The organism is Microbacterium sp. S1037, assembly GCF_048381605.1.
Lineage (GTDB): Bacteria > Actinomycetota > Actinomycetes > Actinomycetales > Microbacteriaceae > Microbacterium > Microbacterium testaceum_B.
The window spans coordinates 176,883-232,022 of sequence record NZ_JBLWIG010000002.1; the positions used below are offsets into that span (position 1 = coordinate 176,883).

The 55,140-nt window shown below is 69.6% G+C and carries 59 protein-coding genes and 1 tRNA gene (2 of these 60 running past the window's edge); 32 read left to right on the forward strand and 28 right to left on the reverse strand.

Features of this window, described 5'->3' with window-relative positions; genetic code table 11:
* From ACMW4R_RS11520 to ACMW4R_RS11565, 10 genes are all read left to right on the forward strand, one after another.
* Positions 1-20: the final stretch of an SGNH/GDSL hydrolase family protein gene (locus ACMW4R_RS11520; protein ID WP_058613956.1), read on the forward strand. 793 nt of this gene lie to the left of the window's left edge; only the last 20 of its 813 coding nucleotides appear in the window; its start codon lies beyond the left edge, outside the window; its stop codon occupies positions 18-20.
* 207 nt (positions 21-227) lie between these two features.
* Positions 228-1,019 (forward strand): cytochrome c oxidase assembly protein, encoded by a 792-nt coding sequence (locus tag ACMW4R_RS11525; protein ID WP_418299991.1) that lies wholly within the window; start codon positions 228-230, stop codon positions 1,017-1,019.
* Between the two features lie 31 nt (positions 1,020-1,050).
* A complete protein-coding gene (locus ACMW4R_RS11530) occupies positions 1,051-1,728 on the forward strand; it encodes an O-methyltransferase (RefSeq protein ID WP_418299992.1) in 678 nt (225 codons plus the stop codon).
* Between the two features lie 256 nt (positions 1,729-1,984).
* Positions 1,985-3,265, forward strand: coding sequence for a phosphopyruvate hydratase (gene eno, locus ACMW4R_RS11535; RefSeq protein ID WP_058597836.1), 1,281 nt, complete (start codon positions 1,985-1,987; stop codon positions 3,263-3,265).
* A gap of 183 nt (positions 3,266-3,448) precedes the next feature.
* The gene (locus ACMW4R_RS11540) at positions 3,449-4,162 is read left to right on the forward strand and encodes an FtsB family cell division protein (protein WP_418299993.1); all 714 of its coding nucleotides are present in this window, start codon (positions 3,449-3,451) and stop codon (positions 4,160-4,162) included.
* Positions 4,163-4,429: 267 nt separating this feature from the next.
* Positions 4,430-4,948, forward strand: coding sequence for a DUF501 domain-containing protein (locus ACMW4R_RS11545; RefSeq protein ID WP_058597835.1), 519 nt, complete (start codon positions 4,430-4,432; stop codon positions 4,946-4,948).
* Complete coding sequence (locus ACMW4R_RS11550) at positions 4,945-6,246, forward strand: S8 family serine peptidase (protein ID WP_058629321.1); 1,302 nt, start codon at positions 4,945-4,947, stop codon at positions 6,244-6,246. The genes ACMW4R_RS11545 and ACMW4R_RS11550 overlap by 4 nt, the downstream gene beginning before the upstream one ends.
* Positions 6,243-7,640 (forward strand): NAD(P)/FAD-dependent oxidoreductase, encoded by a 1,398-nt coding sequence (locus ACMW4R_RS11555; RefSeq protein ID WP_241490513.1) that lies wholly within the window; start codon positions 6,243-6,245, stop codon positions 7,638-7,640. Before ACMW4R_RS11550 ends, ACMW4R_RS11555 begins: the two co-directional genes overlap by 4 nt.
* A gap of 548 nt (positions 7,641-8,188) precedes the next feature.
* Positions 8,189-8,261, forward strand: a tRNA-Leu gene (locus ACMW4R_RS11560).
* Between the two features lie 105 nt (positions 8,262-8,366).
* Positions 8,367-8,936: a LemA family protein gene (locus ACMW4R_RS11565; RefSeq protein WP_058597833.1), complete on the forward strand. Its 570-nt coding sequence runs from the start codon at positions 8,367-8,369 to the stop codon at positions 8,934-8,936.
* Between the two features lie 36 nt (positions 8,937-8,972).
* Here ACMW4R_RS11565 and ACMW4R_RS11570 read toward each other — a convergent pair whose 3' ends face one another.
* Positions 8,973-10,214 (reverse strand): winged helix-turn-helix domain-containing protein, encoded by a 1,242-nt coding sequence (locus ACMW4R_RS11570; RefSeq protein WP_418299994.1) that lies wholly within the window; start codon positions 10,212-10,214, stop codon positions 8,973-8,975.
* Between the two features lie 70 nt (positions 10,215-10,284).
* Here ACMW4R_RS11570 and ACMW4R_RS11575 point away from each other — a divergent pair, with 70 nt between their 5' ends.
* Together ACMW4R_RS11575 and ilvA are read left to right on the forward strand one after the other, a co-directional pair.
* Complete coding sequence (locus ACMW4R_RS11575; RefSeq protein WP_058597831.1) at positions 10,285-11,475, forward strand: AI-2E family transporter; 1,191 nt, start codon at positions 10,285-10,287, stop codon at positions 11,473-11,475.
* On the forward strand, positions 11,472-12,701 hold the full coding sequence (ilvA, locus tag ACMW4R_RS11580) for a threonine ammonia-lyase (RefSeq protein ID WP_058597830.1): 1,230 nt from the start codon (positions 11,472-11,474) through the stop codon (positions 12,699-12,701). The genes ACMW4R_RS11575 and ilvA overlap by 4 nt, the downstream gene beginning before the upstream one ends.
* A gap of 173 nt (positions 12,702-12,874) precedes the next feature.
* On the opposite strand, the gene greA is transcribed toward ilvA, so the two are convergent.
* Positions 12,875-13,366, reverse strand: coding sequence for a transcription elongation factor GreA (greA, locus tag ACMW4R_RS11585; protein WP_058597829.1), 492 nt, complete (start codon positions 13,364-13,366; stop codon positions 12,875-12,877).
* Between the two features lie 102 nt (positions 13,367-13,468).
* Positions 13,469-13,864 carry a DUF4307 domain-containing protein gene (locus ACMW4R_RS11590; RefSeq protein ID WP_418299995.1) on the reverse strand — a complete coding sequence of 132 codons (396 nt, stop codon included), beginning with the start codon at positions 13,862-13,864 and terminating at the stop codon, positions 13,469-13,471.
* 63 nt (positions 13,865-13,927) lie between these two features.
* On the opposite strand from ACMW4R_RS11590, the gene ACMW4R_RS11595 reads away from it, so the two are divergent.
* Complete coding sequence (locus ACMW4R_RS11595) at positions 13,928-14,203, forward strand: hypothetical protein (RefSeq protein WP_058597827.1); 276 nt, start codon at positions 13,928-13,930, stop codon at positions 14,201-14,203.
* A 134-nt stretch (positions 14,204-14,337) separates the two neighbouring features.
* Here the strand turns inward: ACMW4R_RS11595 and trhA are convergent, their stop codons facing one another.
* Positions 14,338-15,030: a PAQR family membrane homeostasis protein TrhA gene (gene trhA, locus ACMW4R_RS11600; protein WP_058597848.1), complete on the reverse strand. Its 693-nt coding sequence runs from the start codon at positions 15,028-15,030 to the stop codon at positions 14,338-14,340.
* A gap of 154 nt (positions 15,031-15,184) precedes the next feature.
* Here trhA and ACMW4R_RS11605 point away from each other — a divergent pair, with 154 nt between their 5' ends.
* Both ACMW4R_RS11605 and ACMW4R_RS11610 read left to right on the forward strand, forming a co-directional pair.
* Positions 15,185-15,967 carry an isoprenyl transferase gene (locus ACMW4R_RS11605; protein ID WP_058597826.1) on the forward strand — a complete coding sequence of 261 codons (783 nt, stop codon included), beginning with the start codon at positions 15,185-15,187 and terminating at the stop codon, positions 15,965-15,967.
* Positions 15,968-16,179: 212 nt separating this feature from the next.
* Positions 16,180-17,529: a PhoH family protein gene (locus ACMW4R_RS11610; RefSeq protein WP_058597825.1), complete on the forward strand. Its 1,350-nt coding sequence runs from the start codon at positions 16,180-16,182 to the stop codon at positions 17,527-17,529.
* Positions 17,530-17,821: 292 nt separating this feature from the next.
* Here the strand turns inward: ACMW4R_RS11610 and ACMW4R_RS11615 are convergent, their stop codons facing one another.
* The 7 genes from ACMW4R_RS11615 to xseA are packed head-to-tail and all read right to left on the reverse strand — an operon-like array spanning position 17,822 to position 24,246.
* On the reverse strand, positions 17,822-18,478 hold the full coding sequence (locus ACMW4R_RS11615; RefSeq protein WP_058597824.1) for a response regulator transcription factor: 657 nt from the start codon (positions 18,476-18,478) through the stop codon (positions 17,822-17,824).
* Positions 18,475-19,890 carry a sensor histidine kinase gene (locus tag ACMW4R_RS11620; RefSeq protein ID WP_058627272.1) on the reverse strand — a complete coding sequence of 472 codons (1,416 nt, stop codon included), beginning with the start codon at positions 19,888-19,890 and terminating at the stop codon, positions 18,475-18,477. Before ACMW4R_RS11620 ends, ACMW4R_RS11615 begins: the two co-directional genes overlap by 4 nt.
* Before the next feature lie 41 nt (positions 19,891-19,931).
* A complete protein-coding gene (locus ACMW4R_RS11625) occupies positions 19,932-21,326 on the reverse strand; it encodes a class II fumarate hydratase (RefSeq protein WP_058614933.1) in 1,395 nt (464 codons plus the stop codon).
* 32 nt (positions 21,327-21,358) lie between these two features.
* Positions 21,359-22,006, reverse strand: coding sequence for a carbonic anhydrase (locus ACMW4R_RS11630; RefSeq protein WP_081317466.1), 648 nt, complete (start codon positions 22,004-22,006; stop codon positions 21,359-21,361).
* A gap of 35 nt (positions 22,007-22,041) precedes the next feature.
* Complete coding sequence (locus ACMW4R_RS11635) at positions 22,042-22,674, reverse strand: DUF4245 family protein (protein ID WP_058597820.1); 633 nt, start codon at positions 22,672-22,674, stop codon at positions 22,042-22,044.
* On the reverse strand, positions 22,674-22,904 hold the full coding sequence (locus tag ACMW4R_RS11640) for an exodeoxyribonuclease VII small subunit (RefSeq protein WP_013586103.1): 231 nt from the start codon (positions 22,902-22,904) through the stop codon (positions 22,674-22,676). Before ACMW4R_RS11640 ends, ACMW4R_RS11635 begins: the two co-directional genes overlap by 1 nt.
* 10 nt (positions 22,905-22,914) lie before the next feature.
* Positions 22,915-24,246, reverse strand: coding sequence for an exodeoxyribonuclease VII large subunit (xseA, locus tag ACMW4R_RS11645; protein WP_418299996.1), 1,332 nt, complete (start codon positions 24,244-24,246; stop codon positions 22,915-22,917).
* A 57-nt stretch (positions 24,247-24,303) separates the two neighbouring features.
* Here xseA and ACMW4R_RS11650 point away from each other — a divergent pair, with 57 nt between their 5' ends.
* The 5 genes from ACMW4R_RS11650 to ACMW4R_RS11670 are packed head-to-tail and all read left to right on the forward strand — an operon-like array spanning position 24,304 to position 27,718.
* On the forward strand, positions 24,304-25,365 hold the full coding sequence (locus ACMW4R_RS11650; protein ID WP_193751282.1) for a 4-hydroxy-3-methylbut-2-enyl diphosphate reductase: 1,062 nt from the start codon (positions 24,304-24,306) through the stop codon (positions 25,363-25,365).
* On the forward strand, positions 25,362-25,904 hold the full coding sequence (locus ACMW4R_RS11655) for a DUF6264 family protein (RefSeq protein ID WP_418299997.1): 543 nt from the start codon (positions 25,362-25,364) through the stop codon (positions 25,902-25,904). The genes ACMW4R_RS11650 and ACMW4R_RS11655 overlap by 4 nt, the downstream gene beginning before the upstream one ends.
* Before the next feature lie 54 nt (positions 25,905-25,958).
* Positions 25,959-26,465, forward strand: a complete 507-nt coding sequence (locus tag ACMW4R_RS11660) for a sigma-70 family RNA polymerase sigma factor (RefSeq protein ID WP_058614930.1) — start codon at positions 25,959-25,961, stop codon at positions 26,463-26,465.
* Between the two features lie 17 nt (positions 26,466-26,482).
* Positions 26,483-27,163 carry a zf-HC2 domain-containing protein gene (locus ACMW4R_RS11665; RefSeq protein WP_193754849.1) on the forward strand — a complete coding sequence of 227 codons (681 nt, stop codon included), beginning with the start codon at positions 26,483-26,485 and terminating at the stop codon, positions 27,161-27,163.
* Between the two features lie 9 nt (positions 27,164-27,172).
* Entirely contained in the window at positions 27,173-27,718 is a 546-nt protein-coding gene (locus ACMW4R_RS11670) for an MOSC domain-containing protein (RefSeq protein ID WP_058597814.1), read from the forward strand.
* Positions 27,719-27,810: 92 nt separating this feature from the next.
* On the opposite strand, the gene fbaA is transcribed toward ACMW4R_RS11670, so the two are convergent.
* A complete protein-coding gene (gene fbaA / locus ACMW4R_RS11675; RefSeq protein WP_058597813.1) occupies positions 27,811-28,839 on the reverse strand; it encodes a class II fructose-bisphosphate aldolase in 1,029 nt (342 codons plus the stop codon).
* A gap of 176 nt (positions 28,840-29,015) precedes the next feature.
* On the opposite strand from fbaA, the gene glpX reads away from it, so the two are divergent.
* A complete protein-coding gene (gene glpX / locus ACMW4R_RS11680; RefSeq protein ID WP_058597812.1) occupies positions 29,016-30,005 on the forward strand; it encodes a class II fructose-bisphosphatase in 990 nt (329 codons plus the stop codon).
* 256 nt (positions 30,006-30,261) lie between these two features.
* Positions 30,262-30,471, forward strand: coding sequence for a hypothetical protein (locus ACMW4R_RS11685; protein ID WP_058597811.1), 210 nt, complete (start codon positions 30,262-30,264; stop codon positions 30,469-30,471).
* A gap of 34 nt (positions 30,472-30,505) precedes the next feature.
* Here the strand turns inward: ACMW4R_RS11685 and ACMW4R_RS11690 are convergent, their stop codons facing one another.
* Together ACMW4R_RS11690 and ACMW4R_RS11695 are read right to left on the reverse strand one after the other, a co-directional pair.
* Positions 30,506-31,849 (reverse strand): DNA recombination protein RmuC, encoded by a 1,344-nt coding sequence (locus ACMW4R_RS11690; protein WP_418300267.1) that lies wholly within the window; start codon positions 31,847-31,849, stop codon positions 30,506-30,508.
* A 53-nt stretch (positions 31,850-31,902) separates the two neighbouring features.
* Positions 31,903-32,499, reverse strand: a complete 597-nt coding sequence (locus ACMW4R_RS11695) for a 3'-5' exonuclease (protein WP_418299998.1) — start codon at positions 32,497-32,499, stop codon at positions 31,903-31,905.
* Between the two features lie 214 nt (positions 32,500-32,713).
* Here ACMW4R_RS11695 and ACMW4R_RS11700 point away from each other — a divergent pair, with 214 nt between their 5' ends.
* Both ACMW4R_RS11700 and ychF read left to right on the forward strand, forming a co-directional pair.
* Positions 32,714-33,463: a class I SAM-dependent methyltransferase gene (locus ACMW4R_RS11700; protein ID WP_418299999.1), complete on the forward strand. Its 750-nt coding sequence runs from the start codon at positions 32,714-32,716 to the stop codon at positions 33,461-33,463.
* A gap of 40 nt (positions 33,464-33,503) precedes the next feature.
* Positions 33,504-34,577, forward strand: a complete 1,074-nt coding sequence (gene ychF / locus ACMW4R_RS11705) for a redox-regulated ATPase YchF (RefSeq protein WP_418300000.1) — start codon at positions 33,504-33,506, stop codon at positions 34,575-34,577.
* Between the two features lie 101 nt (positions 34,578-34,678).
* Here the strand turns inward: ychF and ACMW4R_RS11710 are convergent, their stop codons facing one another.
* The 3 genes from ACMW4R_RS11710 to ACMW4R_RS11720 form a co-directional block, all read right to left on the reverse strand.
* The gene (locus tag ACMW4R_RS11710; RefSeq protein ID WP_058614924.1) at positions 34,679-34,945 is read right to left on the reverse strand and encodes a Txe/YoeB family addiction module toxin; all 267 of its coding nucleotides are present in this window, start codon (positions 34,943-34,945) and stop codon (positions 34,679-34,681) included.
* Positions 34,942-35,190 carry a type II toxin-antitoxin system Phd/YefM family antitoxin gene (locus ACMW4R_RS11715; RefSeq protein WP_058627265.1) on the reverse strand — a complete coding sequence of 83 codons (249 nt, stop codon included), beginning with the start codon at positions 35,188-35,190 and terminating at the stop codon, positions 34,942-34,944. Before ACMW4R_RS11715 ends, ACMW4R_RS11710 begins: the two co-directional genes overlap by 4 nt.
* A gap of 97 nt (positions 35,191-35,287) precedes the next feature.
* Positions 35,288-36,247, reverse strand: a complete 960-nt coding sequence (locus tag ACMW4R_RS11720; RefSeq protein WP_418300001.1) for an ADP-ribosylglycohydrolase family protein — start codon at positions 36,245-36,247, stop codon at positions 35,288-35,290.
* Between the two features lie 102 nt (positions 36,248-36,349).
* Between ACMW4R_RS11720 and ACMW4R_RS11725 the strand changes: the two genes are divergently transcribed.
* On the forward strand, positions 36,350-37,090 hold the full coding sequence (locus tag ACMW4R_RS11725) for a hypothetical protein (protein ID WP_418300002.1): 741 nt from the start codon (positions 36,350-36,352) through the stop codon (positions 37,088-37,090).
* Between the two features lie 9 nt (positions 37,091-37,099).
* Here ACMW4R_RS11725 and ACMW4R_RS11730 read toward each other — a convergent pair whose 3' ends face one another.
* On the reverse strand, positions 37,100-38,413 hold the full coding sequence (locus tag ACMW4R_RS11730) for a D-alanyl-D-alanine carboxypeptidase family protein (protein WP_418300003.1): 1,314 nt from the start codon (positions 38,411-38,413) through the stop codon (positions 37,100-37,102).
* Entirely contained in the window at positions 38,410-39,051 is a 642-nt protein-coding gene (locus tag ACMW4R_RS11735) for a hypothetical protein (protein ID WP_058614920.1), read from the reverse strand. The genes ACMW4R_RS11730 and ACMW4R_RS11735 overlap by 4 nt, the downstream gene beginning before the upstream one ends.
* Positions 39,052-39,185: 134 nt before the next feature.
* Here ACMW4R_RS11735 and ACMW4R_RS11740 point away from each other — a divergent pair, with 134 nt between their 5' ends.
* Both ACMW4R_RS11740 and ACMW4R_RS11745 read left to right on the forward strand, forming a co-directional pair.
* The gene (locus ACMW4R_RS11740; RefSeq protein ID WP_013586135.1) at positions 39,186-39,356 is read left to right on the forward strand and encodes a CsbD family protein; all 171 of its coding nucleotides are present in this window, start codon (positions 39,186-39,188) and stop codon (positions 39,354-39,356) included.
* Positions 39,357-39,441: 85 nt separating this feature from the next.
* The gene (locus ACMW4R_RS11745; RefSeq protein ID WP_058627261.1) at positions 39,442-40,410 is read left to right on the forward strand and encodes an aldose 1-epimerase family protein; all 969 of its coding nucleotides are present in this window, start codon (positions 39,442-39,444) and stop codon (positions 40,408-40,410) included.
* A 60-nt stretch (positions 40,411-40,470) separates the two neighbouring features.
* Here the strand turns inward: ACMW4R_RS11745 and ACMW4R_RS11750 are convergent, their stop codons facing one another.
* Positions 40,471-40,878: a hypothetical protein gene (locus ACMW4R_RS11750; protein WP_058597800.1), complete on the reverse strand. Its 408-nt coding sequence runs from the start codon at positions 40,876-40,878 to the stop codon at positions 40,471-40,473.
* 174 nt (positions 40,879-41,052) lie between these two features.
* Between ACMW4R_RS11750 and ACMW4R_RS11755 the strand changes: the two genes are divergently transcribed.
* On the forward strand, positions 41,053-42,486 hold the full coding sequence (locus ACMW4R_RS11755) for an SPFH domain-containing protein (protein WP_418300004.1): 1,434 nt from the start codon (positions 41,053-41,055) through the stop codon (positions 42,484-42,486).
* Between the two features lie 11 nt (positions 42,487-42,497).
* The gene (locus ACMW4R_RS11760) at positions 42,498-43,322 is read left to right on the forward strand and encodes a DNA-formamidopyrimidine glycosylase family protein (RefSeq protein WP_058628170.1); all 825 of its coding nucleotides are present in this window, start codon (positions 42,498-42,500) and stop codon (positions 43,320-43,322) included.
* A 47-nt stretch (positions 43,323-43,369) separates the two neighbouring features.
* Here the strand turns inward: ACMW4R_RS11760 and ACMW4R_RS11765 are convergent, their stop codons facing one another.
* On the reverse strand, positions 43,370-43,918 hold the full coding sequence (locus tag ACMW4R_RS11765) for a type 1 glutamine amidotransferase domain-containing protein (RefSeq protein ID WP_058628171.1): 549 nt from the start codon (positions 43,916-43,918) through the stop codon (positions 43,370-43,372).
* Positions 43,919-44,107: 189 nt separating this feature from the next.
* Here ACMW4R_RS11765 and ACMW4R_RS11770 point away from each other — a divergent pair, with 189 nt between their 5' ends.
* Positions 44,108-44,245 carry a hypothetical protein gene (locus ACMW4R_RS11770; protein WP_193752701.1) on the forward strand — a complete coding sequence of 46 codons (138 nt, stop codon included), beginning with the start codon at positions 44,108-44,110 and terminating at the stop codon, positions 44,243-44,245.
* A 21-nt stretch (positions 44,246-44,266) separates the two neighbouring features.
* Here the strand turns inward: ACMW4R_RS11770 and ACMW4R_RS11775 are convergent, their stop codons facing one another.
* Positions 44,267-45,745, reverse strand: a complete 1,479-nt coding sequence (locus ACMW4R_RS11775) for an MDR family MFS transporter (protein ID WP_058628172.1) — start codon at positions 45,743-45,745, stop codon at positions 44,267-44,269.
* 195 nt (positions 45,746-45,940) lie between these two features.
* On the opposite strand from ACMW4R_RS11775, the gene ACMW4R_RS11780 reads away from it, so the two are divergent.
* Positions 45,941-47,884, forward strand: a complete 1,944-nt coding sequence (locus ACMW4R_RS11780) for an ABC transporter ATP-binding protein (protein ID WP_418300005.1) — start codon at positions 45,941-45,943, stop codon at positions 47,882-47,884.
* A 181-nt stretch (positions 47,885-48,065) separates the two neighbouring features.
* Here ACMW4R_RS11780 and ACMW4R_RS11785 read toward each other — a convergent pair whose 3' ends face one another.
* The 6 genes from ACMW4R_RS11785 to ACMW4R_RS11810 are packed head-to-tail and all read right to left on the reverse strand — an operon-like array spanning position 48,066 to position 54,492.
* Positions 48,066-48,962: a glycosyltransferase family 2 protein gene (locus tag ACMW4R_RS11785; protein ID WP_418300006.1), complete on the reverse strand. Its 897-nt coding sequence runs from the start codon at positions 48,960-48,962 to the stop codon at positions 48,066-48,068.
* The gene (locus ACMW4R_RS11790; RefSeq protein ID WP_418300007.1) at positions 48,959-50,089 is read right to left on the reverse strand and encodes a cysteine desulfurase family protein; all 1,131 of its coding nucleotides are present in this window, start codon (positions 50,087-50,089) and stop codon (positions 48,959-48,961) included. The genes ACMW4R_RS11785 and ACMW4R_RS11790 overlap by 4 nt, the downstream gene beginning before the upstream one ends.
* Entirely contained in the window at positions 50,086-50,943 is an 858-nt protein-coding gene (nadC, locus tag ACMW4R_RS11795) for a carboxylating nicotinate-nucleotide diphosphorylase (protein ID WP_418300008.1), read from the reverse strand. Before nadC ends, ACMW4R_RS11790 begins: the two co-directional genes overlap by 4 nt.
* Complete coding sequence (nadB, locus tag ACMW4R_RS11800) at positions 50,937-52,427, reverse strand: L-aspartate oxidase (RefSeq protein ID WP_418300009.1); 1,491 nt, start codon at positions 52,425-52,427, stop codon at positions 50,937-50,939. Before nadB ends, nadC begins: the two co-directional genes overlap by 7 nt.
* Positions 52,424-53,755, reverse strand: coding sequence for a quinolinate synthase NadA (nadA, locus tag ACMW4R_RS11805; RefSeq protein ID WP_058597978.1), 1,332 nt, complete (start codon positions 53,753-53,755; stop codon positions 52,424-52,426). Before nadA ends, nadB begins: the two co-directional genes overlap by 4 nt.
* 11 nt (positions 53,756-53,766) lie before the next feature.
* Entirely contained in the window at positions 53,767-54,492 is a 726-nt protein-coding gene (locus ACMW4R_RS11810) for an NUDIX hydrolase (RefSeq protein ID WP_058598012.1), read from the reverse strand.
* A 117-nt stretch (positions 54,493-54,609) separates the two neighbouring features.
* Here ACMW4R_RS11810 and ACMW4R_RS11815 point away from each other — a divergent pair, with 117 nt between their 5' ends.
* A protein-coding gene (locus ACMW4R_RS11815; protein ID WP_418300010.1) for a MarP family serine protease crosses the window boundary here: on the forward strand, positions 54,610-55,140 show its 5' portion. It continues 645 nt past the right edge of the window; only the first 531 of its 1,176 coding nucleotides appear in the window; it begins with the start codon at positions 54,610-54,612; the stop codon falls past the right edge of the window.

The following is a 55,140-nucleotide window of genomic DNA, read 5'->3' on the forward strand; positions in this document are numbered from 1 at the left end:
GCCCCGGGCGAAACTCCTGATCGTCCCGCGCTCGCGCCGTTCCGACCCCCGATTTCACGCGGCGAGGCGCCGCATGAGCTCGCGAAACTCAGGAGCTTCGCACGGCCCTGGGCCGGTCCGCTCCTCGGCCGATCCATAGGTCGCGGCCCTACTTTTTCCCCACGCCTCCCATCGATGTCTTCCTCAGCACCTGGCGCGCCGATCCGATCACGCTCGGCGTGCTCTTCGTGGCATCCGTCGCCTATTTCCTCGGCGTCCGTCGCGTGCGTCGCGGGGGCGAGCCGTGGCCGGTCCGCCGCACGATCGGTTTCTTCGCGCTCGGGGTGCTTCCCTACGCCGTCATCGAGCTCGGCTTCCTGGGTGTGTACTCCTCGGAGCTGCGGTGGGCGTTCTCGACGCGCATCGCCCTGCTGATCTTCGCCGTGCCCGCGGGAATCGCCGCCGGCCGTCCCCTCGACCTCGTCCCTTCCGCCCTCCGCGAGCATGTTCTCGCCTCCCGCGTCACCCGCATCTTCGGCAACGCGATGGTCGCCACCGTCGTCATCGCGGCGGTGTTCTGCCTCTTCCTCACGCCGGTGGCCGGCATCCTGCGCGTGAATCCCGTGGTCGAGGCCTCGCTCGGCATCGTCGTGCCCCTCGTCGGGCTCGCGATGGTGCTGCCGATGATGGCCCTGGGTGCCCTGCACACGGGCACCTTCATCGCGATCGAGTTCCTTCTCGCGTTCGTCGAGCTGCTGATCGACTCGGTTCCGGGCTTGCTCATGCGGCTCAACGACAACGTGCTCGACCTGATCCCGGATGCCACGCGTGCGGTGTCGTGGTGGCCCTCGACGCTGCACGACCAGCACCTCGCCGGAGACTGGATCTGGTTCATCGCGGAGTTCGCCGACGTCCCGATCCTCGTGATCCTCATGATCCGGTGGATGCGCAGCGACCGCGTCGAGGCGAAGAGCTTCGACGACCTCTCCGACGAGGAGTACGACGAGATGACCCGCGCTCACCTGCGGGGGGAGCGTTGACCCGCCGCCGGTGCGCCGACAGGCTGGGGGAGTGCCCACTCACGACGACGTCGACGCGTTCCTGACCGACACCCTGGTCGGTGACGACCCCGTTCTGGATGCCGTGCTCCAGACGCAGCACGACGGTGGCCTCCCATCGATCGAGGTCGCCCCCGTCAACGCCAAGTTCCTGCACCTCCTGACCCGCATCGCGGGCGCGCGTCGGGTCCTCGAGGTCGGCACGCTGGGCGGCTACTCGAGCATCTGGTTCGCCCGGGCGGTCGGAGCGGGAGGACGCGTGATCACGATCGAGGCCGAGCCCGCCAACGCGGAGATCGCGCGCGCGAACCTCGATCGCGCCGGGGTCTCCGACCGGGTCGAGGTCCGCGTCGGTCGCGGGGCCGACGTCCTCCCCACCTTGGAGGGCGAGGAGCCCTTCGACCTCGTCTTCATCGACGCCGACAAGGAGTCGAACACCGTCTACCTCGACTGGGCGGCGCGTCTCGGGCGCCCCGGCACGGTCGTCGTGCTCGACAACGTCGTGCGCGGGGGAGAGGTGGCCGATGCCGCCACCACCGATCCCAAGGTGCGTGGCGCCCGCGCCGGCCTCGTGATGCTGGGGCGGGATCCCCGATTCGACGCCACGGCGTTGCAGACCCTCGACCGCAAGGGCTGGGACGGCGTGGCCGTGGCGATCGTGGTGGATCCCGTGGCAGGGTCCGGAGCCTGAGGGGGTCCCCGAGCGCGGTGAGGTCCCTGTGCTCGAGAGGTCCCTGCGCTCGAGAGGTCCCTGAGCGCGCAGAGGTCCCTGAGCCTGTCGGAGGGACCGGAACCCGCGTGCACCGGCGGCTGCGACGAGCTCAGCCACCTCGCGCTCGCGGGCCGGCCCAACCCGACCCAACGCCCGCCGAACGACATCACTAGACTCGACTGCGGACCGACGACGCTCCGCCCTCTTCCACCCAAGAACCAACGAGGAGTCCTTCGTGGCACTTATCGAGGCTGTCAACGCGCGCGAGATCCTGGATTCGCGCGGTAACCCGACCGTCGAGGTGGAGGTGCTCCTCGACGACGGCATCGTCCAGCGTGCGGCCGTCCCCTCCGGCGCGTCCACCGGCGCGTTCGAGGCCTACGAGCTGCGCGACGGCGACAAGAGCCGTTACGGCGGCAAGGGCGTGCTCAAGGCCGTCGCCGCGGTCGTCGACGAGCTCGGCCCCGCCATCGAGGGCGTCGAGGCCAGCGAGCAGCGCATCATCGACGAGATCCTCATCGAGACCGACGGCACCGAGAACAAGTCGCGCACGGGCGCCAACGCCATCCTCGGCGTCTCGCTCGCGGTCGCCAAGGCCGCGGCCGACAGCGCCGACCTGCCCCTGTTCCGCTACCTCGGCGGCCCGAACGCGCACCTTCTGCCCGTGCCGCTGTTCAACGTCATCAACGGTGGCGAGCACGCCGACAACGGCATCGACTTCCAGGAGTTCTTCCTCGCCCCCATCGGCGCCGACACCTACGGCGAGTCCCTCCGCTGGGGCACCGAGGTCTACCACGTCCTCAAGGGCGAGCTGAAGTCGGCCGGTTACAACACCGGCCTCGGCGACGAGGGCGGCTTCGCCCCCGACCTGCCCAGCAACCGCGAGGGCCTCGACTTCCTGATCCGCGCGATCGAGAAGGCCGGCTTCACCCCCGGCAAGGACATCGCGGTCGGCCTCGACGTCGCCGCCACCGAGTTCTACAAGGACGGCGTCTACACCGTCGAGGGCAAGGAGTGGAGCGTCGACACCCTGGTCGACTACTTCGCCGACCTCGTCGCGAACTTCCCGATCGTCACGATCGAAGACGCGCTCGCCGAAGACGACTGGGACGGCTGGAAGAAGCTGACGGATGCCATCGGCTCCAAGGTCCAGCTCGTCGGTGACGACCTCTTCGTCACGAACCCCAAGCGCCTGAAGCAGGGCATCGACCTCGGTGTCGCGAACTCGCTCCTGGTGAAGGTCAACCAGATCGGCACCCTGTCCGAGACCCTGGATGCCATCGCCCTGGCCACCCGCTCCGGCTACACCTCGATGCTGTCGCACCGTTCGGGTGAGACCGAGGACACCACCATCGCCGACCTCGCGGTCGCCGTGAACGCCGGCCAGATCAAGACCGGTGCTCCCGCGCGCAGCGAGCGCGTCGCGAAGTACAACCAGCTGCTCCGCATCGAGGAAGACCTCGGCGACGCCGCCGTCTTCGCCGGCCGCTCGGCGTTCCCCCGCTTCAAGGGCTGAGCGTCTGACATCGTGAGGAGGGGGAGCCGCGAGGCTCCCCCTCCTTCGCCGTTTCCGCGATCCTCACGCGTTCGCTGAGACCCTCGACCGTCCGCGGCGCGTCCCCGGGGCACCGTGAACCGGCGACGTAGACTCGGCTCGGCCCGTTGAAGGAACACGCGGGCGAGAACGAGAGGGGATGCCGTGGACCGACCGACACTGCCTCCCCGGGGCTCGGCATCCGAAGGCCCTTCGGGTGCGAAGGGCAAGGCGGCTTCGGGCAAAGCTGCGAACCCCAAGGGCGCGAAGCCGAAGGGCGCGAAGCCCAATGGTGCGAAGACGCCCACCTCGAAGACCGCCGCGGTGAAGCCCTCTCGGACCAAAGCCCCGGCCGCGAAACCTCAGGCCGCCTCGCCGGAACGTCCTGTCGCCGCGCAGCGCCGGGTCGACGTGCGGGGGTGGCTCGGCGGCATCCGCGTGTCGGGGTTCGTCGTCATCATGCTGGGCCTCGTCGTTCTCGGGACGTTCGTGCTCGTCCCCACGGTCGGGACGTACATGGATCAGCGACAGCAGATCCAGGCGCTGAAGAGCGCGGTGGCTCTGAGCCAGTCCCAGGTCGCCGACCTGCAGGCCCAGCGCGAGCGGTGGTCGGACCCGGCCTACATCACGACCCAAGCGCGCGAGCGGTTGTACTACACGATGCCCGGCGAGGTCGTGTACCTCATCGACGACGATCTGCCCGCCTCGACCGCTCTGCAGGAACAGCCCGACGTGAGCGAGGACGTCGGTCAGACCCGTACCGACTGGATGTCGCAGTTCATGCGGTCGCTCACGTCCGCGGGTGCCGCTCAGGTGGTCGTTCCGACCGTCGGTGTTCCCGACCCGACGCCCGCCCCCGACTCGACGCCCGCGCCCTGATCGGGCCTGCCCCGCCCGGCGGCCGCGGCGTGACGCTCGATCGTGGCACTCCGCCCTGGTCGCGTGTTCGCCCGCGCGGGCCGCATCGTCACGCATAAACGCGATCCGCGCACATAAACGCGAGCGCAGCGTGTTTCTGTGAGCGGATCGCGTTTATGCGAGCGCCCAGGCGCGCGGCGTCGCGCCCCGCGCCGCCGCGACCACACGAAACCACAGCCCGCGCCACTCGCCCGCAGGCCGGCAACACCTCCCGGTACCCTGGAAGCGATGACTTCTCCGCAGCTTCCCCCCGCCTCCGACGCCGACCTCGCCGTTCTGCAGACGCAGCTCGGCCGTGTGCCGCGCGGCGTCGTGGGCATTGCGGCGCGCTGCGTCTGCGGCAACCCCACCGTGGTTGCGACGTCTCCACGGCTCGACGACGGTAGCCCGTTCCCCACGTTCTACTACCTGACGCATCCCGCGGCGACGGCCGCGATGTCGGTGCTCGAGGCCGGGCACGTCATGAAGGAGTTCCAGGACGAGCTCGCCGAGAACGATGACCTGCGCGCCGCGTATCTCGCCGCGCACGAGGCTTATCTGCGCGACCGAGCGGCGTACGGCGAGCCCGACGAGATCGCGGGGATCTCCGCCGGGGGGATGCCGACCCGCGTCAAGTGCCTGCACGCTCTGGCCGGCCATTCCCTCGCCGCCGGTCCCGGCGTCAACCCGATCGGCGACCGCGCCCTCGCCCGCGGAACCTGGTCGCCCGAGCGGTGCGTCTGCGAGACGCCCGGAGCCGGAGGATGAGACGCGTCGTCGCCGCGGCGGCATCCCTCGTCCTCGCGGTGATGCTCAGCGGGGCGACGACTGCTCCCGTGCCCGAAGACCCCACCGACAGCGTCCGCGCTTCCGAGTACTGGCTCGATCAGTACGGCATCCGGGATGCGTGGAAGACCACCCGCGGTGCGGGGCAGACGATCGCCATCATCGACACGGGAATCGGACGCGGGCCGACCGAGTTCAACGGCGCTGTCGCCGGCGGAACGGACGTGTCGGGCGCCGGCTCGTCCGATGGCCGCACTCCGGTGGGCGCGGTGGACTCCAACCACGGAAGCTGGGTCGCCTCTCTCGCGGCTTCTCGCGGCACCGGGAACGGCCGCGGGATGATCGGTGTCGCCCCAGAAGCGGAACTGCTCTCCATCTCGATCGGGTTCGGGGCCTCGGCATCCGTTCCCTTCACCGAACAGATCGCGAAGGCCATGCGGTGGGCCGTCGACAATGGAGCGACCGTCATCAACCTCTCGCTCACGACGAACACGCTCGACTGGGATCCCAGCTGGGACGACGCTTTCATGTACGCGTTCGACCATGACGTGGTCGTCGTCGTCGCCGCCGGCAACCGGGGGAGTGGCACCGACCGTGTGGGCGCACCCGCGACCATCCCCGGTGTGCTCGCGGTGGGTGGCGTCGACCCGTCCGGACGCGCGAGCAGCGACGCGTCCACCCAGGGCATCACGATCGGCATCTCGGCTCCGAGCGAGCGCCTCCTGGGCGTGTCGGCCGACGGCACGCTCGCGCAATGGAACGGCACGAGCGGCGCAGCGCCGATCGTGGCGGGCATCGCCGCGCTCGTGCGTGCCGCGCATCCGGGAATGGATGCCGACAACGTCCTGAACCGTCTCATCTCGACCGCGAAGCCGGCCCCGGGCACTTCACCCGGGCTCGACCTCCTCTACGGCTACGGTCTCGTCGACGCATCCCGTGCCGTCACGGCGGATGTCGACTCGGTGTCGGAGAACCCGCTCGGCAGTCTCGAGGACTGGATCCGCGTCTACCGCCGCGCCGACAGCGAGCCGAGCCCGACGCCCACTTCCGCGCCCGTCTCGATCCCGCCGCTCCCGCCGATCGAGGGGCCGCCCTCCGCGAGTTCGCCTCTGCTCCCGTCCCGCGATACCGTGCTGTACGGGTCGCTGCCGCTCGCGGGTGCCACGCTCGCCGCTATAATGATTGCGCTCGGCGTCAGTGCTGCTGCCCGGCGAATTCGAAAGGCGCGCATTCATCGCGAGCCGAGCCGCACCACAAACCAGGAGTCTCTCCCATCGTGACCAGCACCGTGCCCAGGATCCTCATTGTCGGCGGAGGCTACGCGGGTTTCTACACCGCGTGGAAGCTCGAGAAGCTGCTCAGCCGCGGCGAGGCCGAGGTCACCATCGTCGACCCGCTGCCCTACATGACCTACCAGCCGTTCCTCCCCGAGGTCGCGGCCGGTGAGATCGAGCCGCGCCACGTCGTCGTCGGCCTCCGTCGCCACCTCAAGCGCACCACGGTCATCGCGGGCAAGGTCACGGGCATCAACCACGCGACCAAGACCGCGACGATCACCCCCATCGCGGGCGACGAGACCTGGCAGCACGAGTACGACCAGATCGTCGTGACCGCCGGGGCCGTCTCGCGCACCTTCCCGATCCCCGGCATCGCCGAGAACGCGATCGGCCTCAAGACGATAGAAGAAGCGGTCGCGATCCGCGACCGTCTGACCTCGAACTTCGACAAGGCGTCGGTGCTTCCCGCCGGTCCCGAGCGTGACCGTCTGCTGACCGTCGTGGTCGTCGGCGGCGGCTTCGCCGGCATCGAGGTCTTCGCCGAGCTGCGTGCCTACGCGTCGTCGCTGCTGAAGTCCTACCCCCAGCTGTCGTTCGACGACACGCACTTCCACCTCATCGAGGCCATGGGCCGCATCATGCCCGAGGTGTCGCAGAAGACGAGCGAGTGGGTGCTCGCCGACCTCGCGAAGAAGGGTGCCTTCGTGCACCTCGACACGCAGGTCAAGGGTGCCGTCGACGGCGTCATCGAGCTCTCCACGGGTGAGCAGCTGCCGACCGACCTCATCATCTGGACCGCCGGTGTCATGGCCAACCCCACCGTCGTTCGCGGCAGCGACCTCCCCGTCGAGGAGCGTGGTCGCATCCGCACCCGCCCCGACCTGCGCGTCGGCACCGACGAAGAGTTCGTCGAGGGTGCCTGGGCCGCTGGTGACGTTTCGGCCGTTCCCGACCTCTCGGGTGGCGGCGTCGGCGGCTTCTGCGTGCCGAACGCTCAGCACGCCGTCCGCCAGGGCAAGCTCATGGCAAAGAACATCGTCGCGGTGCTGCGCGGCGAGGAGCCCAAGCAGTACTTCCACAAGAACCTCGGTGCCGTCGCCGGTCTCGGCCTCTACAACGGTGCCTTCCAGTCGGGCAAGATCGCGCTGACCGGCTTCATCGCCTGGCTCGCCCACCGCGGTTACCACGGCCTGGCCATGCCGACGTGGGAGCGCAAGTTCCGCGTGATCGGCGACTGGGTGCAGAACTTCGTCCACGGTCGCGAGACCGTCAACCTCGAGGCCGTGCAGAACCCGCGCGCGACGTTCGAGGAGTTCGCGGCTCGCCCCCGCCCGGCGGCCCCGGCCGCCGAGGCGCCCGCGGCCGAGAAGAAGCCCGAGCCCGTCTCCGCGAAGTAATCGTCGCGTCTCGAGACCCCCGCGCCCTTTCCGGGTTCGGGGGTCTCGTCGTTCCCGGATGCCGCGTCCCCGGCGTTCCGGCATCCGGTGCCGTCGTGCGGAGTCGATGACCGACCCGCCGTTCTACCCCGCCGTGTGGCGGCGTGTCGGGGAAGGAGTCCGCGGGGCGGTACGGAGGTGTCGGGCGGTTCCGGGCCCGGCGCCGCGGCATCCGGTGCCGTCGTGCGGAGTTCATGGCCGACGCGCCGCTCCGGCACGCCCGTCGCCGGCGTGTCGTCGCCCGTTTCCGCCTGACGGTCCGCTGTGGCGGCGTCGAAATCTTCGGGTCGATGCCACTGTCGGGTCTCGTCGTTTTCGGATGCCACGCCCCGGCCCCGCGGCATCCGGTGCCGTCGTGCGGAGTTCATGGCCGACGCGCCGCTCGGCCCCGTCGTGCGCCGGCGTGTCGCGACCGAAGTCCGCCTAACGGCCCGCCGTGCGCATGCCCGAACCCCGCGGCGTTCCTCATGCCGGTACCCGGGGCCACCCGCGATACGGTTGAGCCTCGGGCCCCCGTAGCCCAATGGCAGAGGCAGGCGACTTAAAATCGCTTCAGTGTGGGTTCGAGTCCCACCGGGGGTACTGGCCCTGATCCACATCCGCTGAGAGTCCCCGCCACCCCCCGGTTCCCTGCCCCGGGCCACGGTTACACTGAAGGGCAATCTTCCGAACGGAGTGTGGGGACTTATGTGGGAGTGGCTCGTACCGGTCTTGGTGATCGTCGGCATCGTGGTGATCGCCGGCATCTACCTGTGGGCCACCTACAACTCGCTCGTCGCGCTGAACGTGCGCGTCGACGAGGCGTGGAGTGACATCACGGTCCAGCTGAAGCGCCGCGCCGATCTGCTCCCGAATCTCATCGAGACGGTGAAGGGGTACGCGGCCCACGAGAAGGCCGTGTTCGAGAACGTTACGCGCGCTCGTGCCGAGACGCTCTCGGCCGAGAGTCCCGCGGCGGCCGGCGTCGCCGAGGGCCACATGCAACAGGCCCTGAAGTCGCTGTTCGCCGTCGCCGAGGCGTACCCGCAATTGCAGGCGAGCCAGAATTTCCTGCAGTTGCAGCACTCGATCGTCGACACCGAAGACAAGATCCAGGCCTCGCGTCGCTTCTACAACGGGGGTGTCCGCGAGCTCAACACGAAGATCAAGGTCTTCCCGAACAACCTGTTCGCCCGGCAGCTCGGCTTCAGCGAGCGGGAGTTCTTCGAGGTCGTCGACGGCGCGGCCATCGCCGAACCACCTCGCGTCCAGTTCTGACCGAACGCGCCCTCTCCGGATCGGAGGGGGCGCGTTTCAGGTGGAGCGCCCGTCGGGATGCTCATGGCGTTCTGCGCGGAGCGCGCCCGCCAGGGCGTCCGCGGCGTCGCCCCATCGGGAAACGGTCACGCGATCGAGACCCTGCCAGCGCGCAGCCGTGAGCAACTCGGCCGCGAGTCGCTCGGCGGCGTCCGGTGGCGCGCCGTGCTCCCACCACGCCGACTGCACGCGGAGGGCGCTGGACGCACGGTCGGCCTTGAGGTCGACGCGACCCACGACGTCGTCGCCGACGATCACCGGGAGCGAGTAGTAGCCGAACCGACGCTGGGGAGCCGGCGTGTAGATCTCAATGCGATAGTCGAAATCGAACAGCCGCTCCGCGCGGTCGCGGAACCAGACCACCGGGTCGAAGGGCGTGAGGATCGCCGTCGCATCGACGCGGCGCGGGCGCGCGGCATCCCGGTGCAGCCATGCTTTCGCGGGTCGCCCAGCCACCTGCCACCCCTCCACCTGCACGGGGATCAGCTCGCCGGCGTCGACCAGGTCGTGCACGGCGGCCATCACCGCCGGCCGGTCGCGGATGCGCCAGTAGTCGGCGAGGTCGGCGGCCGTCGCCACGCCGTACGCCACCGCAGCCCGCCGCACGAGCTCGGCGATGGCCATCTGACGCGGGACGGTGGTCTCGAGCGCCGACGGCGGAAGGACATCGGATGCCAGCGCATACCGCCGCTCGAACCCCCGTCGCCCCGCGATCGCGACGTCGCCGAAGAGCCACAGCCGCTCGAGGCCGTTCTTGACGTCGTCCCAGCCCCACCACGACCCCCGGGAGCCGCTGCGAGCATCGTGCTCGATCTCGGCCGGACGCAGCGGGCCGCGCGCGGCGAGCTCATCGCGCAGCCACTGCAACAGCGGCTGGTTGGCAGCCGCCCAGCCGTCGTTGCCGTACTTGTCGCGCAGGGCGTCGCGACGGAACTGCAGCAGCGGCCAGTCGTCGACGGGGACGAGGGATGCCACATGCGCCCACGATTCCGCCCATCTCGGCCGGCGCGAGAACGCGAGCTTGTCGAGAAGGGTTGTGTCGTACCCACCGAGGCGCGCGAAGAGCGGCATGTAGTGCGAGCGCGAGAAGACGTTGACCGAGTCGATCTGCAGGATGCGCATGCGGTGCAGCGCACCCGTGATCTGACGCGTGCCGACCGTCTCGGGGCGAGGGCGGGCGAAGCCCTGGGCGGCCAGGGCGATGCGGCGTGCGTCGGCGCGGCGGAGCGTCGTGATCATGCGTCTCACCGTAGCCACAGCCTCCGACATCACGGCGATCCCGCAGGGAGCGCGGCGGTAGGCTGACAGGATGACCGGACCCGATCCCGAGCCTCGCGGATCGTTCTTCGACGCCCTCCGACGGCGCACGGTTTCGAGCGATCTTCAGCCTGCGATACCCCCGGCGCTCCGGCAGACCACGGCGTACGCGTGGCGGCTGCTCGTGATCGCCGCCGCCGTCGGCGTGGTCATCTGGGTCGTCATCCAGCTGAAGCTGCTGGTGATCCCTCTCCTGGTCGCGATCCTCATCACGGCGCTCGTCTGGCCGGCGTTCTCGTTCCTTCAGCGTCACCGCTGGCCCAAGTGGCTCGCCATCGTCGTGACGGTGCTCGGGACCATCGCGATCATCTCGGGCCTCGTCTGGCTCGCGGTCTGGCAGATCTCGCGCGAGTTCGCCTCGGTCCAGAACCGCACGGTGCTCGCGGTCGAGCAGTTCCGCCAGTACCTCATCGACGGCCCCCTGCACCTCAGTGCGCAGCAGATCGACGACGGACTGACCCAGGCCGGGACCTTCCTGCAACAGCAGGCGGAGCTCCTGTGGACGGGTGCCCTCGCCATCGGAACGACTCTCGGCCACGTCGGCACCGGGGTGCTGCTGACGCTCTTCATCCTGCTGTGCCTGCTCGCCGACGGTGGCGGCATCTGGCGCTGGACCACGCGCCTGTTCCCGCGCGTCGCGCGCCCGGCCGTCGACGGCGCCGGTCGTGCGGGCTGGCGCACGGTCAAGAGCTACGCGCGGACGCAGCTGCTCGTCGCGACGATCGACGCGATCGGTATCGGCCTCGGCGCTTTCCTTCTCGGAGTGCCGCTGTCCATCCCGATCGGGGTATTGGTCTTCCTCGGGGCGTTCATCCCGTTCGTCGGAGCCGTGGCCACCGGCGCTCTCGCCGTCTTCATCGCGCTCGTCTACAACGGCCCGCTCATCGCGCTGTTCATGCTCATCGTCGTACTGGGCGTGCAGCAGGTCGAGAGTCACATCCTCCAGCCGATCCTGATGGGGTCGGCGGTCAAGGTGCACCCGCTCGCCGTCGTCCTGGTCGTCGCCGGAGGCGCCATGATCGGTGGGATCGCCGGTGCGCTGTTCGCCGTGCCGCTCGCGGCGTTCGTCAACGTGGTCGCGGTGTACCTCAGTTCCAAGGCCTGGGAGCACGAGGGGCAGCCGCTGGCGTCCCGCGATCTCATCTGGCAGACCGTCCCGCGCGAGCGCGGAAGGAGATCATGAACGACACTCCCACCCTGGCCGAGTTCGAGGATGCCGCGCAGGCTCTGCGCGGCATCATCACGCGGACCCCGCTCGACGAGTCGCTGCACCTCACCGAGCTGCTCGGCGTTCCCGTCAACCTCAAACTCGAGAACCTGCAACGGACCGGCTCGTTCAAGATCCGCGGCGCCACCTACCGTCTGTCGCGCCTGACGGCGGAGGAGCGCGCGCGGGGAGTCGTCGCCGCCTCCGCCGGCAACCACGCGCAGGGCGTCGCGCTGGCGGCTCAGCAGCTCGGCATCCCGGCCACGATCTTCATGCCGCTCGGCGTCCCCGTGCCGAAGCTCTTGGCCACGCGTGGGTACGGTGCCGAGGTGATCCTCGAGGGCGCCACCGTCGAGACGCCGCTGCGCCTCGCCGCCGAGTTCGCCGAGCGCACGGGGGCCGTGCTGATCCACCCGTTCGACCACCGCGACATCGTCGTGGGGCAGGGGACGCTCGGGCTCGAGCTCGTCGAAGACATGCCCGACCTCGAGACGATCATCGTGGGCATCGGTGGAGGCGGTCTGGCCGCCGGCGTCGCCGCCGCCGTCAAGGCCCGCGCCGCGGCCGAAGGCCGTCACGTGCGCATCATCGGCGTGCAGGCGCACAACTCCGCCGCCTACCCGTCGTCGCTCGCCGCCGGGTACCCGATGCAGGTCGAGACGACCCCGACGATCGCCGACGGCATCGCGGTCGCCCGCCCCGGCGATCTGCCGTTCGAACTCATCCGGCAGTACATCGACGAGGTCGTCACCGTCACCGAGGACGACATCGCGCGCGCTCTGCTCGTGCTCCTCGAGCGGGCGAAGCAGGTCGTCGAGCCCGCCGGTGCCGTGGGCGTCGCCGCGATCCTCGCGGGCAAGATCCAGGCGACCGGCCCCACCGTGACGATCCTGTCCGGCGGGAACATCGACCCCCTGCTGCTGCAGCGCGTCGTGGCGCACGGTCTCTCGGCATCCGGTCGATACATGTCGCTGCGTATCCCGCTGCCCGACCGTCCCGGCCAGCTCGCGCGCGTCTCGGAGCTTCTCGCGCAGGTGGGCGCGAACGTCATCGAGGTGCTCCACACGCGTCACGGGCAGGGCTTGCAGATCAGCGAGGTGATCCTGCAGCTGAGCGTCGAGACCCGCGGTGCCGAGCACCGCGCGCTAGTGATCAAGACGCTCGAGGACGCGGGCTTCATCGCGACCGTCGTCCCCGACTGACTCGCCGGTCCCCGAGCCGCCCCGTCGGCTCGGGGTCGTGTACGCACCCAGTCTCGAACGGTGGGCGCGCAGGCGCCCCTGACGCGCAGCACGGCCCGGAGCCGTGGCATCCTGACCCCGAAACGCCACGAGCCGCTCACCCCGAACGGGGGAGCGGCTCGTGATCGTGGGGCTTACTGGCCGGAGTAGGTCTCGACCTTGAGGATCTCGACCGAGATCTCCTTGCCGTTGGGGGCGGTGTAGGAGCCCTTCTCGCCCTCCTTGAGGCCGATGATCGCCGCACCCAGCGGGGAGGCCTCGCTGTAGACGTCGAGCTCGGAGTTCGCCGCGATCTCGCGGTTGCCGAGCAGGAACTTCTCTTCGCCGCCGGCGACGACGGCGGTCACGACCGTGCCCGACTCGACCACGCCGTGGCTCTCGGGCGCCTCGCCGACCTTGGCGTCCTTCAGGAGCTGCTGCAGCGTGCGGATACGCGCCTCCTGCTTGCCCTGCTCGTCCTTCGCGGCGTGGTAGCCGCCGTTCTCTTTCAGGTCGCCCTCTTCGCGGGCGGCTTCGATGCGCTTCGCGATCTCTTCACGGCCGGTGGTCGAGAGGTGCTCGAGCTCCTGAGCCAGACGGTCGTAGGCGTCCTGGGTGAGGAACGTCACCTGAGCGTCGTTGGACACGGTTACTCCTTCGTCGAGGGCGAGCGGCGTTCATCGCGTGTGCCGCCGGGGTATATGTCGAACGCCCCGGCATCGAGCCGGGGCGCGTCATCTGAGGCTATTTTACGGCACCCAGCAGGAGTTGACAAAACCCGTGGTCGCCAGCGCGAGGGTCGGAATCTCTTCGGTGAACGCCCGGCTGTGATCTTCGGATGCCGGGTATTCGACCACCCGCCATCCGACGGTTCCGTGGTCCTCGTCCTGCGCCTCGATCGCGCACGCCACGGGTTCACCGACGGGGGCCGTGAACTGGAAGGAGATCGTGACGGCGCTCGCATCCGTGACGGTGAAGCCCGTGTCGGTCGCTGTGACCGACCGCAGGGTGTTCGACACGGTGGCCCACCCGAGCAGCGCGGTGAGCGTCAGCGCGACGACGCCGACGATGCTCCACAGCACGATCCGGCGGCGGGGTGACGTGCGCCGACCGTAGCGCTCATCGAGCATCTCCTGCGTCGTCATGGTCTCTCCGGGCTTTAGGCTGGAGTTCCAGGCTACGCGCTTCCGCCCGGACCGAAGGACTCCATGCTTCCCGTGCTCGTCGCTCTCGCGACCACGCCCACCCCGGCCAACACCCCCGACGACTCCCTCGTCACGCCCGGGCCGTTCGGCTTCGGCGCGATCGCGTTCATCGGTGTCGCGGTGTTCCTCCTCGTCTGGGACATGCTGCGTCGCATCCGTCGCGGGCGCTACCGCGAAGAGGTCAACGCCGAGCTCGACGCCGAGGAGCAGGCGCGCGCCGCTCGGACGGCCGCCGTACCGGACGACGACGACACCGACCCCGCCGCTCCCCGCCGCTGAGCGCGGCCTCGAGGCCGCGGCATCCGTAATCCGGAGCGTCGCAGAATCGGAGAGGTCGACCGAATTCGGAAAGCCTGGGGCATGCCGTCCGATTCTGGCGCTCTGGTCCGAATCTGCGCGACCAGGCGGGTCGCTCAGCCGCCGTGGTACGCCGGAGCGAGGGCGATCAGCAGGCACGCCGTCCAGTGGCACAGGAACGCCAGCACGGTGCACACGTGAAAGATCTCGTGGAAACCGAAGTGCCCCGGCCACGGGTTCGGCCGCTTGAGCGCGTAGACGATCGCTCCGGCGGTGTAGAGCAGGCCGCCCACGACGACGAGCACCATCATCGCCGGATTCGCCTTGAAGAGGTCGACGATGTACATCACCGCGGCCCAGCCCAGGGCGAGGTACAGCGCCACGTACAGCCAGCGCGGGGCGTTGATCCAGAACACGCGGAACAGGATGCCGAGCAGCGCACCGCCCCACACGATCGAGAGCAGCAGGACCGTCTGCGGGGTATCGAGGGCCAGGACCGCGAGAGGCGTGTACGTGCCCGCGATCAACAGCAGGATGTTGGCGTGGTCGATGCGCTTGAGGACGGCCTTGGTCTTCGGCTTCCAGTGGAAGCGGTGATAGAGCGCTGAGTTGCCGAAGAGGAGGAGCGAGGATGCCGCGAACACGGCGGATGCCCACTTGGCCGGGGCGCCGTGCGCGAGGACGATGAGAACGATGCCGGCCGCGATTGCGACGGGAAAGGTGCCCGCGTGGATCCATCCGCGCCAGGTCGGCTTGACCTCGTCTTGGGCGCTGACGGCGGATGCCTCGAGCAGGGGAAGCTGCGGCATCTCCACACCGTCATCAGGGATCGTCGGGGTCACGGGAAAACCCTACGCGTCCGCCCATGCCGCAGATGGAACGCGGAGAGATGCTCACCTTTTCCGCAGGTGGAAGCCGCCCACGCGAAACGGCGAACCGCCCTGCGCGCGGTAGCGTAGGCGGGTGGCGCGGAGGCGAAGGAACGAGGGGCGTGGCCCCCTGTATCGTCTGTACGCCTCGCGATTGCGTCGACGGATGCCCGCGACCGTTCCGCACCACGTCGCCATGATGATCGACGGCAACCGCCGATGGGCGCGTCAGCTCGGCTACGACAGCGCGGCGCACGGGCACCGCGCGGGCGCGGCGAAGATGCACGAGTTCCTGCGGTGGTGCGACGACCTGGGCATCGGCGTCGTGTCGCTGTACCTGCTGTCGAACGACAACCTGCTCAAGCGTGACAGCCGCGAACTGGGTGACCTGCTCGAGATCATCGCCGAGCTCGCCCGGGAGCTGTCGCTCGAACCCGACTGGCGCGTCCAGCACGTGGGTCGGGCCGAAGGGCTCCCGCCCGAGCTCGCCGAGGTTCTGCGCGAGGTCACCGAGCGGACGCGCTCGCACACCGGCCTGCACGTCAACCTCGCGGTGGGGTACGGGGGTCGGAGCGAGATCGTGGACGCCGTGCGCAGCATCATCGCGAAGCACGACGCGTCGGGCGGTTCTCTCGAGGAGCTCGCAGCCAGTCTGACGCCCGAGCAGATCGGCGAGCATCTGTACACGGGCGGCCAGGCGGACCCCGACCTCGTCATCCGCACCTCGGGCGAGCAGCGCCTCAGCGATTTCCTTCTGTGGCAGTCCGCTCATTCCGAGTTCTACTTCGTGGAGGCGCTGGGTCCGGATCTGCGAGAGGTCGACTTCCTCCGGGCCATCCGCGACTTCTCCGCCCGGGATCGGCGTTTCGGTCAGTAAGGCTCACGGGCCGACAACCCTCACCACGAGAGTGAAACTTGTTCACACACTTGTCATTTTGGTGGTGTGTTAACGACCCTCGGATGCCGCTGGGCATCGTACGGTGATCACATCGGGCACGGAGCCCGATCGAGTCGGCCTTCGGATTGCGACTCGTGACCCACAGGTCGACTCGTGACAGCCGGGTGAGACACCCGGGTCGGGAGTGGGTTGTGACTGCACGAGCACCATTCGACCAGCGTCACGTCGACGAGAGCAGCGTCTCCGAACAGGATCTGCGCACCTATGTTCTGGACACGTCTGTCCTTCTGAGCGATCCGCGGGCATTCTTCCGCTTCGCGGAGCATTCGGTCGTGATACCCGTGGTGGTGATCACCGAGCTCGAGGGCAAGCGCCACGACCCCGAGATCGGGTACTTCGCTCGGCAGGCGCTCCGTCATCTCGACGAGCTCCGGATCGAGCATGGGCGCCTCGACTTCCCCGTCCCCGTCGGCAACGACGGAACCCTCCGCGTGGAGCTGAACAACACCGACCAGATGGTCCTGCCCTCGGGCATGCGCACGGGCGGCAACGACAGCCGCATCCTCGCCGTCGCGATGAACATCGCGAAGGACGGCGCCGAGGTCACCGTCGTGTCGAAGGATCTGCCGATGCGCGTGAAGGCCGCGTCCCTCGGCCTGACGGCGGAGGAGTACCTGGCCGAGCAGGCGATGGACTCGGGATGGACGGGAATCGCGTCTCTCGACATCTCGGGCGACGATCTCAGCGACCTGTACGAGAGCGAAGTGGCCACGAGCGACGAGGTCGTCGGTCTGCCGGTGAACACGGGGCTGATCATCCACTCCGAGCGCGGTTCGGCGCTCGGCCGTGTCACGGGCGACGGCGAGTTCCGGCTCGTCCGCGGAGACCGCGACGCCTTCGGGTTGCACGGTCGATCGGCCGAGCAACGCATCGCCCTCGATCTGCTGCTCGACCCCGAGGTGGGCATCGTGTCGCTCGGCGGGCGGGCGGGCACCGGCAAGTCGGCGCTGGCGCTGTGCGCCGCGCTCGAGTCGGTACTCGAACGGCAGCAGCAGAAGAAGATCATCGTCTTCCGGCCGCTGTTCGCCGTCGGCGGGCAGGAGCTGGGGTATCTGCCCGGCGACCAGGCCGAGAAGATGGGGCCCTGGGGGCAGGCGGTCTTCGACACGCTGGGCTCGGTCGTCTCGGGCAACGTCCTCGAGGAGGTGCTGGCCCGTGGTCTTCTGGAGGTGCTGCCTCTCACGCACATCCGCGGTCGTTCCCTCCACGACGCCTTCGTGATCGTCGACGAAGCCCAGTCTCTCGAGCGGAACGTGCTCCTCACGGTGCTGAGTCGCATCGGGCAGAACTCCCGCGTCGTGCTCACGCACGATGTGGCGCAGCGCGACAACCTGCGCGTGGGGCGCCACGACGGCGTCGCCTCGGTGATCGAGACGCTGAAGGGTCACGCGCTCTTCGGCCATGTCACCCTGACGCGTTCGGAGCGCTCGGCGATCGCCGCTCTCGTGACCGATCTTCTGGAGGCCGGCGAACTCTCCTGACGTGATTCCACAACGGAGGGCTCGGGCGAACCGCTCGAGCCCTCCGTCTTTTCCTAGATGAGAGCATTCTCATTCTCGGCTCCTGTGGCTTTCATATGCGCACGGCAGAATGGAGCCATCGACGAGGGAACAGTCTCGTCACCGCCCCCGGCGGTCCCCCCTGAGAAATGAACACGAGATCCGCTCTCAACGGGCTGGTCGCTGCATTTCGGGTAAGTCAGCAGACCCCCGGAGCAGGATCTCCCCACAGCCCCCGGTTTCCCCCCGCCGGGGGCTTTCGGGTTAACGGCGACTACTCCCAGCGGTAGCCGGCTCCGCGCACGGTCGCGATGCGGCTGGCGCCGAACTTCGCGCGAAGGTATCTCACGTACACGTCGACGACGTTGGAGCCGGGGTCGAAGTCCATGCCCCAGACGCGGCTGAGGAGCTGCTCGCGGCTGAGGACCTGCCCCGCGTGGCGGAGGAACTCCTCGGCGAGGGCGAACTCGCGCGCGCTCAGGTCGACGTCGCGCCCGTCGATGCTCGCCCGTCGCCCGCGCACGTCGAGCGTGATGTCGCCGTGCGAGATCGAGATGGTGTGCGCCGTGAGCGGTTCACGCAGTCTCGACCTGACGCGCGCGAGCAGCTCATCGAACTTGAAGGGCTTCGCCATGTAGTCGTTCGCTCCCGCGTCGAGACCGTCCACGGTGTCGCGCGTGCTGGTCCGCGCGGTGAGCATGATCACGGGGATCGCGGACCCCTGTCCCCGGAGGGTGCGGAGCACCTCGAAGCCATCGAGCGTGGGCAGTCCGACGTCGAGCAGCACCAGGTCGATGTCACCGGACAGAGCGGCACTGAGGGCTTCGGCACCGTCGTCGACGGTCGCGGTCTGATAGCCGGCCGCCTCCAATCCTTTCGCGACGAACGCGGCGATGCGCTCTTCGTCCTCGGCGATGAGGATGCGAGTCATCCGGTGGCCTCTCTCTGCATCACGACGTCTCCGGCGCGCACGGGGGTGGGGAGGTCGGCGGCGGAGTGCGACCGACCGAGAGGGAGATGCAACGTGACGGTCGCGCCGCCACCGGGCGTGTCGCTGACGCTGCAGTAGCCCTCGTGGGCTTTGGCGATGGCATCCACGATCGACAGTCCGAGTCCGGATCCCTCGACCCCGCGACGCGTCGAGATGCGGTCGAACCGGCGGAAGACGCGGTGGCGCGCAGCGGGAGGGATGCCGGGACCGTGGTCGCGCACCCACAGATCGGCGCTGCTGTCACCGACGCTGCTGCCGATCTCGATCGGCGTCCCCGGTGGGGTGTACTTCGCGGCGTTGTCCGCGAGCTGCAGCCACGCTTGAACGAGGCGGTCGTGGTCGCCGTGGATCGCTCCGCGACCGCGGGACTCGACCGTCCAGGTGTGGTGGGGGATCGCGCTGACCAGCTCGCCGACGCGGTCCGTCAGAGCCGCGACCTGGATGACCTCGGTGGTCAGAGAACCGGCCTCGACCACGGCCAGGGCATCGATGTCGTCGACCAGACGCGAAAGGCGGTCCAGTTCGGCGATTCCGAGGTCGCGCGTCTCGGAGACGTCGTGCGGGTCGGCGGGGTCCATCATCTCGAGATGCCCACGCACGATCGTGATCGGCGTCTTGAGCTCATGACGCACGTCGTCGAGCAGCTGTCGCTGGGCTTCGACGGACATCGCGAGACGATCCAGCATGGAGTTGACGGAGGAGGTGAGGTCGGCGATCTCATCGTTGCCCTGCGGCGGCAGACGCGTGCCCAGATCCGCCAAGGTGATGGCATCCGTCGTGTCGCGGAGCCGCCGGAGGGGCGAGAAGAGCAGGCCGGTCACGAACCAGCCCGCGACGGCCACCGCGAGCAGGACCACGGTGCCCGCGATGGCGAACGTGGTGGTCGAGAGGGTGACCAGCTCCATCCGCTGATCGATCGAGATCGCCTGGACGACCGAAGCCCCGTCGAGCGGGACGGCGGCGTACAGAACCGGTCCGTGCTCGCTGTCGACACGCCCGCGCAATTCTCCGCGCGCGATCGCGTCGCTGACGGCCGAGACGAAGCGCGTGTCGTTCGAGAGGGAGAGCCCCGGCGGCGACGGTGTACCCGCGAGCACCGTCGTGCCCGACAGGGCGACGGTGCCGTCGGTGCGTCCGGGGATGGTCGCACCGACGAGCTCGACGGCATCCGTTCCGCTGGATGGGGCCGTGCTCGAGAAGCCGTCGAGCTGACGTTCCGCGTTGGCGATGACACGCTCGCTCTGCACGAGGAAGGTGACCCCTCCCGCGATGATGAGTCCCAGCAGCAGAACGCCGAGGATCGCGCCGAGGAGTCGCGCGCGCACCGAGACGGGTCTCGGTGCGCGGCTCATCCTTCGATTATGGCGCGCCTCGGCGTTCGATCTTGCGGGGCTCAGCCCGGGTGGGTCATCGAGAGCAGGTCGAGCTTGGCGTCCAGCACCTCTTCGGTGATCTCGCCGCGCTCGACGTAGCCCAGGTCGATGACGGCCTCACGCACGGTGATGCCCTTGGCGACGGCGTGCTTCGCGATCTTCGCAGCCGCCTCGTAGCCGATGACCTTGTTCAGGGGTGTGACGATCGACGGGGACATGCCGGCGAAGGCCTCGGCGCGAGCAACGTTGGCTTCGAGACCGTCGATGGTCTTGTCGGCGAGCACGCGCACGGCATTGGAGAGCAGGCGGATCGACTCCAGCAGGGCCGTCCCCATGACGGGGATGGCGACGTTCAGCTCGAACGATCCCGATGCGCCGGCCCAGGCGACCGTGGCGTCGTTGCCGATGACGCGCGCGCAGACCATGAGGGTGGCCTCGGGGACGACGGGGTTGACCTTGCCGGGCATGATCGACGAGCCGGGCTGCAGGTCGGGGATGTGGAGTTCGCCGAGACCCGTGTTCGGGCCCGAACCCATCCAGCGGATGTCGTTGTTGATCTTCGTGAGCGACACCGCGATCGTGCGGAGGGCTCCGGATGCCTCGACGAGACCGTCCCGGTTGGCCTGAGCCTCGAAGTGGTCCTTGGCCTCGGTGATCGGGAGCTGCGTCTCGGCGGCGAGGATCTCGATGACCTTCTGCGGGAAGCCGAGCGGCGTGTTGATGCCGGTGCCGACGGCCGTTCCGCCCAGGGGGACCTCGCCGACGCGGGGGAGGACGGCCTCCACGCGCTCGATGCCGAGACGCATCTGGCGGGCGTAGCCGCCGAATTCCTGACCGAGCGTGACGGGCGTCGCGTCCATGAGGTGCGTGCGGCCCGACTTCACGATGCCCTTCCAGGCATCGGCCTTGGCCTCGAGGGCGACCGCGAGGTGGTCGAGCGCGGGGATGAGGTCGGTGATGAGCGCCTGGGTCACGGCGATGTGCACGGACGTCGGGAAGACGTCGTTCGACGACTGCGAGGCGTTGACGTGGTCGTTGGGGTGCACCGTCGAACCGAGGATGCGCGTCGCGAGGGTCGCGAGCACTTCGTTCATGTTCATGTTCGACGACGTGCCGCTGCCGGTCTGGTACGTGTCGACGGGGAAGTGGGCGTCGTGCACCCCGGTGACGACCTCATCCGCAGCCTGGGCGATGGCATCCGCGATCCGACCGTCGAGAGTGCCGAGATCCTTGTTCGCGAGGGCCGCGGCCTTCTTGATCCGGGCCAGTGCCGCGATCTGCGTCGACTCGAGACCCGAGCCCGAGATCGGGAAGTTCTCGACCGCGCGCTGCGTCTGCGCCGCGTATAGGGCGTCCTTCGGCACGCGCACTTCACCCATGGTGTCGTGCTCGATGCGGTACTCGGTGTCGGTCACGTCGTCGTTCCTCCAGGTCGTTCGTTCGGTTCTCAGATGCGGGTGTCCGCGAAGCGGGGGTCGTCGACCCGGGGGTCGTCGACGTCGCCCACGATGACGACGGGGAACGCTTCCCCCTCGTCGAGTCGGTAGTTGGCCCCGACGACCGCGGTGCGGCCCTCGGCGACGGCTTCGCTGATGAGCTCGGATGCGCGGAGCAGCTCGCCGACGGTGTGGCGCAGATGCTCGCGCCCGACGAGTTCGGGGTCGACATGGTCGGGCAGGTGTCCGTCCACCGCGGTCTGGCGCTGCACGCGACGCACCGCGGGCACGATCGGCGCGATCTGACGCCAGATGTACGCGGGGAGGGTCGGCGCGTCGACGCCGGTGCTCTCGATCGCGGCACCGACAGCGCCGCACGCGTCGTGGGCGAGGACGACGATGAGGGGCACTTCGAGGACGCCGACGGCGTACTCGAGGCTGCCGATCACTGAATCCGAGATGACCTGGCCGGCGTTACGGACCACGAAGAGGTCGCCGAGTCCCTCGTCGAAGATGATCTCGGCGGCCAGGCGCGAGTCGGAGCACCCGAACAGGGCGGCGGTCGGATGTTGCGAACCGGCGAGCTCGGCGCGGCGCTCGACGTCTTGACGCGGGTGCGCGGGTGCTCCGGTCACGAACCGGCGGTTGCCTTCGACCATCTGCTGCCAGACCTGGCCGGGGGTCAGGGGTGCGCTCACGGGATCTCTTTCAGCTGCTTCACCTGCGCGGACACCGACGCCGCCGCGAGTGCCGCGGTCTCGGGCGCGGCGTCACCGTAGACGAGCACGTAGTCGGGGCCGGCGGGGGTCGCCAGCGCATAGTCGATGTTGCCGGTGCCGGACGGGTTGGCCGGGCGGTAGACGTTCCAGGTGATCCCGTCGATCTCGGTGGTCTCGGTGCTCCGTGTTCCGTCGAGGACCTGAGCGACCCAGGCCTCGTCGGTGTCGAAGCCCTGGGCGACACGGAGGAATCCGGACTCGCCCGACCGGACGTAGACCATCGTCCAGGCCTCGGTGCCTCCGACGCCTTCGACCGTGGCCTGGTTGACCCGCCAGCCCTCACCGAGCGAGGGTGTCAGCACGGGGCGGCCGCGATCGGTCTCGAGGTCGGCGGCCAGTGCGGGGACATCCGGCTCGGGGCGGGGGACCGGCTCGCCGCGCGGGACCGCGGCGACGACGACGAAGACGACCGCGACGGTCACCAGCAGCGCCGCGATCAGGTTGCGGAAGGTCTTGCTCGAGCGATAGCGGCGGGACGACTCGGCCTTGCGGGCTGCGGTCTCCTCCGGAGTCTCGGGACGGCCGAGCTCGGCGACGACGCGGGCCATCAGGCGTCCTCGCCCTCGCCGCGGGCGGCGTCGAGACGGCGCTTGGCCCCGAGGAGCCACTCTTCGCAGCGCGCGTAGAGCTGTTCGCCGCGCTCCCAGAGGGCCAGCGACTCCTCCAGCGTGGGCGCGCCCTGCTCGAGCTCGGACACGACGCGCACGAGTTCATCGCGTGCCTGTTCGAAAGAGAGGGTCGCGACGTCTGCCGAGGGTCCGGGAGTCGTCGCGGTCATGGCATCCATCTTAGGCGGGACCCACCGACACGCCGTCGCCCGATGCCTCGCCGTCGAGCGGAGCGACGGGCGTCCCATCGATCTCGCCTTCCGAGCGGGCCGTCAGCGATCCGCGCGCGACCGTGACGGTGAGCGCGGTTCCGGCGGGGGCTTGGCTCGCGTCGCGGACGATCGCACCGCCCTCGACCTGGGCGATCGCATAACCGCGTGCGAGTGTCCCGAGGGGCGAGAGCGCGCGCAGGGACGCGCTCAGCTCGCGTGTCCGGCGCTGTTCACTCTCGAGTCGGCGATCGACGATGTCACGGCCGCGGTTCGAGAGCATCCACAGCTCCTGCGCCCGTGAGGTGAGCATGGCGTGCGGGGTGCGCAGCGACGGACGCGAACGGATCTGCTCGAGCTGGGCGATGTCGTGCAGCACGCGCTGCGTGAGGCGTCCGGTCAGCCGTGCGCGCAGCTGCGCGACGAGAGCCCGCTGTTCGGCGACGTCGGGAACCACGCGTTTTGCGGCGTCGGTGGGTGTGGAGGCGCGGAGGTCGGCGACCTCGTCGAGCAGGGGTCGGTCGTTCTCGTGGCCGATCGCGCTGACGACCGGCGTGGATGCCGCGGCCACCGTGCGCAACAGGCGCTCGTCGCTGAAGCCGAGAAGGGTCTGCGGATCGCCGCCCCCACGGGCGATGATGATGACGTCGACCTCGGGGTCGGCATCCAGAGCCTTCAACGCGGCCAGGGTCTCCGGGACGCAGCGGTCGCCCTGGACCGCGGCGTACTTCGTGCGGAAGTTCACCCGCGGCCAACGCAGCTCGGCGTTGCGGTGCACGTCTTTCTCGGCGTCCGAGTTCTCACCCGTGATGAGGCCGATGCAGTGGGGGAGGAAGGGCAGCTTCTTCTTGCGCACGGGGTCGAACAGACCCTCGGAACGCAGCTGCACGCGCAGTCGCTCGAGCCGCTCGAGCTGTTCGCCGAGGCCGACGTGACGCATGGCGGAGATCGCGAACGAGAAGTCGCCCGTGCGGGGGAAGTAGTCCGCCTTGACGCATGCCACGACGTGGTCGCCCACCTGGAAGTCCTTGGGGAGGCGCGCGAGCGTGCTCGACCAGATGCGGAACGCCACCGTGGACTCGGTGTTGAGGTCTTTCAAGCGACCGAAGACGTTGCCACCCCGACGGTTGAACGAGGTGATCTCGCCCTCGACCCAGACCGAGCCCCAGCGTTCGATGAAGCCGCGGATCGTGTCGTTCAGGCGCGACACCGACGTGGGGGTGTCGGTTCGCGAGTCGCGAGGGTGGACCGAGTCGGCGGGGGGCGCCTCGCCGGGTACCGTCTCGGGATGGAACGAGGTCATGGGCTCCAGTCTGCGGGGTTCGGCCGTCGTCCAGGGGCGCCCCGGTAGAATCGAGGGGTGAGCACACCTGTCGTCCAACTGCCCGTTCCCCGGATTCCGGGTCGACGTGGGCGGCTCCAGGATATCCCGGTCAAAGGCCAGAAGAAGGTGCTGCTGGCGGCACCGCGCGGATACTGCGCCGGTGTGGACCGCGCCGTCGTCGCCGTCGAGAAGGCCCTCGACCGCTACGGTGCCCCCGTGTACGTGCGCAAGCAGATCGTGCACAACATCCACGTGGTGACCGAGCTCGAGAAGAAGGGCGCGATCTTCGTCGAAGAGGTCGACGAGGTCCCCGAGGGCTCGCACGTCGTCTTCAGCGCGCACGGCGTTTCGCCCGCCGTCGTCTCCGCGGCGTCCGACCGCGGCCTGCAGGCCATCGACGCCACGTGCCCCCTCGTCACCAAGGTGCACCGCGAGGCCGTGCGCTTCGCGCGCGATGACTACGAGATCCTGCTGATCGGCCACGACGGCCATGAAGAGGTCGAGGGGACCGCCGGCGAGGCTCCCGAGCACGTCACCGTCGTCAACTCGCCCGAGCACGCCGACACCGTCGAGGTGCGCGACCCGTCGAAGGTGGTGTGGCTCTCGCAGACGACGCTGTCGGTCGACGAGACGATGGAGACGGTTCGCCGACTCCGCCTGCGCTTCCCGCACCTGCAGGACCCGCCCTCCGACGACATCTGCTACGCCACCCAGAACCGTCAGGTCGCGATCAAGAAGGTCGCCGTCGGCGCCGACCTCGTCATCGTCGTGGGCTCCGCGAACTCCTCCAACAGCGTGCGCCTCGTCGAGGTCGCGCTCGAGCACGGTGCCAAGGCCGCCTACCGGGTCGACTACGTCGACGAGGTCAAGCAGGAGTGGCTCGACGGCGTCGAGACGGTCGGCGTCACCAGCGGCGCGTCGGTGCCCGAGGTGCTCGTGACCGAGGTGCTCGAGGAGCTCGCCGGCGCGGGCTACCGCGACGTCGAAGAAGTACGGACCGCCGAGGAAGACCTGATCTTCTCGCTCCCGAAGGAGCTGCGTCAGGATGCCGCCGGCCAGCGCGACCAGCGGGCGCTGGGCGGCCGGGGTCGTTCGTGAGCGACGCCGACCCGCGGCCGCGTCCGCAGTTCGGGGAGTACGCGACGCCCGAGGAGCAGCAGGCTCGCATCCAGCGTCCGGAGGTCACGGAGTCGCTCGATGCGGGCGTCGCCCCGCAGCCGGCCGCTCCGGCGTCGGCCACCGTCGCACCGGCGCCGGCCCGCGGGCCCCTGGTCGACCGCGTCATCACGCTCATGCTGCTCGTCTACGGGCTGTTCTCGGTCGTCACGACGATCGTGCAGGTGCTGGACTTCCCTCACTATGCCGAGCAGGCGGCGAAGGTCCTCAACGTCGACGCGACCTACTCGAACCTGGCCGCCGGTTTCGTCTGGGGTGCGGTGGCCGCCGTGGTCTACGGCGTCGTCTACCTCGTCACCGCTCTGCTGACCTGGCGTCGGCTCAAGCGCGGCCGGATCGCCTTCTGGATCCCTCTCGTCGGCTTCGCCGTGGCCGCCCTCGTGGGCGGCACCTGCATCGCGATCGCCATCGTCAGCGACCCCGCCTACCTCTCCGCGCTGATGGACGGCATCTCGAAGTGAACCGACGGGGCCGGCATCCCGTGTTCTTCTGAGAACCCGAGAGAGGAGCCGGCCGTGGTGCGAGAAGATCACGCGCGTCTGACCGCGCTCTACGACGCCCACGCGGCGCCCGTCTGGCGGTACGTGGTCAGTCTCACGGGCGACCACGCGGGAGCGGACGACGTCGTGCAGGAGACGCTGCTGCGGGCGTGGCGGTCGCCGCGCATCATGAGCGATGATCCGGGATCGCTGCGGTCGTGGATGTTCACGGTCGCCCGCAACCTCGTCATCGACGAGGCGCGCAGCGCCCGTCGTCGCCACGAGCTGGCCGTCGACGAGGTGCCGGACGCGGGACGCGACGACGACACGGATGCCATGTTCGACGCGTTGCTCGTCGAGGAGGCGCTCTCGACCCTGACGCCCGATCACCGTGCGGTGATCGTGAGCGCGTACTACGGCGGTCGGAGCGTCGCGCAGACGGCCGAGGAGCTCGGCATCCCGGCGGGGACCGTCAAGTCGCGACTGCACTACGCGGTGCGAGCACTGCGGCTCGCCCTGCAGGAGAGGGGGGTGACGCGATGAACGCCGATCACTCACGGATGTCCGAGTGGGACGGTGCCTACGTTCTGGGTGCCCTGTCGGCGGCGGATCGCGCGGAGTACGAGGGGCATCTCGCGATCTGCGCGGAGTGCCGGACGGCTGTGGCGGAGCTCGCGCCCACGGCGGGCCTGCTCTCGCGACTGTCGGCTGACCGTGCCCGGGCGATCGATGCATCGAGCGGTCCGGTCCCCATCGCCCTGCCCCATCCCTCGCTCCGGACCCGCGTCGTGCAGACCGCGCGTCGGCGTCGGGCCCGGCGGATCACGGCGTGGACCCTGGCGGCATCCCTCGCCGTGGTCGCCGTGGGCGTGCCGACCGTCGTCACGATCACCAACGCCTCTTCGTCGTCGGGGACGACCTACGCCCTCGACGAGGTCGGCGGGGCTCCGCTCGAGGCGTCGGTCAAACTGACCCCGGTTGCGTGGGGCACCCGGATCGACCTCGTGTGCCAATACACGGGTGAGGTGCTCGATGCCCCGCCCGGTGGCTGGCCCTACGCTCTGGCGGTGACCGATGACTCCGGCTCGACCTCGGTGCTCTCGACCTGGCGCGCCGGCCCCGGGGCCACGACCGAGCTCAGCGCCGGCACCGACCTCGAAGCATCGAGCATCGGCTCGATCGAGATCCGTTCCGTCGACGGCGATCGCGTCGTCATGCGGAGGGACTTCTCCACCCCGTAGCATCGACGGATGCCACGCCTCGTCGCCGTCTGCGCCGTCCACCAGCTCCACCCGGACGCGGGGTCCGTCGGGGTGACCGCGATCGACAAGCGCGCGCTCGACGGTCCCGTTCGTCTGGGCCCGCTCGGCGTACGCGCGGATGTCCAGGCGAGCCGCAAACACCACGGCGGGCGCGACAAGGCGGTGTACGCATACTCCGAGGCGGACGCGGCGTACTGGGAGAACCAGTTGGGCCGCGATCTGCACCCGGGGTGGTTCGGTGAGAACCTCCGGGTGGACGGCATCGATGTCAACGCGGCGCGCATCGGCGAGATCTGGCGCATCGGCGACACCGTCGAGGTCGAGGTCACCATGCCGCGCACGCCGTGCGCGACGTTCGCGCGCTGGGTCGGCGGACGCGACGCCCGAGGGTGGGTGAAGCGCTTCTCCGACGAGGGACGCCTCGGCGCGTACCTCCGGGTCCGGCGCGCGGGAGATGTCCGGGCGGGGGATGCCATCGAGGTGCTGTCGTCCCCCGAGGGCGCGCCCACGGTGCTCGAGGTCTACCGCGCCTGAGCCAGCGCCCGCACGCTCACGGACGTGGCATCCGGTGTCGGAAACGACGAATGCCCCGGCCGGAGCCGGGGCATTCGCGAGAGAGGGTCGGGTCAGCTCTTGGACTGGCCGTACGAACCCAGCTGCTTGGTGGCTTCGACCACGCGGACGGCCATGGCCGACTCGGCGACCTTGCCCCAGGCACGGGGGTCGTACTGCTTCTTGTTGCCGACCTCGCCGTCGATCTTCAGCACGCCCTCGTAGTTCGAGAACATGTAGCCCGCGATCGAACGGGTGAAGGCGTACTGCGTGTCGGTGTCGATGTTCATCTTGACGACGCCGTTCGCGACCGCGAGGGCGATCTCTTCGTCGCTCGAGCCGCTGCCGCCGTGGAAGACGAGGTCGAGAGGCTTCGGGCCGGTGCCGAACTTCGCGGCGATGCCCTCCTGGATCTCGCCGAGCAGCTCGGGGCGGAGCTTGACGCCGCCGGGCTTGTACACGCCGTGGACGTTTCCGAACGTGAGGGCCGAGATGTAGCGGCCGTTCTCGCCGAGGCCGAGACGCTCGACGGCCTTGGTCACGTCGGCGACGGTCGTGTAGAGGGCCTCGTTCGAGCCCTCGTGCTGAACGCCGTCCTCTTCGCCGCCGACGACGCCGACCTCGATCTCGAGGATGGCGTTGATGTTCTTCATGCGGGGGAGGAGCTCGGCGGCGATGTCGATGTTCTCGTCGAGGGGAACGGCCGAGCCGTCCCACATGTGCGACTGGAAGATCGGGTTGCGGCCGGCCTTGACCTCTTCCTCGGATGCTTCGAGGAGGGGGAGCACGAACCCGGGGAGCGCGTCCTTGGGGCAGTGGTCGGTGTGGAGCGCGACCGTTACGGGATAGTTCTTGGCGACCTCGGTGACGTACTTGGCGAAGGCGAGCGCGCCGGTGGCGCGGGCCTTGACCGTGTGGCCGGCGAAGTAGTCGGCGCCGCCGGTGGTGACCTGCAGGATGCCGTCAGAACCGGCCTCGGTCAGGCCCTGGAGCACCGAGTTGATGGTCTGCGAGCTCGAGACGTTGATCGCGGGGTACGCGAAGCTGCCGGCCTTGGCGCGGTCCAGCATCTCGGCGTACTGCTCAGGGGTGGCGACGGGCATTGTGCTCCTTGTGTCGTTGCGGGGACACCGTCAGCCTAGCGAAGGTGCTGGATCGTGCTGAGGCTGTCGGGTGAGGAAGTGGCGGAGTATGCGCCAGCGATAAAAATCGAGATTCCTTCGTCGGCGGGCGCCGGAAATTGGCCGATTGTCACATCTCGCGTGGCTACAGTGGCCACATGGTGAGCCTGACATCCGATATGAGTCCGTTGCACCCCGATCGGAACCTGGCTCTCGAGCTGGTTCGCGCGACCGAGGCGGCATCCATCCGGGCAGTCCCCTTCATCGGTCGTGGTGACAAGGAAGCGGCGGACGGTGCGGCCGTCGACGCCATGCGCGCGTTCTTCAGCACGGTCAACTTCGACGGCACGATCGTCATCGGCGAGGGCGAGAAGGACAACGCCCCGATGCTCTACAACGGCGAGCGTGTCGGAAGCGGGCGCGGACCGCGGTGCGACGTCGCGGTCGACCCGATCGACGGCACCTCGCTCACGGCGGCGGGGCGTCAGAACGCCCTCTCGGTGATCGCCGTGTCCGACCAGGGAACGATGCTCGACGCATCGAGCGTCTTCTACATGGACAAGCTGGTCACCGGACCTGCCGGCGTCGGGGTCGTCGACATCCGGCTCCCCATCGGCGAGAACATCCGCTTGCTCGCGAAAGCCCTCGGCAAGCCCGTCGACGAGATCGTCGTGTCGGTGTTGAACCGTCCGCGTCACGAACAGCTCATCGCCGACATCCGCGCGGCCGGTGCGGGCACCCGCCTCATGAGCGACGGCGACGTCGCCGGCGGGATCAACGCCGCCCGTCACAATGCCCGTACCGACATGTGCGTCGGTATCGGAGGCAGCCCGGAAGGCATCGTCACCGCGTGCGCGATCAAGGCGCTCGGTGGACACATTCAGGGTGTTCTTGCTCCCCGCAACGACGAGGAGAAGCAGAAGGGCGTCGACGCCGGCCTGAAGGTCGACGGCACGGTTTACGAGGCCGACGACCTCGTCAAGGGCAAGAACACGATCTTCGTCGCCACCGGTGTGACCGACGGCCAGCTGGTGCAGGGTGTGCGCCGCGACGGCGACTTCATCTACACCGAGAGCGTCGTGCTCCGTGGCGCGTCGGGAACGCTTCGTCGCATCTCGTCTGAGCACTTGACGTCGAAGTGGCTCTGAATCGGTAGCGCTCCGTCTCGCTGAGCACAGCCGCCGCCCGGCCGCGCTCAGCGAGACGGCACTGACCCGGTAGCGCGTCGCCCTTGCTCCGCGGTGGAGCTCCGGTGGGAGGCGCGGCGACGGACGCGGAACGCACACCTACAGCCGGGCGTGTCGTGACGCAAGCGTGACCGGTGTCGCGGGGGTGGTCTGGCAGAATCGTGTGCAGTGTCAACGGCGACGCTGTGTTCTTCCGAGACCCGAAGGGGGATCGTCCATGGCAACTCCCACGAACCAAACCGCACCCCAGACCGGGGCGCAGGCGGTCATCGCCGACGCCGTTGACCCTGCGCGCCGCCCCGATGTGCTGCTTCGCGTTCGCCGCGACGACGGCCACGAGATCAGCGCCTGGTGGATGGTCGGCGCATTCGTCGGCGTATCCGCGGCTGTCGTCAGCCTCTTGAGTTGGGTCCCCGGCGGCTCTTGAGCCACCCCGCAGCCTCTCTCTCCGTCGATTCCGCTTAGCGCTCCTCCGACTCGAGGCCCGCGCGGATCCGCACGTCGCCCAGATCGGCTGATGCGACACTCCGGTGGTCTCCCTCCACCGCGCTGTCCGCCGTCGAGCCGTCATCGATCGGTGTCGTCGCGGAGTCGATGAACTCGGGGGCCGCCCAGCGCCGCGGCGTCGCCTCGATCGAAGCGGGAGGGGAGACGGCATCGAGCTTCGTCTCGTCGATCCCTGGGAACTTCCGCGCCGTCACCAGCACGCGCGACTCGAGTGATCCGGCGAACTTGTTGTAACTGTCGACCGTGCGCTCGATCGCCCGGCGGAGGTCGCCGGCGTGCCCGGCGAGGACGCCGACACGCTCGTACAGCTCCGAGCCGAGGGTGAAAAGCGCGCGCGCTTCGTCGGACACGTCTTGCTGGGTCCAGGTGAACGCGACGGTCTTCAGAACCGCCCATAGGTTCACCGGTGAAGCAAGAGCCACCCGTCGGGAGAACGCGTAGTCGAGAAGCGTCGGGTCTTCGTCGAGAGCCGAGGCCAAGAGCGATTCGCTCGGGATGAAGCACACCACGAACTCCGGGCTGCTCTCGAGGCCCGCCCAGTAGGTCTTTCGCGCGAGAGCGTCGACGTGACCCCGGACCGCCTTGGCGTGACGGGCGAGCAGCGTCGCACGGCGAGCGCCCTCGTCGCCCTGCGCGGTCACCGGGATCGCGCTGGCCTGGAGATAGGCGTCGAGGGGGACCTTGGCATCCACCGCCAGAGCTTTGCCACCCGGGAGCCGGACGACCATGTCGGGTCGACCCGCACCCGCGTCGGAGGTGATGGAGGCCTGCAGGTCGAAATCGACGTATCGCGTGAGTCCGGCGGCTTCGACGACCCGACGCAGCTGCGTCTCTCCCCAGACGCCGCGCGTGCTCCCGGACCGCATCGCCGACGCGAGGGCTTCGGTGGTGGCACGCAGAGCCTCGTCGGCCTCACGCGACATCCGCAACTGCTCGCCCAGGGCGGAGTACTGCTCGACGCGGTCGCGCTCGAGCCCGTCGACCTTGCGCTGCATCGCCTCGAGGGTCTCGCGCACGGGGTCGAGGGCGCGCAGCACCGTCTGGTCGCGACGTTCGCGTTCTTCGCGAGCGGCCTGGTCGGTGCGGGATTGACCGACGGCCTCTCTGTAGAGGGCCGTCTGATGGTCGAGCTGCGCCTGGAGTCCCGCGCGCGCGGCATCGGAGGCGGCGACCCGGGCGAGGAGATCAGCTTGTTCGGTGGCGGCGCTCGCAGAGGCCCGCGCGGATCCGAGGAACCACCCGCCGGCGACGCCGAGCGCGAGGGCGAGGATCACGAGAACGAGGGCGATGGCATCCATGAGGTCAGCATGCACCAGACCTCCGACATCGCCGGAAAGACGGGCCGCGAGCGTCAGGCGACGGCGCGCTCCGCGACGGGCTCGACGGCGATCTGCGACACGCGGACGCCCAGGTGCGCCGCGAGGGCGTGGACGTCGCCGACCCCGGCGCGGCGCGCGCAGTCGATCGTGATCTCGGCGCACGCGACCGCGTCGGCCAGAGCGTCGTGGTGGGCGAAGGGCGAGCATCCCGCTTCCTCGGCCACGAGGGGCAGGCGGTACGACGGCAGCGTGTAGGTCTTCCGAGACATCTGCACGCTGCAGAGGTAGCGATAGGGCGGACACTCGTCACCCGTCGCGGCGCACGCGCGACGCAGGACCGACATGTCGAAGCCGGCGTTGTGGGCGACCAGCACGTCGGCGCCGGCGAACGCGGTGAGGCGCGCGAGCTGGGCGCTCCAGTCGGGCGCGTTCACGACATCGGCCGCTCGGATCCCGTGGATGCCCACGTTGATCGGAGCGAAGTGGTCGTGTCCGGGCGGCGGTTTGATGAGCCACGCGGCGGTGGCGACGACACGACCGTCGCGCACGCGGGCCAGACCGACCGCACAGGCCGACGCGCCACTGGAATTCGCCGTCTCGAAGTCGATCGCCGTGAAGTCCAGTCCCACGTGTCCACTCTCACCCGCCGCGGCGACGACCCGAAGAGGCGCGCCGAGGGGCTCGGCATCCGGTGTCGGAGCCCGCGCGCGACATGTCGTGCCGTCACGCGGAGTCCGTGTGCGACACGCCGGCGACACGTGTGCGACACGCTGAGGTGGTTCGGCGAACTCCGCAGGACGGCGCGGGGCTGCTCGTGTCGGAGGCGCGGCGTAGGGTCGGAGCATGAGCGCCCAGCACAAGTCGAGGTCGTTCGGACAGGCAGCGGCCGCTTACGAATCGGGGCGGCCGGGCTACCCGTCCGAGGCGGTGGCCTGGCTGCTGGATCCCGTGCGGGAGGCGGGCCGGGCGCTCCGCGTCGCCGATGTCGGCGCCGGAACCGGCAAGCTGACGCGCGCCGTGGTCGAGCTTGGCGCCGATGTGGTGGCGGTGGATCCGGATGCCGACATGCTCGCGACCCTGCGAGAGAACGCGCGCGGTGTGCCCACCTTCGTCGGCACGGCCGAGCAGCTGCCGCTGCCTGACTCGGGTCTGGATGCCGTCGTGATGGGCCAGGCCTGGCACTGGGTCGACGTCGAGGCGGCCTCGCGCGAGACGGCACGGGTCTTGCGCAGCGGGGGAGTGCTCGGGCTGATCTGGAACATCCGCGACGACGCCGTGGACTGGGTGCGGAGGCTCACCGAGGCCATGGGCGGCTCGAATGCCGAGGTGCTCCTCGCCACGACCGGTCCACGCGTCGCCGAGCCGTACGAGAGCCTGGAACACCACGAGTGGCGCTGGGAGCGACGGATCACTCTGCCCCAACTGCGCGACCTCGTCGTCTCGCGGAGCGACATCATCACGGCCAGCGCCGAGAGGCGAGCAGCCATCGATGCGGCGGTCGACGGAGTGCTGGCATCCGTTCCCGGACTCGCCGATGGAGGTTCGGTCGCGCTCCCGTACGTGACCCACGCGTTCCGGGCACGACGACCCTGACGCGGGTGAGCGGGCTCCGGGCCGGGTAACCTGGACTCCCGTGGCTCTTACCATCGGAATCGTCGGCCTTCCCAACGTCGGAAAGTCGACCCTCTTCAACGCCCTGACCAAGAACTCGGTGCTCGCGGCGAACTACCCGTTCGCGACCATCGAGCCGAACGTCGGGGTCGTGAACCTTCCCGATGTGCGCCTTCAGCAGCTCGCCGATGTCTTCGGCAGCGAGCGGCTCGTTCCCGCCGCGGTGTCGTTCGTCGACATCGCCGGGATCGTGCGGGGCGCGAGCGAGGGTGAGGGCCTCGGCAACCAGTTCCTCGCGAACATCCGTGAAGCGGATGCCATCGCCCAGGTCGTCCGCGGATTCGCCGACGACGACGTGGTCCACGTCGACGGAGCGGTCAATCCCGCGAGCGACATGGAGACGATCAACGCCGAGCTGCAGCTCGCCGACCTCCAGACCCTCGAGAAGGCGATCACCCGGTACGAGAAAGAGGTCAAGGGCAAGAAGCTCGATCCCTCGGTTCTCGACGCCGCCAAGGCCGCGCAGGACGCGCTGCAGCGCGGCGTGCTGCTCTCGGCATCCGGTCTCGACCTCTCGCCCATCCGTGAGCTGGGGCTCTTGACCGCAAAGCCCTTCATCTTCGTGTTCAACGTCGACGAGGCCGTGCTCACCGACCAGGCGAAGAAGGATGAGCTTTCGGCGCTGGTCGCTCCCGCGAAGGCCGTCTTCCTGGATGCCAAGATCGAGTCCGAGCTGATCGACCTCGACCCCGAGGATGCCGCCGAGCTGCTGGCATCCACCGGCCAGGACGAGTCGGGGCTCGATCAGCTCGCCCGTATCGGCTTCGACACCCTCGGTCTCCAGACCTACCTCACGGCGGGTCCCAAGGAAGCGCGCGCGTGGACGATCCCGCAGGGTGCGAAGGCGCCGCAGGCGGCCGGTGTCATCCACACCGACTTCGAGAAGGGCTTCATCAAGGCCGAGGTCATCTCGTTCGACGACCTCATCGAGCTGGGCTCGGTCGCCGAAGCCCGCGCGAAGGGCAAGGCGCGCCTCGAGGGCAAGGACTACGTGATGCAGGACGGCGACGTGGTGGAGTTCCGCTTCAACAACTGACACGAACGTCCATCTCGGGTCGTCCGCACGAGCGGGATCCTTCCGCCCAGCGTTCATCCGCCTGTTCCCGGATTCCGGTGGAGGCTACCCGTTCGTCGAGGTCAGTAGTGGTACCGCGCCTGCAAGATCGTGATGTGGGTGTCGTTCGCGACGTAGACGAGGCGGTTCGCCTCGTCGATGCGGCGTGACCAGGCGCCGGCGAGGGCGTGTTTGAGGGCTTCGGGCTTGCCGATTCCCTCGAACGGGTCGTCGCGGAGGGTGTCGGCGATCAGCTGGTTGATGCGGCGCAGGGTCTTGCGGTCCTGTGTCTGCCAGTACAGGTAGTCGTCCCACCCCTCGGCTGTCCAGGCCAGCTTGCGGCCGCTCACGGCTCGATGAGGTCGTGTTCTTCGATCGCGTCGTCGCGAGCGCTTGCCAGGGCACTCAGCAGACGACGGGCGTTCTCGGGGGAGCGGAGCAGATAGCTGGTCTCGACGAGCGAGTCGTACTCGTCCTTCGACATGAGAACGGCGGAACCGCGCTTCGAGGTGATCTCGACCTCCGTGTGGTCGAGGTTGACGCGCTCGATGAGGCCGAAAAGGTCGCGGCGTGCTTCGCTCGTCGTGATGGCCATGAGTCCTCCGAAGTCGTACCAGAAATGGTACCACTCAGGAGTTGGTGGTGGCCGCTGGGGTGCGCCGTGGAGCGCGACGATCCGGGGGAGAGACCCGCTAGCCCCACGCCGACACGGCCGACGCCCCCACCGCGAGCCGCGCGCGCCGCGCGAGCTCCGCCGCGTCGATACCCGGCCACCCGTGCAGAACGGTCGTGTGCGAGTCGGGGAGTGCGTCCGCGCCCCAGACGGCACCGGCGAGGGAGCCGGCGATGGCCGCGACGGTGTCGGTGTCGTTCCCGCCGCGGACCGCGCGCTCGATGGCATCCAGGGGTCCGGCGGCTCCGGAGACCGCGGCCAGCGCACCCTGGAATGCCCGCACGACCCAGCCGTTCGCATCCCGGAAGTCGCGTGGGTGACGGCCGGAAACCAGGGCTTCGTCGATCAGCGCCGCCCACCGGTCGCGACGGTCCTGCGGCACGACGTCGAGCTGTCCGCACATGTCGAGTTCGCCGGTCAGGATGCCATGACGGATGGCCGCGCACCACAGGGCGCAGGCGTCGACGTTGTCGTCTTCCCAGTGCGTGAGCTGCGCGACTGCCGCAGCCGCGGCGGTGAGATCGGGACGGTCGAGGTAGCCGAGGGCGACGGGACCGGTGCGCATCAGCGAGCCGTTGCCGCCGCTTCGCCCGGTCTCGTCATGCACGGCGCGCGCGGCTGTGCGGATGGCATCCATCATCGGGGGCGACGGGATACGGCCGAGGACGTGCCGTGTCTGCGCACCCACGTCGAGGGCGCTCTGAGCCCACCCCTGCCACGCCGCCACGATGCGCTCGAGAGCGGCGGGGTCGGTGAGCCGGCGCCCCGCGGCCAGCTCGTCGAGCACCGGGATCGCCATGCTCGTGTCGTCGGTCCACTCTCCGGCTCCGTGGCCGAAGTGCCCCACGCCGAACTCGGGGGTGACCTCGTCGGGGAGTGCCGGGCCGAACTCGTACGCCGAGCCGAGAGCGTCGCCTGCGGCCGACACGATGACGGTTCCGACGGCGCGATCCATCTGGGCGGGGGAGAGGTGTGCCATCCTCCCAGCGTACGAGCACCTCCGCGCTCGAGCGCTGCGGCCGAACGGACACGTTGTCCAGCCCCGCCGACAACCCGTCCGCACTTTCGTAAACTGGCCGCCGTGAACGCGCCGAATCCCCGCACCGCCTTCATTCCGCCCGGGTGGGCGACGCCCTTCGCCTCTCGAAAGCGCCTGCGGTTGCTTCCGGCGGAGATGTTCAACCGCACCTTCGAGCGCGCGCCGGACGACTGGTTGCACGTCGCGCCCTTGCGGCGTCCGCCGCTGATCCTCACGATCGCGTTCGGCCTCATCGCCCTCATGTGCGGGTGGATCGTGTGGGGCGTTCTCTCGCAAGCGGGGACGACACCCTCGATGCAGGGGCCCATGCCCTACGTGATCGCCGTGATGTTCGGCATCCTGGGGCTGTTCGCCGTGCTCGTGTTCCTGAATCTGATCGCGGCCTCGCGCAGCCGCGCCTCGTGGGGCAACCGCCAGTGCATCGCGGTCGGACGCAGCGGAATCGCGGTGCGCTTCCAGGGTGCGGCGGTGAACATCCCGTGGGACGAGGTGACGGGAATCTGGGCCACGACGACCAACTCGACCGGGGCGTCGCAGGCGCGCCTCGTCAAGACGCCGGTCCTGCGCATCGAGCGGGATACGGGCGACGGCACGGAGGGCGTGCTCGGTTCCTGGAACATCGCGCCTTTCGCTCTGGATGCCGCGCCCCAGGCGACCTACGCGGCCGTGCACTTCTACTGGGTCACGCCCGCCGCGCGTCACGAGCTCGGGACGACCCTCGGCCAGCAGAGGATCGACGGCTTCGCGGGCTACGCACCCACCACGGTGGCGCCACGGGGATAGCCCCGAGCGTCAGCCACCGAGCTGGGTGGGATGAGTCAGCCGCCACCACAGCGTCGGCTCCTCGATCGCCCCCGAGATCTTCACGTCGGCCGAGGCGGTGTTCGGCCCCGCCGTCCAGGTGATCGTGCCGACCTTCTCTCCGTCGGCGTACTTCTCCGGCGTCGTCGTGTCGAGTGAGGTGGCCACGGGCGTGTCCGACCACGTCATGATCGAGGCGTTCTGCGCCACGACGACCTTCGCCGACGATCCCCAGGGGGTCGTGATCTCGCCCACCTCGGCGCCGACCGTCCCCACCTGAAGAGTGTGGAATCCATCCCGGATGCTCTCGAGAAGAACGACGACATCCTGATTCGCGCTCGCTCGGGTCTCGCCGCCCAGGCGGACACCGAGGACGTGCAGCGGCGCGCCGATGCCGACGTCGAGAACAGACGTGAAGAGCAGGTTGAAGGTGCCGTCACCGAGGTTGCCCGTCTTCAACCCCGTGATCCCGGAGGTGCCGAGGAGGGCGTTGGTGTTCTCGATGTTCCCCGGGCCCGCGGGGAGGTCGGCCCACTGCGTCGCGGCGATCGCGGCAATCGTGGGATTGGCCGCGGCGATCCGGCCGAGCGCGAGGAGGTCGCTCGGCGTGCTCGTGTTGCGGTCGTCGATGCCCGTGGCATCCACGATCCGGGTCGAGTTCAGCCCGTTCCTGCTCAGCCAGGAGCGCGCGGCGTCGACATAGGCGCCATCCGAGCCGTAGGCCCAGCGGGCGATCGCCGTGGCGTAGTTGCTCGCCGACGGCAGGAGCATGGTCTCGAGCGAGTCGTGCAACGACAGCTTGAGCCCATCGGGCATCCGCGCGATCGTCGCGCCGCGGACGTAGTACTGGTCGTAGAGGTCGGTATCGGCTTCGGTGTAGGCGATCGTCGGCCCGGGATCGTTCGCGTCTGCCAGCGGGTGAGCGTCGAGTACGACGAGCGCGGTGACGAGTTTCGCGATGCTCGCGATGGGTCGCGCGTCGTCGCCCCCCGACGACAACCATGCGCCGGCGGCATCCGGTCCGAGGTAGGACTCACCACCCGCGACACTGACGAGCATCGAGCCGGAGGCGGGGAGCCTGACCTCGGCCTTCGCGCCGGGGGCGACGCTCGGCGCGGAAGACGTGACCGTCGGGGCAGCCAACGGCGCCGCCGAAGCCCACCAGACGTAGCCGCCGCTTCCGCCGAAGACCACCAGCACGAGGACGAGGAAGACGATCAGGGCGATGCGTCCACCGCGTCCGCTCGGGCGTTCGACCTCATTCGCGCCGTCGAGCAGATCGCCGAACGGACTGTCCTCGCTCATCGCTCGCCGAAATCGTTCGCCGGGACGCGAATGGATGCCACGGTGTCGCCGTTCATCTCGAGGGCGATGAACTCCGTTCCCACGCTGTCCGGTCGCTCCGCAGAGGACGTGCCCGGGACCTCGCGAACGTCGATGCGCAGCTCGTGCCCGGAACCCGGGAGGGCCCCAGCGGCCATCGCCTCCGCGCGCGTCGACCCGACGGCCAGGCCGTGGGCGGTGCGAACGGGGTGCCCGTTCACCTCGGCTGCGGTGATCGAGACCGAGCCTTCGTCGTCGTCGTCGGCCAGGAGCAGCCGCAGTCCGGGCCAGTCATGGGCGACGACCCCGTCGGCCGAGGGGGAACCCGAACTCGCCGAGTCGGAGCCGAGGGCCGACCGCCAACCGTCCACGGCGTCAGCTCGATAGCCCAGAGGTTCCTGCGCGGTGCCGCCCTCCACGGTGGCGTGCTCGAGGCTGACGACGATCGCAGATGCCACCGAGACGACCTCTACGGCGGGGAGCGCCTCCGATTGAGCGGTGGGGAGGGTGGCGACATCCATCAAGCCGGAGGAGGTCGGTGCCGAGGTGCACGAGACGAGCGTGAACGTCAAACCGAGGAGCGCGGTGGCGCCGGCGAGAGCGGTTCGAAGGGGACCCACAATGTCGAACCTAGTCGTGCACCGCCGTCTGTTCCCCACTCGATCCCGAAATTCAACCCCCCTGAAACATGACATTCAGCGACATAGCGTGGCCTCATCGGGAAAGACCCGAGCATGACGCGGGAGGAGCCGACATGGGACTCGACGACAAGATCAAGAACGCCGCTGAAGACCTCACCGGCAAGGCGAAGGAAGCCTGGGGCAAGGCCACGGACAACGAGCGACTCGAAGCCGAGGGCCAGGCCGAGCAGAGCAAGGCCAACGTCAAGAAGGCCGGCGAGAACGTCAAGGACGCCTTCAAGTAAGTCGCCCTCCCCGAATGCCCCGACCCTGGCGGTCGGGGCATTCGTCGTTTCCGCCGCGCGTCGTTTCCCCCGCGATAATGGCGGAATGACCGATGCTGTTCCCACCGAGACCCCCACTCCGGTCTCGGGTACCCCCGTCGTCCTACGTGCCCACGGTTACGAGGCCGCGATTGCGAGCGTCGGGGCCTCGTTGCGCTCCCTCACGTTCGACGGTCGCGATCTCGTCGTCCCCTTCGCTGAGGACGAGGTCCGCCCCGCCTACCGGGGAACGACGCTCGCTCCCTGGCCCAACCGCGTGGTCGACGGCATCCACCGTTTCGGCGGTGAGGAGCACCAGCTCGCCCTGACCGAACCCAACCGGGCACACGCTCTGCACGGGCTCCTGTCGTGGGTGAGCTGGAACATCCTCGACGCCTCGGACGACGCCGTGACGCTCACCGCGACCGTTCCGGCCCAGGCCGGATACCCCTGGTGGCTCGTCGTCTCGACGACGTACCGCCTGGATGCCGACGGCCTGGCGCAGACGGTCCGGGCGACGAACCTCTCGGACACGCCTGCTCCGTGGGGGACCGGTCCGCATCCCTACCTCGTCGCCGGGCCCGCGACGCTGGACGAGTGGACCCTCGAGCTTCCCGCCGAAACCGTCCTGGAGGTGACGCCGGACCGCCTCGCGCCGGTGGCACTGGCATCCGTCACCGTCGACGCGGAGCGCTTCGACTTCCGCGAACCTCGCGTGCTCGGCGCGGTCGAGATCGACCACGCGTACACGGGATTGATCCGGGATGCCGGCGCTCGCGCGACCGTCACGCTCACCGATCCCTCGGGAACCGGCGTGGCGATGACGTGGGACGAGTCCTGCCCGTGGGTACAGATCCACACTGCCGACCTTCCCGCGGGCCCCGGAACTCCGGGACACCGCGCGGGACTCGCCGTCGAGCCCATGACCTGCGCTCCGGACGCCTTCAACGACGGCTCCTACGACTACGACACCGGGGTGATCGCCCTGGCTCCGGGCGCTTCGTCCGAGGCCGGGTGGACGATCTCGGCGCGCTGAGCCGCTCACACGAAGAACCGCCCCGATGCTCAGGCGACGGGGCGGTTCTTCGTGTGCGTGTCAGACGACCTGTGCGCCGCACATGCCGCAGTCGCCGCCGGCCGAGACCTCGACGAAGCAGTCGGGGCACATGGTCCGCATCGGGCGATCGGTGACAGCGACGGCCTTCGGGCTGCTCGGGCGCCGTTCCGCGCGGGGCGCCGCGGTGCGTGCGCGCTTGACCGCGACGGGCGCCGGCGGCGGGGGAGCGGCGGCGGGCTTGTGGGTCTCGCAATAGAAGCGGACGAAACCGCCGTGGTGCTTCGGGTGACGGTGCTTGACCGCCCACAGTTCGGTGCGCTCGAACAGCTCGCCGGCCGTGCCGCACGCCACGCAGCGAGTGGGTTCGCCGGGGACCACGTCGGCGACGAGGACCGGAACGTCGAACGCGATGGCATCCCGCCAGTCGGAGGAGGACACGATCTTCATGGGGGGACCTTTCCGGAGGCGGTTCGGGCCGCCTTCCTCTTAACGGTACGCCCCGGCCGGGCGGCGTGCGACGGTTTCTCCCCCCTGAGGGGGTGGACACCGCCTCGGAGGCGGCCGATAGGTTGGAAAGAATTCCCCCGTACCGCTTCGTGCGGTGCCTGTCGAAGGAGAACCATGGAAATTGCTGCTCTGGGGGCGATCGGCATCGTCGTGGTCATCGCACTCGTCGTCGTCATCGTCGTCTTCCTGATCATCGCGGGGCTGATCCGCGGCTGGTATCGCGTCGCCAAGGCCGATGAAGCCCTGGTCATCGTCGGTAAGCGACAGAGAGGCGCGGACGGCGAATCATCGCGGATCACCGTCATCACCGGTGGTGGCGCGATCGTCAACCCGCTCACGCAGCGCGGCGAGATGATCTCGCTGCGGGCTCGCCAGATCAAGATGGAGCCGACCGCTCAGTCGTCCAACGGCGTCACCGTCAACGTCAGCGGCGTCGCCCTCGTGAAGATCGGCTCGGACCCCGAATCGGTGCGTCGTGCGGCCGAGCGTTTCGCTTCGCAGGACAAGGCCATCGAGCAGTTCACCACCGAGCAGCTCGAGGGTGCGCTCCGTGGTGTCGTCGCCACGCTGACGGTCGAGGAGCTCATGCGCGACCGGCAGCGCCTGTCGGATCAGATCGCGGAAGGCATCAAGGGCGACCTCTCGTCGCAGGGTCTGATCCTCGACTCGTTCCAGATCCAGGGCGTCACCGACGGCAACGGCTACATCGCCGCGCTCGGTGCGACGGAGGTCGAGCGCGTGAAGCGCGAGGCCGAGGTCGCCCGCATCAACGCCGTGCGCGAGATCCGGGCGCGCCAGATCGCGACCGACGAGGCGAACCTCATCGAGCAGACCAAGCTCGACAAGAACAGCGCCGCGGCCAAGGCCGAGGTCGGTCGCGCCAACGCCGAGGCCGAGCAGGCGGAGGCGCTCACCCGTGCCGAGCGTCGCCAGGCCGTTCTGCAGCAGGAAGCGCAGAACACGCAAGCGCGTCTGGAGTCCGAGGTCGCCCGCGTCGCCGATGCCGACTTGTACCAGCGTCAGAAGGACGCGGACGCCGAGGCGTACGCGCAGATCAAGGCGGCCGAGGCCCGTGCGCAGATCGCCGAGCAGGAGGCGGCCGCCGTCCGCGTGCGTGCCGAGGCGGATGCCCAGGCCGTGCGTCTGGCCGGTGAGGCGCGCGCCGAGGCGATCCGCGCCGAAGCGGAGGCCCTCTCGCACAACCAGGAGGCCCTGCTCGCGCAGCGCGCCCTGGAGTCGCTCGTGCCGATGATGGCGGAGTTCGCGAAGGGATACGACCGCGTCGGCAACATCACGGTGCTCGGCGGCGAGGGGGCGAGCGGCCACCTCGCGACCGAGTCGGCGACGGGTCTGCGGTCGTCGTTCGAGGCGGTCCGGGCAGCGACAGGCATCGACCTGACGCAGATCATCCAGGGCCGCGCCGTCGCGGATGCGTTCGCGACGGCCCAGCGTTCGGGGGAGAAGGCCCCGGCCGCCGCGCCGTCGTTCCCCGCCCCGACCACGACCCCGGCCCCGACGACCCCGGCCGCGCCCGAGACCGAGGGCTGAGAGGCCGGATCGTGCCCGAGGCACCCGAAGTCGAGGCGCTCACGCTGTTCCTGCGTGAGCGCCTCGTCGGCCACATCGTGCGCGAGGTCGACCTCGTGGAGGGTCGCGCGCTGAAAACACGAGTGCGTCCGCTCACCGAAATGATCGGACGTCCCGTCACCGGGGCGACCCGCCACGGAAAGCACCTCGACCTCGATCTCGACGGCGTGCACCTGGGGATCGGCTTCGGCCGCGCCGGGTGGGCGACGTGGCGCGAGCCGTCAGACGCGGATGTGGAGTCGCCCGCCCCCGAGATCGCGCGATTCGTGTTCGATCACGGCATCCTGGGCATCACCGATGCGGGCGACTGGCTCTCGGTGCAGCTCCACGTCGTGGATGCGCCCGACGACGTGCCGGCGGTGGCGAAGCTGGGACCGGATGCCATCGACCCGGGCTACTCGCGGGAGATGCTGGCGGAGGTCGTGCGCGGCCGGCGCAAGCAGCTCAAAGCCCTGCTGCAGGAGCAGGAGACCCTGGCGGGGATCGGCAACGCCTATTCGGACGAGATCCTGTACGCGGCGCGTCTGTCTCCCGTGGCGCACGCCTCGGCTCTGAGCGAGGACGACATCACGAGGCTGCACCTGGCGCTGCACGACACGCTGACCGCCGCCGTCCTCGCGCGTCGCGGAGTGCCCATCTCCGAGCAGAAGGCGGCGAAGGTCGCGTCGATGCGGGTCCACGGTCGGACCGGTGAGCCGTGCCCCGAGGGTGACGGCGTCATCGAGGACATCCCCGGCACGAAGGGCGCCGGCCAGTGGTGCCCGTCGTGCCAGGTCCTGCCCGACGGCTCGGCGTGACGACAACGGCCCCGCACCGAGGTGCGGGGCCGTTCTGCTCGGGAGGGTCAGGCCGTCTGGCCCGCGTGGCGGCCCTCGGCGACCTCTTCCACGAGCTTGGCGTTGAACGCGGGCAGGTCGTCGGGGTTGCGGCTCGAGACCAGACCCTGGTCGACGTGGACCTCCTCGTCGACCCATGTCGCTCCCGCGTTGCGCAGATCGGTCTGCAGCGTCGGGTAGCTGGTCAGCGTCCGACCCTTGAGGACGTCGGCCTCCGTGAGGATCCAGCCACCGTGGCAGATGACGGCGACGGGCTTGTGCTGCTCGAAGAAGTCGCGAGTGAACGACACGGCATCCGTCACGATGCGGATGTCGTCCGCGTTCTGGACGCCACCGGGAAGCACGAGGGCATCGAAGTCGCCGGCCGACGCCGAGGACACGTCGAGGTCGACCTTCTGCTCGTGGCCCTTCTCACCCGTGATGCTGCCCTCGCTCGGCGAGACGAGCACGGCCTCGGCGCCCGCCGAGGTCACCGCCTCCCAGGGGCTGGTGAGCTCGCTGTCTTCGAAACCGTCGGTGAGCAGGAATGCGATGCGCTTGCCGCTGAGATCGGTCATGGTTCGACTCTCTCTTTCTCGATCGGGGTCTCTCCGCGCGGTGGACCGCGGGACCGTCCCGACCGGGTTCTCGATCGGGGTGTTCCCACGCTATGAACGGCGGGACCGCCTCGAACGGGGGTTGCGGATGCCGAGGCCCGGCGTTACGGCGCGGCCCCGCCTCGCGCGCACGGGCGTAGCATGGAGCGCATGTCCGGTGACACCACGTCTGACACGACCTCCGCTTCCAAGCCCGTTCTCACTCTCCTGAACGGCCCGGGCGACGAGGCGCAGAAGTCGTCCCGTCCCGCGTCGCAGTGCTGCGGCGGGGGTTCCTGCTCGCTCTGAGCAGACGGCGTTCGCCTCGCGTCAGTGGCCGACGGGAGCGGATCCCTCGACCTGATCCGCGGGCTTGCGGATGACGAAGGCACCTGCGATGAGCGGGAGCGAGATGATCGCGGCGATCATGAACGCGGTGCGCGTGCCCGTGGCATCCGCCTCGATCCCCTCGCCGGTCGCGGCCGACACGGACGACATCACCGTGATCAGGAGCGCGATGCCCGCCGCGCCCGCCACCTGCTGCACCGTTCCGACGACGGCTGAGCCGTAGGAGTAGAACCGGGGCTCGAGTGAGCCGAGCGAGGCCGTGAACAGCGGCGTGAACGACAGAGCGAGACCGATCATCATGACGGTCTGCACCACGATCAGCAGAGCGAACGACGTCTCGGTTCCGACCGTCGTGTAGAACCACAGCGTGGCGCTGACGATGACGGCACCGGGGACGAGGAGCATCTGCGTTCCGAACCGGTCGTAGATGCGTCCGATCACCGGGCCGGCGAGACCCATGACGAGCGAACCGGGCAGGACCGCGAGGCCCGTTTCGAGCGGGGTCTTACCCAGCACCGTCTGCAGGTACAGCGGGAGAAGCGTGATCGCGCCGAAGAATGCCAGCGACATCACACCCAGCTGGGCGACGGTCAGCGTGAACGCACCCGAGCGGAACACCCGAAGATCCAGAAGGGCGGAGTCGGTGCGCTGCAGGCGGATCTGACGCCAGATGAACGCGCCCAGGCCGAGCGCTCCGATCGTCAGGGCGGCGATCAGGGACACGAGCGAGGTCGAGGCGGCATCCGGGTCGCCGCCGTGACCGCCGCCGATCTGGCTGAGACCGAAGACGAGGCCGCCGAAGCCGAGAGCCGACAGGATCACGGATGCCACATCGATCGGTGCCGTGCGGGTCTCGCCGAGGTTGTGGATCCAGCGCGCGCCGACGAACAGCGAGACGAGGGCGATCGGCAGAACGATCCCGAAGATCCAGTGCCAGCCGAGGGACTGCAGGATCAGGCCTGACATCGTCGGACCGATGGCCGGCGCGAGCGCCATGACGATGCTGACGCGACCCATCATGCGGCCGCGGTGCTGCGGCGGCACGATCGTCATGATCGTCGTCATCAACAGCGGCATCATGATCGCGGTACCGGACGCCTGGATCACCCGCGCGACCACGAGGAGCTCGAAGCCCGGCGACAGGAATGCCACGAGGGTTCCGGTCGAGAACAGCGTCATCGCAGTGATGAAGACCTGTCGCGTGGTGAAGCGCTGCAGCAGGAACCCCGTGATCGGGATCACGACGGCCATCGTCAGCATGAACGCGGTGGTGAGCCACTGCGCGGAGACAGCGGTGATGCCGAGATCGCGGATGAGGAACGGGATCGCGACGTTCATCGTCGTCTCGTTCAGCATCGCCACGAATGCGGCGGTGAGCAGCAGCCAGATCACGCGGCTCTGCGCGGTCGTGACGCCCGAGGCGGTGGGCGGGGGTGCGGTGGTGGTGCCGGGGGCGGCCATGACGAGGTCCTTTGCGTGCGGGGGGCTTCGTGGCGCCGGAACGGCGACGTGCTTCGGTGGCAACTGTGTCCACCGGCGAGATATTCCACCGTCGAAGGAATTCGACGAAAGAGATGCGGGCCACCGAGCCTAGCCGCTGGGCCGCGGGCCGAGCGGCGAGAGCCGATGTCGGTGAGCGGACGTAGGCTGGCCCGCATGGGCCCAGGTGGAGTCGGCGGAAGCATGTTCCGCGGTGTCGATGCGGCCGAGCAGCGTCGACGCAACGCTCAGGCGCCCCGCGTCGCGAACCTCGGGAAGCGCGTCGTCGACCTCTTCCGGCCCTACCGGGGACGGATCGCGATCACGGTGCTGCTCGTGATCGTGGCGTCGGCGGTCGGCGTCATCCCGCCCTTGCTCGTGCAGCGCATCTTCGACGACGCGCTCTTCCCGATCGACGGCACGCCGCCGGACCTTCGTCTGCTCACCGTTCTCGTGAGCGTCATGATCGCGTTGTTCCTGCTCTCGGCGGGATTGAACGTGGCGCAGACGTGGTTCACCGCCACGGTCGGGAACCGCGTCACCGGCGACCTGCGCACCCGGCTGTTCGATCACCTGCAGGCGATGGAGCTCGGCTTCTTCACCCGCACGAAGACCGGCGTGATCCAGTCGCGGCTGCAGAACGACGTCGGGGGTGTGTCCGGCGTGCTCACCAACACCGTCACGAGCATCCTGGGCAACGCGGTCACCGTCATCGCCTCGCTCGTGGCCATGATCCTCATCGATTGGCGGCTCACGCTGATCGCCGTCGCCCTCATGCCGTTCCTCATCTTCGTGCAGCGGCGCGTGGGACAGGTGCGCGCGCGGATCGCGGGCGAGACCCAGGAGTCGCTGTCCGAGCTCTCCGCGATCACGCAAGAGACGTTGAGCGTGTCCGGCATCCTGCTGTCGAAGTCGTTCAACCGGCAGCGAACGGAGTCCGCCCGTTTCGATGCCGAGAACGACAACCAGGTCCATCTCCAGGTGCGGCGGGCGATGAGCGGCCAGGGCTTCTTCGCGGTGGTCCAGGTCATCATGTCGAGCGTTCCCGCCGTGATCTACCTCGTCGCCGGCTTCCTGATCGCCGGGGGGACCGGGGCGATCACCGCGGGCACCATCGTGGCGTTCACGACGGTCCAGGCTCGGCTGCTCATGCCGCTCATGGGGCTCATGCGCGTGGCGCTCGACGTGCAGACATCGTCCGCGCTGTTCGCCCGCATCTTCGAATACCTCGACCTGCGTCCCGCGATCGTCGACGCGCCCGACGCGTTGCCCGTGTCCGCCGCCCCCGGGCCGCTGGGGCGGATCGAGTTCCGCGATGTCGAGTTCCGCTACCCCGATGCGCCCGCGCATGCGCGTCCCACTCTCGACGGTGTGTCGTTCTCGGTCGAGCCCGGACAGCACGTCGCCTTCGTCGGACCGTCGGGAGCGGGGAAGACGACGATCCTCTATCTGACCCCCCGGATGTACGAGGCGAGTGCGGGATCGGTGATGTTCTCGGGGGCGGATGTGCGGACGCTCGACCGGGCGTCGATCATCGACGAGATCGGGATCGTGTCGCAGGAGACCTATCTCTTCCACGCGACCGTGCGCGACAACCTCCGCTACGCGCGCCCCGACGCGACCGACGAAGAGATCGAGGCCGCATGCCGCGCCGCGAATATCCATCACGTGATCGCCGGGTTCGAGGCGGGATACGACACCGTCGTCGGAGAGCGCGGATACCGCCTGTCCGGCGGCGAGAAGCAGCGCATCGCCATTGCGCGCGTGCTCCTGAAAGACCCCCCGGTGCTTCTCCTCGACGAAGCGACGAGCGCTCTCGACACGGTGTCGGAGCGGATCGTGCAGGAGGCGCTCGAGACCGCCTCCCACGGCCGGACGACCCTGTCGATCGCCCATCGGTTGTCCACGGTGATCGGGGCAGATCGAATCCACGTCGTGGACGCGGGGCGCATCGTTGAGTCGGGCACGCACGCCGAGCTCCTCGCCGCGGGGGGACTCTACGCGAGCCTCGCGGCCGAACAGCTCGCCGCCTCGTTCGTGTTGGCGGAGGAGGAGCGGGATGCCGCCGGCCTCGCCCGCGCGGCGCTGCCGGCCCGGCGGGCCGACGAGGCTCCCGCCTGAGCTCTGGCGCGCGAGGGTGACCTCGAGCTGGTGGAGAGTCCCGGAGCGCTGCGTGGCGCGGTGGCTTCGACAGGCTCAGTCACCTGTGCGGGCACAGCCACCTGTGCGCGACTTCGGCACCGCGGGCCTTCTCGGCCTGTGGATAGGTCCCTGAGCCTGTCGAAGCGACCGCCCCGACCCGTCAGCCGGGCAGCGACTCGAGGAACGCCTCGAGAGCGATGCGATACGCGGGATCAGGGTGCGTCTCGGCGATGCGGAGCAGCGGCGGGAGATCGAGCGTGCGGATCAGCGCTCCGCGCTGCGCGATCGCGGCGTCCGCCCCGGCCGCGCGCAGCACCGCGATGCCCTCGCCGAGGGCTTCGAGGTAATCGCGCAGCACGTCGAGCTCGCCGAGGCGCTGCGTGATCGACCCCCCGTCGCGGCGCTGCCGCCACTCGACGATGACGTCGGGGATCACGTCGAACGCCTCGGCGCTCGTGTACATCCGCTGCGCCAGCACCTGGTCCTCGTAGTACCGTCCCTCGGGGAAGCGGAGATCGTGCTCGCGCCAGAAGGCCGTGCGGCTCAGCTTCGACCACGCGACGATGTTCCCGGATGCCGCGGGGTGCGCCGCGAGGGTGGTCCTCTCGCGCGCCGGGTCGGTGGCGGCCGTGACCCAGGGCTGGACCTCGCCCGGGGTGTAACCCGGGCCCTCGGCATCCGGTCGAAGGCGTACGTACGCTCCCACCACGAAATCGCTGCTCGTGTGGTCGAGCGTGTTCGCCAGCCGGGTCAGGGCGTCGGGTCGGAGGAGGTCGTCGGCGTCGAGGAAGGCGGTGTAGGGCGTTTCGACCCGCTCGAGTCCCGTGTTCCGCGCTGCGCCGAGTCCTCGTTGCGTCTCGTGGCGGACGACCCGGAAGCGCGGGTCGGCGGCTGCCGCGTCCGCGAACAGATGCCGGGTGTCGTCGGTGGAGGCGTCGTCGACGAGCACCGCGGTCCAGTGTCGATGCGTCTGCGCGCGGAGGGAGTCCAGGGCCTCTCCGGCGTAGTCGGCGACGTTGAAGCCGGGGATGATGATGGTGACGCCGGTGGTGCTCACTCGGGCGATCCTACGGCGGTCACGGCAGCCTGGACCGCTCGGGCGACCGGTTCCAAGGAAGCCGTCAGTCCGTGCGGGAACGTGAACCTGACCGCGGTGCGCGCGTCGTCGTGGGGGAGACCGAGCGCGAGGAGGACGTGCGAGGCTTCGTCGCTCCCCGCGGCGCATGCCGACCCACTGGACGACACGATGCCGCGACGTTCCAGTTCGAGCAGGACGGTTTCGCCGTTCGTGCCCGGGAAAACGAAGCTCGCGGTGCCCGGGAGGCGCCGAGACGGGTGCCCGGTGAGCCGCGCACCGGGGACGAGATCGAGCACCCGCGCGACGAACTCGTCGCGCAGACCCGAGACCCGCTCGGCTTCGTCGGTGCGCTCGGCCTCGGCGAGTTCCAGCGCGCGGGCGATCGCGACCGCGCCCGCGACGTCGGGGGTGCCGGACCGCCGACCGCGTTCCTGCCCACCGCCGTGCAGCAGAGGCTCGAAAGGGAGCCGACCCCGCACGGCGAGGATCCCGGTGCCCTTCGGGGCGCCGATCTTGTGCCCGGCGACCGTGAGCGCGTCGGCCCCGAGCCCCGCGAGCGGAAGCCACCCCGCGGCCTGGACGGCGTCGAGGTGCACGGGGACGCGGCGGTCGTGGGCGACGGCGACGAGAGCGGCGGCATCCTGGACCGTGCCGATCTCGTTGTTCGCGTAACCGACGCTCACCAGTGCGGTGTCATCGCGGAGCTCGCCGGCGAGCGTATCCGGAGTCAGGGTGCCGGTCGCATCGACCCGGGCGTGCGTGACATCGACTCCGTGCAGGCGAGCGAGGTAGTCCGCTGACGCGAGGACGGACTCGTGTTCGATCGCGGTCGTGACGAGGTGCTTCTTGCCGGAGCCGAGGACGAGTCCCTTGATCGCGGCGTTGTTGGACTCGGTGCCGCCGGATGTGAAGAGGATGTCGCCCGTTCGCATCCCGAGCACTCCGGCGACGCGTGATCGCGCGTCGTCCAGGGCGACTGCTGCCGCCTCGCCGACCTCGTGATTGCTCGACGGGTTGCCGAAGAACCGCGTGAGGTACGGCGCCATGGCCTCGAGCACCTCTGGTCGCACCGGTGTCGTGGCGGCGTTGTCGAGGTAGAGGCTCACGCCGTCTCGATCTGGATGTCCAGGCCCAGGTCGAGCGCGGGAGCGGAGTGGGTGAGAGCGCCGACCGAGATGACGTCGACGCCCGTTTCGGCGATGGCGCGGACGGTGTCGAGCGTCACGCCGCCCGAGGCTTCGACCTGAGCCGCGCCGGCGATGCGCGCGACGCCGAGACGCAGGTCGTCGAGGGAGAAGTTGTCGAGCATGATCGTGCCGACGCCGGCCGCCAGCACCGCATCGATCTGGTCGAGGCGGTCGACCTCGACCTCGACGTGCGTGGTGTGGGGGAGGCGGGCGATCGCACCCTCGAGCGCCTGCGTGACGGACAGCCCTCCGGAGGTGAGCACGGCGAGGTGGTTGTCCTTGGCCATGACCGCGTCGGAGAGCGAGAAGCGGTGGTTGTGTCCTCCGCCGTCACGCACCGCCTGGCGCTCGATCGCGCGCAGGCCCGGCGTGGTCTTGCGCGTGTCGACGATGCGGGCGCCGGTGTGCGCGACCTCGGCGACGTATCGGCTGGTGAGCGTGGCGATGCCGGACATCCGCTGCACGAAATTGAGCCCGATGCGCTCGGCGGTGAGCACGGCGCGTGCGGGACCGGAGACGGTCGCGAGCGTGTCACCCGGGGCGAACCGCTCCCCGTCTACCACGTGCTGCTCGACGACGATCGAAGGGTCGGTGAGGGTGAAGGCGGCGGCGAACACGGCCGCGCCGCTGAAGACACCGTCGACGCGAGCGACGAGGGCGGCACGGGCGACGGCGTCCGCGGGGATGAGGGTCTCGCTCGTCAGGTCGCCCCAGGGGGCGTCCTCGTTCAGAGCGGCCGAGACGACACGTTCGATGGCGGCACGGGTCAGCATGCGAGGGCCTCCTGGACGGGCGGGACGGATGCCGCGGCGGGAGCGTCGGCGCGGAAGTGCGCGCCGACGGAGCCCGTGCGGGAGCGCGCGGCCGCCACGACGTGACGGGCGACGAGCAGCAGGTTGGCGTCCTCGACCGAGCGCGGAGCCGGGGAAGCGGCCCACGCGGCGAGGATCCCGGACGCGTGGTCGAGGCCGGCGGCGTCGCGCACGAGTCCCGCGTGCGCCCACATCACCTGCTGCAGGGCCTCGCGCGAGAACGGGGGAGCCTCGGCGGTGGCCTCGGCATCCGCGAGAGTGGTCGACGCGGGCGGGATCGGCCACGTGGTGTCCCCGGCGACGGCCTCTCCGGCCCGGGCGCCGAACACCGCCCCCTCGAGCAGGGAGTTGGATGCCAAGCGGTTCGCGCCGTGGACGCCCGTGCGCGCCGTCTCGCCGACCGCGTACAGACCGGGGACGCTCGTGCGCCCGTCGAGGTCGGTGACGATTCCGCCCATGAGGTAGTGCGCAGCGGGCGTCACGGGGATGGGCTCACGCGCCCAATCCAGCCCGCGCGCCCGGACGGCGGCGTCGATCGTCGGGAACCGCTGCGCGAGCCGCTCGGCGCCGAGTGCCGTGGCATCCAGGCGAACCGGCCGCTCATCCTGCGCGGCCATCGCCCGGGCATTGGCCCGCGCGACGACGTCGCGGGGCGCCAGCTCGCCGTCGGGGTGCGCGTCGAAGCAGAATCGCCGCCCCGCATCGTCGATGAGGACGGCCCCTTCGCCGCGGACGGCCTCGGAGACGAGGAACGGAGCCCCGACCGCGAGGGCCGTGGGGTGGAACTGGACGAACTCGAGATCCGCGACGGCGGCACCGGCGCGCAGGGCCGCCGCGATCCCGTCTCCGGTCGCGCCGAGCGGGTTCGTGGTGTGCGCGTACAGTTGTCCGGCGCCACCGGTCGCGAGGATCACCGCGTCGGCGTCGAGACGCTCGCCCCCGTCCAGCACGATCCCCGTGACACGACCGCCTTCGACCACGAGGTCGCGCAGAAGGGCATGTTCCCGCACGGTCAGGTGGGCGGCGCGCACCGCGGAGCCCAGCGCCGCCTGGATCTCGGCGCCGGTCGCGTCGCCGCCGGCGTGCAGTACGCGGGGGACGGCGTGCGCGGCTTCGAGGCCGCGGGCGAAGTCGCCGTCCGGCGTCCGATCGAACGTCACTCCGCGCGAGACCAGTTCGAGGATCCGCGCCGGTCCCTCGCCGACGAGGACGTCGACGGCGGCGGCGTCTGTGAGCCCGGCGCCCGCGGTGTGCGTGTCGGCGGCGTGCGAGGCCACGCTGTCGGCGGGGTGGGTGACCGCCGCGATCCCGCCCTGGGCCCACCGCGTGTTGGTGTCGGGAAGAGCGCCCTTCGTCACGATCGTGACGTGGCATCCGTTCTCCGCCGCGTGCAGTGCCGCCGTGAGACCGGCGATACCGCTGCCCACCACGACGACCGCGGTCATTTCACGGCGCCGTTCGGCTTGGCCGCGAGCATGCGCTCGAGGGCGACTGTGGCGGGCTCGGCGACGTCGGCCGGGACCGTGATGCGGTTGACGACCTGGCCTGCCACGAGCGACTCGAGCACCCACGCGAGGTAGCCGGGGTGGATGCGGTACATCGTCGAGCACGGGCACACGACCGGGTCGAGGCAGAAGATCTCGTGCTGCGGGTACTGGGCGGCCAGGCGCTGCACGAGGTTGATCTCGGTGCCGATCGCGAAGGTCGTGGGCTCCTCGGCGGCGGCGATGGCCTTGCGGATGATGTCGGTGGACCCCGCCTCGTCGGCGGCATCCACCACGTCCATCGGGCACTCGGGGTGCACGATCACGCGCACCCCGGGGTGCTCGGCGCGTGCCTTCTCGATCTGGTCGACGGTGAATCGGCGGTGCACCGAGCAGAAGCCGTGCCACAGGATGACGCGGCTGTCTTCGATGACCTCGGCCGTCGAGCCGCCGAGCGGCTTCCGCGGGTTCCACATCGGCATCTGCTCGAGCGGCACGCCCATGGCCTTCGCGGTGTTGCGGCCCAGGTGCTGATCGGGGAAGAAGAGCACGCGGCGTCCGCGGGCGAAGGCCCACTCGAGCACGGTGCGCGCATTCGAGGAGGTGCAGACGATCCCGCCGTGACGGCCGACGAATCCCTTGATGGCGGCGCTCGAGTTCATGTACGTCACCGGGATCACGGGCACGAGGCCGTCGGCATCCGGGGTCTCCAGGTCGCCGAGGACGTCTTCGAGCTGCTCCCAGCACTCCTCGACCTGGTCGATGTCGGCCATGTCGGCCATCGAGCATCCCGCTGCAAGATTCGGCAGGATGACGGCCTGGTCGGGGCGCGAGAGCAGGTCGGCGGTCTCGGCCATGAAGTGCACGCCGCAGAAGACGATCGCCTCGGCCTCGGGACGCTCCTTCGCCGCATTGGCGAGCTGGAACGAATCGCCCACGTAGTCGGCGTGCCGCACGACCTCCTCGCGCTGGTAGAAGTGGCCGAGCACGACGACGCGATCGCCGAGGGTCGCCTTGGCAGCGCGGATGCGCTCATCGAGTTCGTCGTCGGACGCCTCTCGGTACTCCGCGGGTAGTTCGCCCTGTCGCGGGGAGCCCGTGGGGATCACGTCGCCCATCGACGAGCCGGGACCGTAACCGGGGCGCGTGTCGAAGTCCCAGGGGCCGACGGCGAGGTCGGTCGTGCAGGTGGCGTCGGTCGACGCGCCCGAGACGATCGCCTGGATCGCGTGGTCGACGCTCGGGTCGATCTCGGGGCGGGGCTGCAGGGTGATGAGGGTGGCGGCCATGGGCGTTCCGATCAGTGACGGGAGGGGAGCGGGCCGCGGTCGGCGAGCTCCACATCGCGGTTGTAGCGGTACAGACGGGCGGGGCGGTGGCTTCCGGTGCGGAAGCGCTCGGTCGGGATGAGGGTGTTCGAGGTGTCGACCTGGCGGCGGAAGTTCGCGGGGTCCAGGCGCTTGCCGAGGATCGTCTCGTTCACCTCGCGGAGGTCGGCGAGCGTGAACTCGTCGGGGAGGAGGCCGTGGGCGATGCGGCTGTAGCCGACCTTGTTGCGCAGACGCCAGAGGGCGTACTCGACGATGTCGTTGTGGTCGAACGCCAACGGCGGGAGGTCGGTCGCGTCGAACCACTCGACGTTCTCGGGGGCGTCGCCCTCGCGTTCGTGCGCGGCGACCTGGGCGTCGACCTCGTCGGAGCGCAGCAGCGCCCAGTACACGATCGACACGACCCGGGTGGGGGAGCGGTCGACCGCACCGAACGCGTAGAGCTGCTCGAGGTAGCTGGGGGTGAGGCCCGTCGTCTCGGCGAGGGTCCGGGATGCCGCGGTGTCGAGCTCTTCGGCAGCGTCGAGCCAGCCACCCGGCAGTGCCCACCGACCGTCGAAGGGGTCGCGCGTGCGGCGGACGAGAGGCAGAGACAGGACCGGCTCGTCGTGCGCGTCGCGGCGGACGCTGAAGATGACCGTCGAGACGGCGACGCGCACGCCGCTGTCGAGGCCCTGGGGTTCCGAGGTTCGTGTCATGGTGACCATATCTCCGTCCACGATCTTAATGTCATTGTGACCCGAAGCGCAAAACGCGCGTCGAGGGGTTCTCACAGGACCGTCGACGTACCCTGATCGCGGACCTCGGAGGTGCGGGTGGCTGTTGTCGACATCGTGTTGATCGTCGTGCTGGCGATCGCGCTCCTCGTGGGCCTGTCGCGTGGTTTCCTGGCCACGATCGGCTTCTTCGCGGGGTTGGCGCTGGGCGCGCTCGCCGCTTTCTGGGTGACGCCTCTCGTCGGTCAGTGGGTCGCCGAACCCTCGTGGCGTGGACCCGCGATGGTCGGCGCGGGTGTGCTCCTCCTGCTGCTCGGGGCCGGTCTCGGCAGCGCCGTGGGGCAGGTGTTCCGACGCGGTGCCGACCGCATCAAGCTGCGCATTCCCGAGAGACTTCTGGGCGGGATCGTCAACGTCGCTGCCGCGGCCCTCGCCATCTCGTTCGTCGCCGGATCGTTGATCCCCGCCGGGATGCCGGTGGTCTCCGCCGCGCTCGGGTCGTCGACCATCGTCCGCACGATCGACGACATCACCCCTGCCCCCGTCCGCGCGGCGATCGCGGAACTGCGCGGTAACGTCCTCGCCGACGGCCTTCCGCGGCTGGGCCAGTTGATCCAGATCGGCCCGGTG

Coding starts and splice junctions, on each gene's coding strand:
- ACMW4R_RS11545 (WP_058597835.1), top strand. CDS start 4,430: ATGACTTCTCCGCAGCTTCCCCCCGCCTCCGACGCCGACCTCGCCGTT.
- ACMW4R_RS11550 (WP_058629321.1), top strand. CDS start 4,945: ATGAGACGCGTCGTCGCCGCGGCGGCATCCCTCGTCCTCGCGGTGATG.
- ACMW4R_RS11565 (WP_058597833.1), top strand. CDS start 8,367: ATGTGGGAGTGGCTCGTACCGGTCTTGGTGATCGTCGGCATCGTGGTG.
- ACMW4R_RS11570 (WP_418299994.1), bottom strand. CDS start 10,214: ATGATCACGACGCTCCGCCGCGCCGACGCACGCCGCATCGCCCTGGCC.
- ACMW4R_RS11575 (WP_058597831.1), top strand. CDS start 10,285: ATGACCGGACCCGATCCCGAGCCTCGCGGATCGTTCTTCGACGCCCTC.
- ilvA (WP_058597830.1), top strand. CDS start 11,472: ATGAACGACACTCCCACCCTGGCCGAGTTCGAGGATGCCGCGCAGGCT.
- ACMW4R_RS11590 (WP_418299995.1), bottom strand. CDS start 13,864: ATGACGACGCAGGAGATGCTCGATGAGCGCTACGGTCGGCGCACGTCA.
- ACMW4R_RS11595 (WP_058597827.1), top strand. CDS start 13,928: ATGCTTCCCGTGCTCGTCGCTCTCGCGACCACGCCCACCCCGGCCAAC.
- trhA (WP_058597848.1), bottom strand. CDS start 15,030: ATGCCGCAGCTTCCCCTGCTCGAGGCATCCGCCGTCAGCGCCCAAGAC.
- ACMW4R_RS11615 (WP_058597824.1), bottom strand. CDS start 18,478: ATGACTCGCATCCTCATCGCCGAGGACGAAGAGCGCATCGCCGCGTTC.
- ACMW4R_RS11620 (WP_058627272.1), bottom strand. CDS start 19,890: ATGAGCCGCGCACCGAGACCCGTCTCGGTGCGCGCGCGACTCCTCGGC.
- ACMW4R_RS11630 (WP_081317466.1), bottom strand. CDS start 22,006: ATGGTCGAAGGCAACCGCCGGTTCGTGACCGGAGCACCCGCGCACCCG.
- ACMW4R_RS11635 (WP_058597820.1), bottom strand. CDS start 22,674: ATGGCCCGCGTCGTCGCCGAGCTCGGCCGTCCCGAGACTCCGGAGGAG.
- ACMW4R_RS11640 (WP_013586103.1), bottom strand. CDS start 22,904: ATGACCGCGACGACTCCCGGACCCTCGGCAGACGTCGCGACCCTCTCT.
- xseA (WP_418299996.1), bottom strand. CDS start 24,246: ATGACCTCGTTCCATCCCGAGACGGTACCCGGCGAGGCGCCCCCCGCC.
- ACMW4R_RS11665 (WP_193754849.1), top strand. CDS start 26,483: ATGTCCGAGTGGGACGGTGCCTACGTTCTGGGTGCCCTGTCGGCGGCG.
- ACMW4R_RS11670 (WP_058597814.1), top strand. CDS start 27,173: ATGCCACGCCTCGTCGCCGTCTGCGCCGTCCACCAGCTCCACCCGGAC.
- fbaA (WP_058597813.1), bottom strand. CDS start 28,839: ATGCCCGTCGCCACCCCTGAGCAGTACGCCGAGATGCTGGACCGCGCC.
- glpX (WP_058597812.1), top strand. CDS start 29,016: ATGGTGAGCCTGACATCCGATATGAGTCCGTTGCACCCCGATCGGAAC.
- ACMW4R_RS11685 (WP_058597811.1), top strand. CDS start 30,262: ATGGCAACTCCCACGAACCAAACCGCACCCCAGACCGGGGCGCAGGCG.
- ACMW4R_RS11690 (WP_418300267.1), bottom strand. CDS start 31,849: ATGGATGCCATCGCCCTCGTTCTCGTGATCCTCGCCCTCGCGCTCGGC.
- ACMW4R_RS11700 (WP_418299999.1), top strand. CDS start 32,714: ATGAGCGCCCAGCACAAGTCGAGGTCGTTCGGACAGGCAGCGGCCGCT.
- ACMW4R_RS11715 (WP_058627265.1), bottom strand. CDS start 35,190: ATGGCCATCACGACGAGCGAAGCACGCCGCGACCTTTTCGGCCTCATC.
- ACMW4R_RS11720 (WP_418300001.1), bottom strand. CDS start 36,247: ATGGCACACCTCTCCCCCGCCCAGATGGATCGCGCCGTCGGAACCGTC.
- ACMW4R_RS11730 (WP_418300003.1), bottom strand. CDS start 38,413: ATGAGCGAGGACAGTCCGTTCGGCGATCTGCTCGACGGCGCGAATGAG.
- ACMW4R_RS11740 (WP_013586135.1), top strand. CDS start 39,186: ATGGGACTCGACGACAAGATCAAGAACGCCGCTGAAGACCTCACCGGC.
- ACMW4R_RS11745 (WP_058627261.1), top strand. CDS start 39,442: ATGACCGATGCTGTTCCCACCGAGACCCCCACTCCGGTCTCGGGTACC.
- ACMW4R_RS11750 (WP_058597800.1), bottom strand. CDS start 40,878: ATGAAGATCGTGTCCTCCTCCGACTGGCGGGATGCCATCGCGTTCGAC.
- ACMW4R_RS11755 (WP_418300004.1), top strand. CDS start 41,053: ATGGAAATTGCTGCTCTGGGGGCGATCGGCATCGTCGTGGTCATCGCA.
- ACMW4R_RS11765 (WP_058628171.1), bottom strand. CDS start 43,918: ATGACCGATCTCAGCGGCAAGCGCATCGCATTCCTGCTCACCGACGGT.
- ACMW4R_RS11770 (WP_193752701.1), top strand. CDS start 44,108: ATGTCCGGTGACACCACGTCTGACACGACCTCCGCTTCCAAGCCCGTT.
- ACMW4R_RS11775 (WP_058628172.1), bottom strand. CDS start 45,745: ATGGCCGCCCCCGGCACCACCACCGCACCCCCGCCCACCGCCTCGGGC.
- ACMW4R_RS11780 (WP_418300005.1), top strand. CDS start 45,941: ATGGGCCCAGGTGGAGTCGGCGGAAGCATGTTCCGCGGTGTCGATGCG.
- nadC (WP_418300008.1), bottom strand. CDS start 50,943: ATGCTGACCCGTGCCGCCATCGAACGTGTCGTCTCGGCCGCTCTGAAC.
- nadB (WP_418300009.1), bottom strand. CDS start 52,427: ATGACCGCGGTCGTCGTGGTGGGCAGCGGTATCGCCGGTCTCACGGCG.
- nadA (WP_058597978.1), bottom strand. CDS start 53,755: ATGGCCGCCACCCTCATCACCCTGCAGCCCCGCCCCGAGATCGACCCG.
- ACMW4R_RS11810 (WP_058598012.1), bottom strand. CDS start 54,492: ATGACACGAACCTCGGAACCCCAGGGCCTCGACAGCGGCGTGCGCGTC.